The 54,592-nt window shown below is 69.8% G+C and carries 60 protein-coding genes and 1 pseudogene (2 of these 61 running past the window's edge); 27 read left to right on the plus strand and 34 right to left on the minus strand.

Annotated features, from left to right (window positions below):
- From OCS65_RS26215 to OCS65_RS26230, 4 genes are all read left to right on the plus strand, one after another.
- Positions 1-449, plus strand: partial view of an acyl-CoA dehydrogenase family protein gene (locus OCS65_RS26215; protein ID WP_029547195.1) — the end only. 718 nt of this gene lie to the left of the window's left edge; the window shows 449 of its 1,167 coding nt (coding positions 719-1,167); its start codon lies beyond the left edge, outside the window; it ends in the stop codon at positions 447-449.
- A gap of 49 nt (positions 450-498) precedes the next feature.
- Complete coding sequence (locus OCS65_RS26220; RefSeq protein ID WP_006945643.1) at positions 499-2,022, plus strand: acyl-CoA synthetase; 1,524 nt, start codon at positions 499-501, stop codon at positions 2,020-2,022.
- A gap of 25 nt (positions 2,023-2,047) precedes the next feature.
- The gene (locus OCS65_RS26225; RefSeq protein WP_050034503.1) at positions 2,048-3,388 is read left to right on the plus strand and encodes an MFS transporter; all 1,341 of its coding nucleotides are present in this window, start codon (positions 2,048-2,050) and stop codon (positions 3,386-3,388) included.
- Positions 3,389-3,654: 266 nt separating this feature from the next.
- Positions 3,655-4,500: a PhzF family phenazine biosynthesis protein gene (locus OCS65_RS26230; RefSeq protein ID WP_006945646.1), complete on the plus strand. Its 846-nt coding sequence runs from the start codon at positions 3,655-3,657 to the stop codon at positions 4,498-4,500.
- Between the two features lie 48 nt (positions 4,501-4,548).
- Here the strand turns inward: OCS65_RS26230 and OCS65_RS26235 are convergent, their stop codons facing one another.
- Positions 4,549-4,890: a DUF3703 domain-containing protein gene (locus tag OCS65_RS26235; protein ID WP_006945647.1), complete on the minus strand. Its 342-nt coding sequence runs from the start codon at positions 4,888-4,890 to the stop codon at positions 4,549-4,551.
- Between the two features lie 339 nt (positions 4,891-5,229).
- Between OCS65_RS26235 and OCS65_RS26240 the strand changes: the two genes are divergently transcribed.
- Entirely contained in the window at positions 5,230-5,664 is a 435-nt protein-coding gene (locus OCS65_RS26240; protein ID WP_006945649.1) for a hypothetical protein, read from the plus strand.
- Between the two features lie 117 nt (positions 5,665-5,781).
- On the opposite strand, the gene OCS65_RS26245 is transcribed toward OCS65_RS26240, so the two are convergent.
- The gene (locus OCS65_RS26245; RefSeq protein ID WP_006945650.1) at positions 5,782-6,174 is read right to left on the minus strand and encodes a hypothetical protein; all 393 of its coding nucleotides are present in this window, start codon (positions 6,172-6,174) and stop codon (positions 5,782-5,784) included.
- Positions 6,175-6,420: 246 nt separating this feature from the next.
- Here OCS65_RS26245 and OCS65_RS26250 point away from each other — a divergent pair, with 246 nt between their 5' ends.
- The 4 genes from OCS65_RS26250 to OCS65_RS26265 are packed head-to-tail and all read left to right on the plus strand — an operon-like array spanning position 6,421 to position 8,973.
- The gene (locus OCS65_RS26250; RefSeq protein WP_006945652.1) at positions 6,421-7,110 is read left to right on the plus strand and encodes an energy-coupling factor ABC transporter permease; all 690 of its coding nucleotides are present in this window, start codon (positions 6,421-6,423) and stop codon (positions 7,108-7,110) included.
- Complete coding sequence (locus OCS65_RS26255) at positions 7,107-7,469, plus strand: PDGLE domain-containing protein (RefSeq protein WP_006945654.1); 363 nt, start codon at positions 7,107-7,109, stop codon at positions 7,467-7,469. Before OCS65_RS26250 ends, OCS65_RS26255 begins: the two co-directional genes overlap by 4 nt.
- Entirely contained in the window at positions 7,466-8,224 is a 759-nt protein-coding gene (gene cbiQ, locus OCS65_RS26260) for a cobalt ECF transporter T component CbiQ (RefSeq protein WP_050034500.1), read from the plus strand. The genes OCS65_RS26255 and cbiQ overlap by 4 nt, the downstream gene beginning before the upstream one ends.
- Positions 8,221-8,973, plus strand: coding sequence for an energy-coupling factor ABC transporter ATP-binding protein (locus OCS65_RS26265; RefSeq protein ID WP_263508124.1), 753 nt, complete (start codon positions 8,221-8,223; stop codon positions 8,971-8,973). The genes cbiQ and OCS65_RS26265 overlap by 4 nt, the downstream gene beginning before the upstream one ends.
- Before the next feature lie 6 nt (positions 8,974-8,979).
- Here the strand turns inward: OCS65_RS26265 and OCS65_RS26270 are convergent, their stop codons facing one another.
- The 19 genes from OCS65_RS26270 to OCS65_RS26355 form a co-directional block, all read right to left on the minus strand.
- Positions 8,980-9,720 carry a DUF6390 family protein gene (locus OCS65_RS26270; RefSeq protein ID WP_051446126.1) on the minus strand — a complete coding sequence of 247 codons (741 nt, stop codon included), beginning with the start codon at positions 9,718-9,720 and terminating at the stop codon, positions 8,980-8,982.
- Positions 9,721-9,800: 80 nt separating this feature from the next.
- Positions 9,801-10,934: a hydrogenase formation protein HypD gene (gene hypD / locus OCS65_RS26275; protein WP_006941958.1), complete on the minus strand. Its 1,134-nt coding sequence runs from the start codon at positions 10,932-10,934 to the stop codon at positions 9,801-9,803.
- 27 nt (positions 10,935-10,961) lie between these two features.
- Positions 10,962-11,234 (minus strand): HypC/HybG/HupF family hydrogenase formation chaperone, encoded by a 273-nt coding sequence (locus OCS65_RS26280; protein ID WP_006941963.1) that lies wholly within the window; start codon positions 11,232-11,234, stop codon positions 10,962-10,964.
- Positions 11,235-11,250: 16 nt separating this feature from the next.
- A complete protein-coding gene (hypE, locus tag OCS65_RS26285; RefSeq protein WP_006941964.1) occupies positions 11,251-12,336 on the minus strand; it encodes a hydrogenase expression/formation protein HypE in 1,086 nt (361 codons plus the stop codon).
- Positions 12,333-13,013, minus strand: a complete 681-nt coding sequence (locus OCS65_RS26290) for a D-sedoheptulose-7-phosphate isomerase (protein WP_006941965.1) — start codon at positions 13,011-13,013, stop codon at positions 12,333-12,335. Before OCS65_RS26290 ends, hypE begins: the two co-directional genes overlap by 4 nt.
- Positions 13,010-13,765 (minus strand): HypC/HybG/HupF family hydrogenase formation chaperone, encoded by a 756-nt coding sequence (locus OCS65_RS26295; RefSeq protein WP_006941967.1) that lies wholly within the window; start codon positions 13,763-13,765, stop codon positions 13,010-13,012. Before OCS65_RS26295 ends, OCS65_RS26290 begins: the two co-directional genes overlap by 4 nt.
- Positions 13,762-16,104 (minus strand): carbamoyltransferase HypF, encoded by a 2,343-nt coding sequence (hypF, locus tag OCS65_RS26300; RefSeq protein WP_084648674.1) that lies wholly within the window; start codon positions 16,102-16,104, stop codon positions 13,762-13,764. The genes OCS65_RS26295 and hypF overlap by 4 nt, the downstream gene beginning before the upstream one ends.
- Positions 16,101-16,358 carry a HypC/HybG/HupF family hydrogenase formation chaperone gene (locus OCS65_RS26305; protein WP_006941975.1) on the minus strand — a complete coding sequence of 86 codons (258 nt, stop codon included), beginning with the start codon at positions 16,356-16,358 and terminating at the stop codon, positions 16,101-16,103. The genes hypF and OCS65_RS26305 overlap by 4 nt, the downstream gene beginning before the upstream one ends.
- A gap of 3 nt (positions 16,359-16,361) precedes the next feature.
- Positions 16,362-16,859, minus strand: coding sequence for a hydrogenase maturation protease (locus tag OCS65_RS26310; RefSeq protein WP_006941976.1), 498 nt, complete (start codon positions 16,857-16,859; stop codon positions 16,362-16,364).
- A 1-nt stretch (position 16,860) separates the two neighbouring features.
- Positions 16,861-16,980 carry a DUF6893 family small protein gene (locus tag OCS65_RS29970; protein WP_006941977.1) on the minus strand — a complete coding sequence of 40 codons (120 nt, stop codon included), beginning with the start codon at positions 16,978-16,980 and terminating at the stop codon, positions 16,861-16,863.
- On the minus strand, positions 16,977-18,353 hold the full coding sequence (locus OCS65_RS26315; RefSeq protein WP_006941980.1) for a hypothetical protein: 1,377 nt from the start codon (positions 18,351-18,353) through the stop codon (positions 16,977-16,979). Before OCS65_RS26315 ends, OCS65_RS29970 begins: the two co-directional genes overlap by 4 nt.
- The gene (locus tag OCS65_RS26320; protein WP_006941981.1) at positions 18,350-19,021 is read right to left on the minus strand and encodes a DUF6084 family protein; all 672 of its coding nucleotides are present in this window, start codon (positions 19,019-19,021) and stop codon (positions 18,350-18,352) included. The genes OCS65_RS26315 and OCS65_RS26320 overlap by 4 nt, the downstream gene beginning before the upstream one ends.
- Positions 19,018-19,644 (minus strand): DUF5947 family protein, encoded by a 627-nt coding sequence (locus OCS65_RS26325; RefSeq protein WP_006941983.1) that lies wholly within the window; start codon positions 19,642-19,644, stop codon positions 19,018-19,020. Before OCS65_RS26325 ends, OCS65_RS26320 begins: the two co-directional genes overlap by 4 nt.
- Positions 19,644-20,516 carry a NifU family protein gene (locus OCS65_RS26330; RefSeq protein ID WP_006941985.1) on the minus strand — a complete coding sequence of 291 codons (873 nt, stop codon included), beginning with the start codon at positions 20,514-20,516 and terminating at the stop codon, positions 19,644-19,646. Before OCS65_RS26330 ends, OCS65_RS26325 begins: the two co-directional genes overlap by 1 nt.
- A gap of 4 nt (positions 20,517-20,520) precedes the next feature.
- Positions 20,521-22,305: a nickel-dependent hydrogenase large subunit gene (locus tag OCS65_RS26335; RefSeq protein WP_006941992.1), complete on the minus strand. Its 1,785-nt coding sequence runs from the start codon at positions 22,303-22,305 to the stop codon at positions 20,521-20,523.
- 24 nt (positions 22,306-22,329) lie between these two features.
- The gene (locus tag OCS65_RS26340; RefSeq protein ID WP_006941993.1) at positions 22,330-23,385 is read right to left on the minus strand and encodes an NADH-quinone oxidoreductase subunit B family protein; all 1,056 of its coding nucleotides are present in this window, start codon (positions 23,383-23,385) and stop codon (positions 22,330-22,332) included.
- Positions 23,386-23,496: 111 nt separating this feature from the next.
- Entirely contained in the window at positions 23,497-24,354 is an 858-nt protein-coding gene (hypB, locus tag OCS65_RS26345) for a hydrogenase nickel incorporation protein HypB (RefSeq protein ID WP_263508130.1), read from the minus strand.
- A 4-nt stretch (positions 24,355-24,358) separates the two neighbouring features.
- Positions 24,359-24,688, minus strand: a complete 330-nt coding sequence (locus OCS65_RS26350) for a hydrogenase maturation nickel metallochaperone HypA/HybF (RefSeq protein WP_006941999.1) — start codon at positions 24,686-24,688, stop codon at positions 24,359-24,361.
- A 72-nt stretch (positions 24,689-24,760) separates the two neighbouring features.
- A complete protein-coding gene (locus tag OCS65_RS26355; protein WP_006942001.1) occupies positions 24,761-25,138 on the minus strand; it encodes an ArsR/SmtB family transcription factor in 378 nt (125 codons plus the stop codon).
- A gap of 178 nt (positions 25,139-25,316) precedes the next feature.
- Here OCS65_RS26355 and otsB point away from each other — a divergent pair, with 178 nt between their 5' ends.
- Entirely contained in the window at positions 25,317-26,129 is an 813-nt protein-coding gene (otsB, locus tag OCS65_RS26360; RefSeq protein WP_029547177.1) for a trehalose-phosphatase, read from the plus strand.
- A 37-nt stretch (positions 26,130-26,166) separates the two neighbouring features.
- Positions 26,167-28,599 carry a glycoside hydrolase family 65 protein gene (locus OCS65_RS26365; protein ID WP_006942004.1) on the plus strand — a complete coding sequence of 811 codons (2,433 nt, stop codon included), beginning with the start codon at positions 26,167-26,169 and terminating at the stop codon, positions 28,597-28,599.
- An 84-nt stretch (positions 28,600-28,683) separates the two neighbouring features.
- Here the strand turns inward: OCS65_RS26365 and OCS65_RS26370 are convergent, their stop codons facing one another.
- Positions 28,684-29,193 carry an O-acetyl-ADP-ribose deacetylase gene (locus tag OCS65_RS26370; RefSeq protein ID WP_006942006.1) on the minus strand — a complete coding sequence of 170 codons (510 nt, stop codon included), beginning with the start codon at positions 29,191-29,193 and terminating at the stop codon, positions 28,684-28,686.
- Positions 29,190-30,187, minus strand: a pseudogene (locus OCS65_RS26375) (ADP-ribosylglycohydrolase family protein). Before OCS65_RS26375 ends, OCS65_RS26370 begins: the two are co-directional and overlap by 4 nt.
- Before the next feature lie 76 nt (positions 30,188-30,263).
- Between OCS65_RS26375 and OCS65_RS26380 the strand changes: the two are divergent.
- Positions 30,264-30,944, plus strand: a complete 681-nt coding sequence (locus tag OCS65_RS26380; protein WP_263508133.1) for an NUDIX hydrolase — start codon at positions 30,264-30,266, stop codon at positions 30,942-30,944.
- 18 nt (positions 30,945-30,962) lie between these two features.
- Here the strand turns inward: OCS65_RS26380 and OCS65_RS26385 are convergent, their stop codons facing one another.
- The 3 genes from OCS65_RS26385 to OCS65_RS26395 form a co-directional block, all read right to left on the minus strand.
- A complete protein-coding gene (locus tag OCS65_RS26385; protein ID WP_006942012.1) occupies positions 30,963-31,370 on the minus strand; it encodes a hypothetical protein in 408 nt (135 codons plus the stop codon).
- An 80-nt stretch (positions 31,371-31,450) separates the two neighbouring features.
- On the minus strand, positions 31,451-31,999 hold the full coding sequence (locus OCS65_RS26390; RefSeq protein ID WP_263508135.1) for a GNAT family N-acetyltransferase: 549 nt from the start codon (positions 31,997-31,999) through the stop codon (positions 31,451-31,453).
- Between the two features lie 132 nt (positions 32,000-32,131).
- A complete protein-coding gene (locus OCS65_RS26395) occupies positions 32,132-33,373 on the minus strand; it encodes an oxygenase MpaB family protein (protein ID WP_263508137.1) in 1,242 nt (413 codons plus the stop codon).
- Positions 33,374-33,453: 80 nt separating this feature from the next.
- On the opposite strand from OCS65_RS26395, the gene OCS65_RS26400 reads away from it, so the two are divergent.
- The 3 genes from OCS65_RS26400 to OCS65_RS26410 all read left to right on the plus strand — a co-directional run bounded on the left by OCS65_RS26400 (position 33,454) and on the right by OCS65_RS26410 (position 35,980).
- On the plus strand, positions 33,454-34,053 hold the full coding sequence (locus OCS65_RS26400; RefSeq protein ID WP_251550146.1) for a TetR/AcrR family transcriptional regulator: 600 nt from the start codon (positions 33,454-33,456) through the stop codon (positions 34,051-34,053).
- Between the two features lie 602 nt (positions 34,054-34,655).
- The gene (locus OCS65_RS26405) at positions 34,656-34,871 is read left to right on the plus strand and encodes an SRPBCC family protein (protein WP_006942019.1); all 216 of its coding nucleotides are present in this window, start codon (positions 34,656-34,658) and stop codon (positions 34,869-34,871) included.
- Positions 34,865-35,980, plus strand: coding sequence for a nitroreductase/quinone reductase family protein (locus OCS65_RS26410; protein ID WP_152103850.1), 1,116 nt, complete (start codon positions 34,865-34,867; stop codon positions 35,978-35,980). Before OCS65_RS26405 ends, OCS65_RS26410 begins: the two co-directional genes overlap by 7 nt.
- Positions 35,981-36,095: 115 nt before the next feature.
- Here OCS65_RS26410 and OCS65_RS26415 read toward each other — a convergent pair whose 3' ends face one another.
- Together OCS65_RS26415 and OCS65_RS26420 are read right to left on the minus strand one after the other, a co-directional pair.
- Complete coding sequence (locus OCS65_RS26415) at positions 36,096-36,761, minus strand: GAP family protein (protein WP_006942023.1); 666 nt, start codon at positions 36,759-36,761, stop codon at positions 36,096-36,098.
- Between the two features lie 266 nt (positions 36,762-37,027).
- Positions 37,028-38,089 (minus strand): LacI family DNA-binding transcriptional regulator, encoded by a 1,062-nt coding sequence (locus OCS65_RS26420; RefSeq protein WP_050034490.1) that lies wholly within the window; start codon positions 38,087-38,089, stop codon positions 37,028-37,030.
- A gap of 250 nt (positions 38,090-38,339) precedes the next feature.
- Between OCS65_RS26420 and OCS65_RS26425 the strand changes: the two genes are divergently transcribed.
- From OCS65_RS26425 to OCS65_RS26445, 5 genes are all read left to right on the plus strand, one after another.
- Positions 38,340-38,876, plus strand: a complete 537-nt coding sequence (locus OCS65_RS26425) for a 2,4'-dihydroxyacetophenone dioxygenase family protein (RefSeq protein ID WP_006942026.1) — start codon at positions 38,340-38,342, stop codon at positions 38,874-38,876.
- 132 nt (positions 38,877-39,008) lie between these two features.
- Complete coding sequence (locus OCS65_RS26430) at positions 39,009-40,013, plus strand: alcohol dehydrogenase catalytic domain-containing protein (protein ID WP_043802259.1); 1,005 nt, start codon at positions 39,009-39,011, stop codon at positions 40,011-40,013.
- Between the two features lie 38 nt (positions 40,014-40,051).
- The gene (locus tag OCS65_RS26435; protein WP_006942028.1) at positions 40,052-41,413 is read left to right on the plus strand and encodes an MFS transporter; all 1,362 of its coding nucleotides are present in this window, start codon (positions 40,052-40,054) and stop codon (positions 41,411-41,413) included.
- A 90-nt stretch (positions 41,414-41,503) separates the two neighbouring features.
- On the plus strand, positions 41,504-42,292 hold the full coding sequence (locus tag OCS65_RS26440) for an SDR family oxidoreductase (RefSeq protein ID WP_050034489.1): 789 nt from the start codon (positions 41,504-41,506) through the stop codon (positions 42,290-42,292).
- 28 nt (positions 42,293-42,320) lie between these two features.
- Positions 42,321-43,160 (plus strand): HpcH/HpaI aldolase/citrate lyase family protein, encoded by an 840-nt coding sequence (locus OCS65_RS26445; protein WP_263508143.1) that lies wholly within the window; start codon positions 42,321-42,323, stop codon positions 43,158-43,160.
- A 57-nt stretch (positions 43,161-43,217) separates the two neighbouring features.
- On the opposite strand, the gene OCS65_RS26450 is transcribed toward OCS65_RS26445, so the two are convergent.
- Complete coding sequence (locus OCS65_RS26450) at positions 43,218-43,391, minus strand: hypothetical protein (protein WP_006942037.1); 174 nt, start codon at positions 43,389-43,391, stop codon at positions 43,218-43,220.
- A gap of 25 nt (positions 43,392-43,416) precedes the next feature.
- Complete coding sequence (locus OCS65_RS26455; protein WP_263508145.1) at positions 43,417-43,587, minus strand: hypothetical protein; 171 nt, start codon at positions 43,585-43,587, stop codon at positions 43,417-43,419.
- 522 nt (positions 43,588-44,109) lie between these two features.
- Here OCS65_RS26455 and OCS65_RS26460 point away from each other — a divergent pair.
- A complete protein-coding gene (locus OCS65_RS26460; RefSeq protein ID WP_263508147.1) occupies positions 44,110-44,754 on the plus strand; it encodes a dihydrofolate reductase family protein in 645 nt (214 codons plus the stop codon).
- A 126-nt stretch (positions 44,755-44,880) separates the two neighbouring features.
- Positions 44,881-45,210 carry a hypothetical protein gene (locus tag OCS65_RS26465; RefSeq protein WP_037201361.1) on the plus strand — a complete coding sequence of 110 codons (330 nt, stop codon included), beginning with the start codon at positions 44,881-44,883 and terminating at the stop codon, positions 45,208-45,210.
- A gap of 89 nt (positions 45,211-45,299) precedes the next feature.
- Here the strand turns inward: OCS65_RS26465 and OCS65_RS26470 are convergent, their stop codons facing one another.
- Positions 45,300-46,532: an SLC13 family permease gene (locus OCS65_RS26470; RefSeq protein WP_139310938.1), complete on the minus strand. Its 1,233-nt coding sequence runs from the start codon at positions 46,530-46,532 to the stop codon at positions 45,300-45,302.
- Between the two features lie 398 nt (positions 46,533-46,930).
- Positions 46,931-48,367, minus strand: a complete 1,437-nt coding sequence (locus tag OCS65_RS26475) for an amidase (protein WP_029547170.1) — start codon at positions 48,365-48,367, stop codon at positions 46,931-46,933.
- A gap of 136 nt (positions 48,368-48,503) precedes the next feature.
- Between OCS65_RS26475 and OCS65_RS26480 the strand changes: the two genes are divergently transcribed.
- Positions 48,504-49,526 (plus strand): helix-turn-helix transcriptional regulator, encoded by a 1,023-nt coding sequence (locus tag OCS65_RS26480; RefSeq protein ID WP_006932671.1) that lies wholly within the window; start codon positions 48,504-48,506, stop codon positions 49,524-49,526.
- A gap of 193 nt (positions 49,527-49,719) precedes the next feature.
- Here the strand turns inward: OCS65_RS26480 and OCS65_RS26485 are convergent, their stop codons facing one another.
- Positions 49,720-50,772, minus strand: coding sequence for a substrate-binding domain-containing protein (locus OCS65_RS26485; protein WP_006932670.1), 1,053 nt, complete (start codon positions 50,770-50,772; stop codon positions 49,720-49,722).
- Positions 50,773-50,858: 86 nt separating this feature from the next.
- On the opposite strand from OCS65_RS26485, the gene OCS65_RS26490 reads away from it, so the two are divergent.
- The 3 genes from OCS65_RS26490 to OCS65_RS26500 all read left to right on the plus strand — a co-directional run bounded on the left by OCS65_RS26490 (position 50,859) and on the right by OCS65_RS26500 (position 53,394).
- Positions 50,859-51,290: a MarR family winged helix-turn-helix transcriptional regulator gene (locus OCS65_RS26490; protein ID WP_006932669.1), complete on the plus strand. Its 432-nt coding sequence runs from the start codon at positions 50,859-50,861 to the stop codon at positions 51,288-51,290.
- Positions 51,291-51,404: 114 nt separating this feature from the next.
- Positions 51,405-52,706, plus strand: a complete 1,302-nt coding sequence (locus tag OCS65_RS26495) for an acetamidase/formamidase family protein (protein ID WP_230304401.1) — start codon at positions 51,405-51,407, stop codon at positions 52,704-52,706.
- Positions 52,707-52,779: 73 nt separating this feature from the next.
- Entirely contained in the window at positions 52,780-53,394 is a 615-nt protein-coding gene (locus OCS65_RS26500) for an AmiS/UreI family transporter (RefSeq protein WP_420833220.1), read from the plus strand.
- A gap of 39 nt (positions 53,395-53,433) precedes the next feature.
- On the opposite strand, the gene OCS65_RS26505 is transcribed toward OCS65_RS26500, so the two are convergent.
- A complete protein-coding gene (locus tag OCS65_RS26505) occupies positions 53,434-53,883 on the minus strand; it encodes a MarR family winged helix-turn-helix transcriptional regulator (RefSeq protein WP_050034484.1) in 450 nt (149 codons plus the stop codon).
- A gap of 115 nt (positions 53,884-53,998) precedes the next feature.
- On the opposite strand from OCS65_RS26505, the gene couN reads away from it, so the two are divergent.
- Positions 53,999-54,592, plus strand: the 5' portion of a protein-coding gene (gene couN / locus OCS65_RS26510) for a 4-hydroxyphenyl-beta-hydroxyacyl-CoA dehydrogenase (protein ID WP_029547165.1). The gene runs 318 nt beyond the window's last position; only the first 594 of its 912 coding nucleotides appear in the window; its start codon is at positions 53,999-54,001; the stop codon falls past the right edge of the window.

Below are 54,592 nucleotides of genomic sequence, written 5' to 3' on the forward strand. Positions count from 1 at the left end.
TCGGCTATCTGCGGCACAACCTGCCGCAGGAGCGGCTCAGCATCGCGGTGACCTCCATGGCCCTGATGACCCGCACGTTCGAGACGGCGCTGCGCTACGCCACCGACCGCACAGCGTTCGGGCAGCGCATCGCCGACTTCCAGGCCAACCGCTTCTACCTCGCCGAACTGGCCACCGAAATCGAGATCGCGCAGGTGTTCGTGGACCGTTGCATCCTCGACGCCGCCCACGGCCGGCTCGACGAGGTGACGGCGGCGATGGCCAAGTGGTGGGTCACCGAACTGCATCTGAAGGTGGTGCACCGGGCCGTGCAGCTGCACGGCGGCTACGGGTTCATGAAGGAGTACGACGTCGCCCGCGACTATCTGGACTCCCGGGCCGGGACCCTCTACGGCGGCACCACGGAAATCATGAAGGAGATCGTCGGTCGCCGGCTCACCCGGACGTAGTCGCTTCGGCCACAGACCATCCCGCATCCCAAGGCATCGAGGAGATCCCGTGCTCAATCAAGGTACCGGAACCTGGCCGCACCGACGCGCCCGGCAGGCCCCCGACGCGGTCGCGCTCGACTTCCGCGGCACCACCGTCACCTACCGCGAACTCGACGAGCGGGTCACCCGGCTCGCCCACGCCCTGCGCGCCCGGGGTATCGGCCCCGGAGACCGGGTCGCGCTGCTGTCCGCGAACCACCCCGCCTACCTCGAGGTGCTGTTCGCCGCCGGCCTGCTCGGGGCCGTGTTCGTGCCGCTCAACGCCCGGCTGACCACCCCCGAGGTGGAGTACTGCCTGGCCGACTCCGGCAGCGCCGTGCTGATCCATTCCGCCGCCCTCGCGGACGTCGCCGACGCGGCCGCCACCGCGGCCGGCACCGCCCGGCGCGTGGTCCTCGACGGGGCACCCGACGACCGGGCCGTCGGCTACGAGGAGATCATCGCGACCGCCCCCGCCGACCGTCTCGACGTCCCGGTCACGCACGACGACCCGTGCTTCATCATGTACACCTCCGGCACCACCGGCCGGCCCAAGGGCGTCGTCCTCACCCACGGCAACGTGGTGTTCGCGGTGATGAATCCGATCGTCGATCTCGACTTCCTCTCCGACGAGGTGGCCCTGGTCGCCGCACCGCTCTTCCATACCGCCGCCTTGAACTTCGTCGCCCTGCCGACCCTGCTCAAGGGCGGCACCGTGATCGTCGAGGAGGGCTTCGAGCCCGGCCGCATCCTGCACCTGATCGAAACCAAGAGGGTCACGTACTCGTTCGGGGTGCCCACGATGCTCGACGCGATGAGCACCCACCCGAACTGGAACCGCACCGACCTGAGCTCGATCCGTCGCTGGATCGTCGCGGCCGCACCGGTACCGCCACGGACCCTGCAGACCTACACCGCCCGTGGCGTCCGCCTCTGCCAGGGATACGGATTGACCGAGACCGGCCCGGGCGCGCTGATCCTCACGCCCAAGGACGCCGAGCGCAAGCTCGGCACCGCGGGCGCCCCGCACTTCTTCACCGACGTGCGCGTCGTCGACCCGGACGGCACCGAGGTCGCCCCCGGCGACCGCGGCGAGATCCAGATCTCCGGCCCGAACGTGATGCGGCGGTACTGGAATCGCCCCGACGCCACCGCCGAAGCCTTCACCGGCGACGGCTGGTTCCGATCCGGCGACGTGGGGGTTCCCGACGAGGACGGCTTCGTCACGATCGTCGACCGGCTCAAGGACATGATCATCTCGGGTGGCGAGAACATCTACCCCGCCGAGGTGGAGGCCGCCATCCTCGACCTGCCCGGCGTCCTCGGCTGCGCCGTCTTCGGTGTGCCCGACGAGAAGTGGGGTGAGGTGGGCCGGGCCGCCGTCACCCTCGCCGACGGCGCCACCCTCACCGAGGACGAGCTGTTCGCCTTCCTCGGCGAGCGCCTCGCCAGGTACAAGATCCCCAAATCCCTTCTCGTTCTCGACGAGATCCCCCGCAACGCCACCGGAAAGATCCGCAAGGACAAGTTGCGCGAGCAGTACGCCCACTGACCCGACCGCCACGGCAGGAGCTCCCATGACCGTCACCGCATCCGCGGACATCACTGCGGCCCAGAGAAAGAAGGAAGTTCGACGCGTCGTGCTGTCGAGCTATCTGGGCAGCACCATCGAGTTCTACGACTTTCTGCTCTACGCGACCGCGGCAGCGATCGTCTTCGCACCCGTGTTCTTCTCGGACCTGTCCCCGCTCGCCGGGACCATCGCGTCGATGGGCACGTTCGCCGCGGGCTACCTGGCCCGTCCTTTCGGCGGCGTCGTCTTCGGGCACTTCGGCGACAGGTACGGCCGCAAGTCGATGCTGCTGATCTCCATGACGGTCATGGGCGTCGCGTCGTTCCTCATCGGCCTCGTCCCGCCGGCGTCGGCGATCGGATCCTGGGCCGCAATCATTCTCGTGCTGCTGCGCGTGTGCCAGGGTATCGCCGTGGGCGGTGAGTGGGGCGGCGCGGCGCTCATGTCCCTCGAGCACGTCGGCGGGCGGGGGCGCGGCTTCGCCGCCTCGTTCACCAACGCCGGCGCACCCACCGGTTCCCTGCTCGGCACCCTCGCCCTGGCGCTGGTGGCGCTGCTGCCCGAGGACGACTTCCTGTCGTGGGGCTGGCGCATCCCGTTCCTGCTGTCCGCGGTGATGCTGGCCGTCGGCCTGTTCGTCCGGGCCCGGGTGTCCGAGAGCCCGCTGTTCCGGGAGGCGATGGCCAAGCAGGCCGAGGTGGACGCCACCGCGGTCGACAGGCGGACCCCGCCGATCCTGAGCATCCTGCGCCGTCCCCGGAACCTGCTGCTCGTCGCCCTGGGGTGCATGGCCAGCTTCGGCATCCAGACCATGTTCACCACGTTCGCCATCGGGTACGCGTCCCATTCCGGGGTGACCCGATCGCAGGCGCTCCTGGCGTTCGCCGTCTGCCAGTTCGTCGCGATCTTCACCCTGCTCGGATTCGCCCGCCTCTCCGACCGCGTCGGCCGGCGACCGGTGATGCTCTTCGGTCTCGGCGCGTTCGTCGTGCTGATCGTGCCGATCCTGGCGCTGCTGTCGTCCGGCAACGTCGCCCTGGTGACGCTCGGGTTCGTGCTCGGCTTCGGCGTCTGCCAGTCCGCGACCTACGGTCCGATGGCGGCGTACATCGCCGAGCAGTTCGGCACCGCGGCCCGGTACACCGGCGCCTCGCTCGGCTACCAGGGCGCGACACTGCTCGGCGCGGGCTTCACGCCGGTGATCCTCGCGTCGCTGCAGGCGGCCGCCGGCGGCGGCACCGGCCTGGTCGCGGCGTTCATGATCGGGCTGGCAGTCCTGAGCGCGGTGTTCATCCTCCTGGCGAAGGAGAGCAAGGACCGCGACCTGAGCACGTACGAGCACTGAATCCTCGAACCGTGAAGGGCGCGCAGGGACTTCCCTGCGCGCCCTTCGTCGTTCAGCGCCGCAGTCGTTCAGCGCCGCAGTCGTTCAGCGCCGCATCGGCACGTGATCGATCCCGGCCTCGAGGTGGTTCGGACCGATGCGGTCGAGCGTCGCGGAACGGATGGTCCGCACTGAGCCCATCGCAGGGTCGCCGGCATATTCGGATGCGCCCCGCCGGCGCCGCGACCACAATCGTCGGGACGGAACCGACGAAGGAGACACAGCCGATGGTGCAGCCACGTTCCCGGAACTTCGCGCAGGTCGACGTGTTCGCCGCCGAGCCGTACCGGGGAAACCCGGTCGCGGTCGTCCTCGACGGCGACGGCATCCCCGACGAGGCGATGGCGCAGTTCGCGGCGTGGACGAACCTGTCCGAGACCACGTTCGTTCTTCCCCCGACGACCCCCGAGGCCGACTACCGGCTGCGCATCTTCACCCCCGGCGCGGAGATCCCGTTCGCCGGCCATCCCACGCTCGGCTCGGCGCACGCGTGGCTCGAGGCCGGCGGCGTGCCGAAAACCCCGGGCCTTCTCGTCCAGGAATGCGGAGCCGGACTCGTCGAACTGCGCCACACCGACGAGTCGGCAGCGTTCCGCGCCCCCGAGCTGGTCCGTCGCGGCGACCTCGACGAGGACCACCTGGCCCGCATCGCCCGTGGCCTCGGGATCGCGCGCGAGCGGATCGTGGCCCACAACTGGGTCGACAACGGGCCCGGCTGGGCTGCGGTCCTGCTCGAGTCCGCGCAGGACGTGCTCGACCTCGAACCCGACGACCAGCACATGCGCGACCTGATGCTCGGTGTCGTCGGCCCCTACCCGCCGGGATCGCCGCAGCAGTTCGAGGTCCGCGCCTTCGCCGCGCCCGTCGGCGTCAAGGAGGACCCGGTGACGGGAAGCCTCAACGCCGGCCTGGCCCAGTGGCTGATCGGCGCCGGCATCGCGCCGGCCGACTACCGAGCGAGCCAGGGGACGCGCGTCGGCCGCCGCGGCATCGTGACCGTGCACTCGTCGGGCGACGAGGTGTGGATCGGCGGACACAGCACGACGTGCATCCGCGGGACCGTGCACCTGTAGGAGCCGGTCGTGAGCGGGGTCCGCCCCTCCGAATCCGGGGGTGGGCGACTACGCCGACAGCGCCCGGGCCAGATCGGCCGGAACCGGCATCGGGGTCGTCAGGCCGGCGGCGACCCGTCCGGTGTTGCCTTCGGGATACCGGCCGGTCATCGAACCGGGAGCAGCAACGACGATCCGCACGACCTGCCCGAGGGCCTCGCGGCGGTCACGGCAGCGCAGCGCCAGGGCGAGCATCGCGACGTGATTGCAGGTGTGCAACCACGGATCCGGCTGGGACAGGATGTGCGCCCGTTCGAGGTGGCGCCACCGTTGCTGCGGGTCGCCGGCAGTTTTCGACGCGGCCATCTCCCGTCGGTAGAGGTCCCGGGCGACGGTACCGATGCGCGGCATGACCGATCCTTTCGGTGAACGTTGTCGAACGCGAGCTGTCAGCAGCATTCCTCGGTCTCGGCCGCCGAGCAAGAACGGGCCGCCACGGGTCGATCGTTCACACACGTCCGTGGCCGGAATTCCCGCTCCCCCTCTGCGCAACGAGTAATCCGAGGACGGTCAGGACTGTAGTGACCGCAGCGCGGGTGCGGCCCACGTGGTCGTCTTCGTCGCGCTCTCGCAGCGACGGCCCTCGTCCTCACCCTTCTCGCCGTGACGAAGGACGGCCGGCGTCCCCGTCGCCGCAGGCGCCACTAGGATCGGCGATCAGGTGCCGATCACAGCAGTCGAGGACAAGTGATGGAAACTCTCGCACGCTACGTGGAACTGTTCGTGCCGATGCTCTGGCTCGGGATGGTGCTCGCCATCTCCTTCCTCGAAGCACCCCTGAAGTTCCGGGCGCCGGGAATCACCATCCCCCTCGGACTCGGTATCGGTCGCCTGGTGTTCCGGGCACTCAACACGGTGGAGGGGGTCCTCGCCCTCGTGCTGATCACGGCGTGCCTGGTCTCGTCGCCCGGCACGACCGGGTGGATCCTGCTCCTCGTGACGGTGGCCGTGCTGGCGGTCCAGGTGGCGGTGATCCGCCCGCCGCTGACGCGCCGCTCGAACCGCATCCTCGCGGGGGAGGACGCACCCCGCTCGAAGGTGCACTACGCCTATGTGGCGCTCGAGATCGTCAAGGTCGCACTGCTGATCGCGCTGGCGATCGTGCTGGCGCGCACGTTCGTCTGACGCCGCCCCGGCGCACCGGGCTCCCTGGTCCGCCCGAACAGCGCGCGTCCTCGGCGCGGTGCACCCTCGCCCGGTGGGCGGGGCCGGCCCCTCGTCGTCACCTCGGGTCGTGTCGGCTCACCCGGCGGGCCGCTCCTCGGTCGGCGACGTCGTGGCGCCACCCGGGGTCTCGGAGGGCTCCGCCGACTTGCGGGTCTCGTCGGCCACCGGCCGTCCGGCACCCCCGGTGCTCGCCTCTCCCCTGTCGTCCGGCGCGGGACGGACATCCCCGCGCTCCGTCCGCCCCTCGTAGGGCGGGACGGCCGCGTCCGCATCCCCGACCGTCGTGGTGTGCCCGGGTCGGTGCGACCCCGCGTCGCCGGGGTCGACGGAGATCATCTCGTCGTCCTCGAACGCGCCGGCGGGGCGGTCCGCGGGCCCTCCTCCGGGGCCGGTGGAGCCCATGTCGCGCGAGCCGGGGGCACCCCGCTCCGACTGCGGCTCCTCTTGCCTTCCGGTTCCGTCGTTCATCGCTTCTCCTCGGGGATTCGAGCATTCCGACGAATGGACCCCCTCACTCCATCCGAGCACGCGGCGCCGCGTTTGTCGACAGTCGATCTCGCCGGGGAGACGGCAGGACGCCCCACTGCGGACCGCGCCGCACGAAGGTCCCGGCGGAACTGGACGAACCGGCCCGACGGCCGAAAGACTGTTCAGTTGTTCAGGTGGGCAGCTAGAATCGCGTCGACGCATCCTCACGTCTCGGAGGTTCTTCCGATGGACGTCGTAGCCATGCACATGAGCGACGGTCTGCTCGACGCGCGGACCTCGCTGGCGTTCTTCGTCGTCGCCGCGCTCGGCCTCGCGGTGGCGCTCCGCAGGGCCCGGTCCGGGCTCGACGAGCGCATCGCTCCCCTGGCCGGCCTCGTCGCGGCCTTCGTCTTCGCCCTGCAGATGATCAACTTTCCGGTCCTGCCGGGGGTGAGCGGGCACGTACTCGGCGGCGCGCTCGCCGCCGTCCTGGTCGGTCCCGCGACCGCCGCCCTGTGCCTGACGGTCGTGCTGGTCGTGCAGTCACTGCTCTTCGCCGACGGCGGTCTCACCGCCCTCGGCGCCAACGTCACCAACATGGCCCTGCTCGGCGTGCTCGCCGGGTACGGCACGGCCGTGGCGCTGCGTCCGCTGCTGCGCCGGTACCCGTGCGGACCGGCCCTCGGCGTGATCTCTTTTGCCGCAGCGCTGGTCGCGACGGTCGCCGCGGCGACCGGGTTCCTGGTCGAGTACGCGGTCGGCGGCACCGCCGGGTCCGCCGGCACCGTCGCTGCGTTCCTGCTCGGCACCCACGTTCTCATCGGCGCCGGTGAGGGACTCGTCACCGCCGTCACCGTCGTCGCGGTGGCACGGGCGCGGCCCGACATCGTCCATCTGCTCCGCCCGCTGCGGCCGCCGACCCGGGCACCGGCATGACGCGCCGGCGTCTCCTGATCCTGTTCGCGGTGGCGGCGTTCCTGTGCGCGGGGATGCTTTCGTACCTTGCCGATTCGAGCCCCGACGGCCTTGAGGCCGCGACCGCGCGGGGGTGTGCCGTGGTCGAAGTCGACGGTAGCGCCACGGTCACCGGGGAGTGCCTGGCGGGTGAGGCCACCGATCATCCGTGGGACGCGGGTCCGCTGGCCGGTTACACGGTCGGCGGCCACACCGGATCCACCGGCGTGGCCGGGGTTCTCGGCGTCGCCGCGACCTCGGCGGTGGCCGCCGCGCTGTTCCGTCTCCTCGTCCGTCGACGGGGCGCATCCGGGAACAGGACTCCGGGAGCGCGGCCGTGACCACCGCGCTGCGGGGCGGGCCTGCACGCGCGACGACTGCTGTGCACCGCCTGCCCACCGAGGTGAAGATCGTCGCCGCAACGGCATTCGTCTTCGTCGTGGTCGCCACTCCGCGCGAGGCGATGTGGGCCTTCGCCCTCCATTTCGCGGTCGTCGCGGCGATCTGCGCACTCGCCGGGATCCGCTGCGCCTGGCTGGCGCCGCGCATGTCGATCGAGGCTCCGTTCGTCGCGCTCGCCGTCCTGCTCCCGTTCGCCGAGGCCGGCGACCGGGTCGACGTCCTGGGGTTCTCCCTGTCGGTTCCGGGCCTGTACGCGGCGTGGGGCATCCTCGTCAAGGGCACCCTCGGGGTGCTCGTCTCCCTCGTCCTCGCGGCCACCACCCCGGCCCAGGACCTGCCCGCCGGCCTGGCCCGCCTCCGGGTTCCGGCACTGCTCACGACGGTGGCGGTGCTCATGCTGCGCTATCTCGAACTGCTTGCCGCCGAGGCGAACCGAATGCACCGTGCCCGGATCTCCCGCGGCGACGACCCACGCACCCTCCACCGCATCGGAGCGACGGCCCGGGGAATCGGGGGGCTGTTCGTCCGCGCCTACGAGCGCGGTGAGCGGGTGCATCTGGCCATGCTCTCCCGCGGATTCACCGGTGCCGTCCCGGCCTCCGGTCCTCCCGCCACCGCGATGGCCTGGGCTGCGGGCCTGCTGCCGGCCGCCGTCGCCGGTGCCGTCTGCGCCGCCGCCTGGGTGACGGCATGACCGCGGAGCCGGCCGTGCTGCTGACGGGGGTACGGCACGTCCACCCCGACGGGCACTGCGCCCTCGACGGCATCGACCTCGCCGTCACCGCCGGTGAGCGGGTCGCGGTCCTCGGCCCGAACGGCGCCGGCAAGACCACCCTGATGCTGCACCTGAACGGCGTACTGGCGCCGTCGTCCGGGACCGTCCGGATCGGCGGGCTGCCGGTCGCGCGGAACACCCTGCGTGAGATCCGGCGACGGGTCGGACTGGTGTTCCAGGATCCCGACGACCAGTTGTTCATGCCGACCGTCGCACAGGACGTGGCGTTCGGGCCCGCCAACTTCGGCGTTTCCGCAGCCGAACTCGACGCCCGGGTCCGCGAGGCCCTCGAGGCGGTCGGCATGACCGAGCACGCCGGCCGCAAAACCGCGCATCTGTCCGCGGGTCAGCGTCGACGGGTCGCCCTCGCCACCGTGCTGGCGTGCCGGCCCGACGTTCTGGTCCTGGACGAGCCGTCCACCGACCTCGATCCCGTCGCCCGCCGGGAACTGGCCGAGGTCCTCCTCGGCATCGACGCCACCCTGCTGCTGGTCACCCACGACCTGCCGTACGCCGCGCAGGTGTGCAGCCGGGCCGTGATCGTGAGCGACGGACGACTCGTCGCGGACGGTCCGATCACCGCCCTGCTCGCCGACGCCGACCTGCTCGCCGCGAACCGGCTGGAACTGCCGTGGGGATTCACCCTGCCGGAGACCGACCCGCGCTGAGCGCCGTCACCCCGCGGCGAGCCGGCCGTTGGTGCGGTCGAGCTGCCGCACCGTCGCGGCCTCCAGCCGGCCCACCTCCTCCTCCTCGAGCCGGTCGCACAGGAAATCCCAGTGCAGCGCAACATGTTCGCCGAGCCGCAGTCCCGGCACGAACACACCCGCACCGGTGCGGCGCCGTACCGTCTCGGCGCGTTCCGCGCCGAGACGCAGGCGGGCACCGTCGAACTCGAGCCGGCGGCTGCGCACCGTCGCCGTGTCGGGTCCGACGGCGACGACGGTGCCCCAGCGGATCCTGCAGGAATCGAGAACCTGCACCGGCTGGGGCATCCCGGTGGTCAGCAGTCGCGACCACGGGTACACCCCCAGCACGTGGAACGCGTGCGTCGGGGCCGCCTCGGCAAGCAGTTCGGGTGTCAGGTGGGTCCAGTAGTGCCCCGCCTGCGTGCCCAGCCGCTCGAGCAGCCGGGTCCCGAACTCCACCGGATCGATCCGGTCCGTCAGGGCGTTGCCGGTCCAGTAGGCGCGCACCACCTCTGCGTCGAGGGGGTCGGTCCGGCCGGCCAGGGCCGCGATCAGCTCCTGGTAGGGCCATGCTCCGGTGAACCGCCGGGCGGCGGCCACGACCGCCGCGCCGTCGCCGTGCCCGCACGCGGCGGCCTCGAGGGCCGCCGCCCCTGCCGGGCCGCAGTAGCCGAGTGCGTTCGGCGCATGGGCGTAACGGGCGAAGAGCCGCTGCCCCTCCGTCACCACTGCCCCTCCGTCACCACTGCCCCTCCGTCACCACTGCCCCTCCGTCACCACTGCCCCTCAGTCACCACCGCCACGGATCAGGCCGTTCCGCGTTGCCCCACCAGCGCCGCGGTGTCCCGGTGCAGCCGGCCGAAGTTGTAGTAGGCGGCACACGCCCCCTCCGGTGACACCATGCAGGTGCCGATGGGGGTCTCCGGCGTGCACGCCGTGCCGAAGACCTTGCATTCCCACGGCTTGATGACGCCCTTGAGCACCTCGCCGCACTGACATGCCTTCGGGTCGGCGACGCGCAGGCCGGGCATCGAGAACCGCTGCTCGGCGTCGAAATCCGCGTAGTCGGGGTGGATGCCGAGCGCGCTCTGCGAGATGAATCCGAGGCCGCGCCACTCGAAGTGCGGCCGTAGCGCGAACGTCTGCGCCATCAGCCGTAGTGCCTGCACGTTTCCCTCGGGCCGCACCACCCGGCTGTACTGGTTCTCCACCTCGCACCGGCCGTCCCGGATCTGCCGCAGCAGCATGTGCACCGAGGCGAGGATGTCGAGCGGCTCGAATCCGGCCACCACGATCGGTTTTCCGTACACGGCGGGGACGAAGCGGTAGGGACGCAGTCCCACCACGGTCGACACGTGCCCCGGTCCGAGGAATCCCGAGAGCCGCAGATCCGGCGACTCGAGGATCGCCTTGATCGGCGGCACGATCGTCACGTGGTTGCAGAACACCGTGAAGTTGCTCAGGCCGAGCTGTCTCGCCCGCACGAGCGTCACCGCCGTGGACGGGGCGGTGGTCTCGAATCCGACGGCGAAGAACACCACATGCCGGTCCGGGTGGTCCACCGCGATCTTCAGGGCGTCCAGCGGGGAATACACGAATCGGACGTCGGCGCCGCGGGCCTTGGCCTCGAGCAGGTTCCCGCGCGAGCCGGGCACCCGCATCATGTCTCCGAACGTCGTGAACACCACGTTCGGTTGCTCGGCCAGCCACATGGCGTCGTCGATGCGGCCCATGGGGATCACGCACACCGGACAGCCGGGGCCGTGCACCAGCTCGACCGACGCGGGCAGCAGATGTTCGATGCCGTGCCGGTAGATGGTGTGGGTGTGGCCGCCGCACACCTCCATGAACTTGAACTCTTCCCCGGCGGCGAGGTCGGTGATCGAGGCCACCAGGGCGCGCGCCGCGGCGGGGTCGCGGAACTCGTCGACGAATTTCATGATCCTGCTCCGCCTTTCATCCGGTGCTCACGCGATCTCGGACGCGTTGAAGGCTTCGATCTCGTTGACGTAGTCGGCGCCCATCTTCCGCACCTGATCGAGGGTCAGCTTCGCCTCGTCCTCGTCGATCCGGGCCATCGCAAAGCCGACGTGCACCAGCACCCAGTCCCCGACCTGCAGGCCGGTGCCGGCGAGCAGCCGGACGCTGATGGCGCGTTGCACGCCGTTGACGTCCACCTTCGCCAGATGCTGGGCGGGGTCGACCATGTCGACCACCCGGCCGGGAATTCCCAGGCACATTGCGTCTCTCCTCACCTCAGCAGATCCGGGGCAGCGGATCGCCCACGAGCATGTCCACGATCCGGCTGCCCCCGAACGCGGTACGCAACGCGACGATGCCCTCCGGTTCGGCCAGGATCTCCCCGATCTCCGCGGCGTCGCCGCCGCCGGGGCACGCCCGCAGTGCGGCGAGGGCGGCGTCCGCCTCGTCCGGGGCGACGACCGCGACGAACTTGCCCTCGTTGGCGACGTACAGCGGGTCGATGCCGAGCATGTCGCACGCCCCGGTCACCGTCGGCCGGATCGGCAGCGCGGCCTCGTCGAGCACCACCGCCAAGCCGGTGGCCTGCGCCAGCTCGTTGCAGACGGTACCGACGCCACCGCGGGTGGGGTCACGCATCCACCGGGTCGACGGCGCGGCTGCGAGCAGGGCCGCCACCAGCTCGTGCACCGGCGCCGTGTCGGAGGCGATGTCCGCTTCGATCGCCAGGTCGCCGCGGGCCAGCAGCACCGCCATGCCGTGGTCGCCGAGCGTCCCCGAGATCAGCACGCGGTCGCCGGGGCGCACCAGGTCGGCCCCGAGGCGGCGCCCGGCGGGAACCAGGCCGACCCCGGCGGTGCTGATGTAGAGACCGTCGGCGGCGCCCCGGCCCACCACCTTGGTGTCGCCGGTGACGATCTCGACCCCGGACCGGGTGGCGGCCGCAGCCATGTCGGCGACGATCTCGCGCAGCCGCGCGATCTCGAAGCCCTCCTCGATGACGAACGCCGCGGACAGCCACCGCGGCCGCGCGCCCGACACGGCGAGGTCGTTGACCGTGCCGTGCACGGCGAGGTGCCCGATCGAGCCGCCCGGAAACGACAGCGGCTTGACGACGAACGAGTCCGTCGAGAACGACAGTCTCTCCCCGGAGTCGAGGCGCACGGTGGCGGCGTCGCCGAGCTGCTCGAGTTCGGTGTTGCGGAAGGCCTCGACGAACACCGAATCCACCAGTGCCGCGGACGCCTTGCCCCCGGCGCCGTGCGAGAGGGAGATCACGGTGTCGCGCAGGCGCGGCCGGCGCCGCCGGAACGCCTCGATCCGTTCGAGGACCCGGTCCTCGCGTTCGGCCGATGTGCTCACCGTCCGCCTCCCGTCGCCGATTCCGCGCGCGCCAGGTGTTCCTGCGCGGCCGACCACAGCCGGTACCCGATCAGGGCGTGGCTCTCCTGGATCCGGTGGATGCTCTGCGAGCGGATGGTGAAGCAGAAGTCGAGATCGTCGGTGGCGGCCATCCGGCCGCCGTCGTGCCCCGCGAATCCGATGGTGAGCAGTCCCCGCCGCCGCGCCTCCGCCAGCGCCGTCATCAGGTCGTCGGAGTTGCCGGACGTGGACAGGGCGATCGCGACGTCGTCGCCGTGCGCGTGCGCGATGATCTGCCGCGAGAAGATCAGCTCGAATCCGACGTCGTTGCCGAGCGCCGTCACCACCGCCTGGTCCGCGGCGAGCGACCAGGCCGGCACCGGCCGTCCCCGGGCCGGCCGGCTGAACAGCGTCGCCAGGGTCGCCGCGTCGGTGGAGCTGCCGCCGTTGCCGAAGGTGTAGAGCCGGCCGCCGCGAGCGAAACGCTCGGCCATGCGCTGCCCCGCCGCGACGAGGTCCTCGCCCCATTCGTCCAGCGAAGCCCGTTGCAGACGCGCGCTGTCGGCCGCCTTGCCGCGGGCGGATTCCGCAAGGTCGCGCAACAGGGCGGTGGCGTCGTGCTCCTGCGCGTCGATGAACGGGTACAGGAAGTCGGTGCCGTCCGGTTCGGTGCTCACAGCCGTTCCCCCTCATCGAGTGCCCCAGCATCGAGTTCCGGCGCGTCGAGTCTGGTGAGGGCGACGCCGCCGTGCACCAGCACCAGGTCGCCGGGCGTGACGTCGCCGAGGAGGGAGACGTCGACCCGCTCCCGGCCGGCCGCGGTCCGCACCGGCGCGGCGCCGGTGTCGTCGGCCGGCCACATCACCTCGCCGAGCCGGCCCTCGTCGCTGCAGGTCACGCACACCTCGTCGGTGCAGCCCGGGTCGGCGAGCAGGCCTGGATGCTCGAAGCACACGTGCGTCAGTTCCCACAGCAGGTGGTACAGCAGGACGAACCGCCCGGTGGCGGGCACCATCGGATCGTCCGAGTCCACCCACAGCACGTGGGTGGCCGCACCGGGCGCGGGCCGCGGACCGGAGCCGATCCAGATGGTGTCGGTGCCCCACGCGGGTGCGCGCCGGGCGATCTCGCGCACGGCCGGCTGATCGGCGGAGGCGACCGCCAGGATGACGTCGCCGGGGCGGGCGGCGACCCGGCACTGGGCGACCGGGTCCGGCTCCACGAGCGACACCGACGGCAACGCCCGTTTACCCATGATCACGGGGTGCACGAACTCGACCGCCACGTGATGGGCGTGCGGCTCCCACTGCGGGGACACCACCCACAGGGTCGCCCCGGCATGGAACCGGCGGGCCAGGCTCAGCGCCGTCGCGGCGAGGTCGGCGGCGAGTTCCGCGCCGATCGGCTCGGTGTCGTGTGTCGATGTCATCGCGCTCGTCCCGTCCCGGCAGGGTCCACGGCCCGGCCGCGTGCGAACGCGGCACCGAGCGCGGCCTGCCCCAGCGACAGGCCACCGTCGTTCGGCGGCACCCGCCTGTGTGTCAGCACCTCGAACCCTCTGTCCTGCAGCATAGTTCGGACCATGCCCAGCAGGAGCCGATTCTGGAACACGCCGCCCGTCAGGCCGATGGTGCGTACCTCCGCCGCATCGGCGATCCGGGCCGCCAACCGCACTGTTGCCGATGCCAGCGCACGGTGGAAGCCTGCCGCGAGGTCCGCGGCGGGGACCCCGAGCCGGACGCCGGCGACGAGGCAGGCCAGCGTGCCGGCCCAGTCCAGCTCGTCCCCCCGCAGCGACGAATGCACCGGCGCGGCATCCGTGGCGGTGCGCGCCAGCACCTCGAGTTCGATCGCGGCCTGCGCCTCGTAGCTGATCCGGTGCCGCACCCCCAGCACGGAGGCCACCGCGTCGAACAGCCGGCCGGCGCTGGTGGTGCGCACGCAGCCGACGCCCGACGCCAGCTGCGAGTCCACCAGGGCGCGTTCGGCGGCACCGAGCGCGCTCACGCACGGCAGGTCCTCGATCTCCTCGATGCCGGCCTCCCGCAGCACGGCCAGCGCGACCCGGGCCGGGGTGCGCACGGCGACGTCGCCGCCGGGCAGCGGGAACGACCGCAGGTGCCCGGCGCGCCGGGCGTCGCAGGGATCCGTTCCCACCAGCAGCAGCTCCCCGCCCCAGACGGTGCGGTCGCAGCCGTATCCGGTGCCGTCGAACGCGATCCCCAGCACGGGGGTACCGAGCCGGCCATGCTCGGCGAGCAGGGACGCGACGTGCGCGTGGTGGTGTTGCACTGCGCGCAGCTCGACGTCGTGGTCCTCGCAGTAGCGTTCGGCCCACTCCCGGGTCGCGTAGCCGGGATGCGCGTCGGCCACCACCACCTCGGGGGTGACGCGGTGCAGGGCGGTCAGCTGCGCGACCGACGCCTCGAAGGCGCGCCGGCTCTCCACCGTGCCCATGTCCCCGAGATGCGCCGAACAGAAGGCGTAGTCCTGCCGGGTCAGGCAGAAGGTGTTCTTCACCTCGGCGCCGACCGCGAGGACCACCGGCGCCGCGCCGCCGAGCAGCACCGGCATCGGCGCAAATCCCCGTGAGCGCCGCAGCGGCAGTTCCACGCCGTCGGCGACCGCGACCACCGAGTCCTCGCACGGCACCGCGATGTCCCGGTCGTGCATCAGGAACAGATCGGCGATGCCGCCGAGCCGGGCCAGGGCATCGTCGTTGCGGAAGCAGAGAGGCTCACCGGACAGGTTTCCCGACGTCGCCACCAGCAGCCGCGGCACATCGTTCCCGTGCCCGGGCACCGGCGCGAACAACAGGTGGTGCAGCGGCGTGTACGGCAGCATCACCCCGAGCTCGTCGAGTCCGGGTGCGACCGCGTCGGCGACGGCCGCGCCGGGACGGGCCCGCAGCAACACGATCGGCCGGGCCGGCGCGGTGAGCACGGCCTGCCCGGCCGCGGACAGCAGGCACACCGCGGCGACGGCCGCGACGTCCGGCGCCATCACGGCGAACGGCTTGTCCGGCCGGTGTTTCCGCTCCCGCAGCCGGTTCACCGCGGTGGGGTTCGTGGCATCGCACACGAGATGGAAGCCGCCGAGTCCCTTGACCGCCACGATGTCCCCGGCGGCGAGCGCCGCCTGCACCGTGGCCAGCACCTCCGCGTCTCCGTCGATCCGGCGGCCGTCGCGTACGGCGAAGATCCGCGGCCCGCAGTCCGGGCAGCAGATCGGCTGGGCGTGGTAGCGGCGGTCCGTGGGATCGGTGTACTCGCGGGCGCAACTCGGGCACAGGGGGAACCGGGCCATGGTCGTCGCCGGCCGGTCGTACGGCAGGTCCGTGATCACCGTGTAGCGGGGCCCGCAGTGGGTGCAGTTGACGAAGGGATGCCGGTAGCGCCGGTCGGCGGGATCGTTCAGCTCGCGCAGGCAGTCGGCGCACGTCGCCACGTCCGGCGGGACCAGGGTGCGCGCCCCGTCCGCGTGGTGACTCTCGACGATGCGGAAGTCGTCCTCGCCGCGCGGCATTCGCGGGGCGGCGGCCACGTCGACGAGCACGGCCAGCGGCGGTGCGTCGTCGCGCAGGCGGCGGGTGAACTCGTCCAGATCCGCGGCGGCACCCTCGATCTCGAGGAACACCCCGGAGTCGTCGTTGCCGCAGTACCCGCCCAGGCGCAACTCGCGGGCCAGCCCGGCGACGAACGGCCGGAAGCCGACGCCCTGCACCACGCCACGCACCACCAGGCGCCGTCGCTCGGCCACGGGGTTCACGGTGCCGCTCCCGGTTCGTCCCGGGGCCGTCCCATCAGTTCGAGCCCTTCCATCGCGCGCCGCGCGCCGGCCTCGTCGACCCGATCCATCGCGAAGCCCATGTGGATGACGATCCAGTCGCCGGGCGCGAGGTCCGGGTCGTCGAGCATGCCGACGTTCACCTTGCGCTCCTCGCCGGCCACGTCGACGAGGGCGAGCTGCCCGGCGTAGCCGTCGAGCCGCCGGATCACCCGTCCCGGGATGCCGAGGCACACCGCTCAGCCCTCGTCCCCGGCGACCGCGGCTCCCGCCGGCGGCGCCTGCGCACGCAGGCGGCGCACGGTGCGCCGGACGGCATCGACGGCCGGGCCGACGGCCGCGGCGACCGCCGGGGACAGCCCGATGCCCTCCTCGACCGCCGCCACCTGGCAGCCCACCACCACGGTGGGGGGCGCCTGCCCGCCGAGCGCCTCGAGGCTCGCGAACACCGCGGCCGGGTCCATGGCGTGCGCGTCGATTCCCGCCGGCCCCCGCGTGGCGGTGTCGGCTTCGAAGACCCGCACGGCGCCCGGCTCGCCGGCGCCGGGGACGGCGTCGACGAGCACGAGCGCGTCCCACCCGTCGAGCAGGTCGTAGGCCAGGTGCATGCCGCGGATCCCGTAGTCCACCACCCGGGTTCCGGGTGTGTCGGCCGGGATCCGCCGCACCACCTCGGGGCCGAAGCCGTCGTCGCCGAGGAAGATGTTGCCGATGCCCGCCACCAGGATCCGCACCACGTCACATCCTGCGCATCCGCAGGTACCGCTGGATGTCCGGCAGCGACTGCACCGTCACGACCACCCCGCCGATCACCGCGGCGGCCAGTGCCGCGGTGGCCAGCATTCCGATGAATCTCATGGCTCCTCTTTCCTCCCGAGCGGCTCGAGTTCGTCGGGCGCGAAGTACAGGTAGCGCCCGTACCAGTCGTGCAGGTCCGCGGCCGGATCGTCGACGAGGACGACCCCGACGTGGGTCTCGCCGTCGACGTCGGCGTGCACGGTGGCCACGCGCGCCACCCGGTCCCGGAAGAACAGGTCCTGCGCGTCGGCCCGGCGCGACGGGTGCAGCCGCACCAGGCTGCCCTGCGCGACCCGGATCCCGCCGATCAGCACCCCGTCCGTCTCGGGCCGGACGCTGGTGTCCGCCTCGGGGGTCCACCAGTCGACGCCGTCGGGCAGTTCTGGAATCAGCCCGCCCTCGCGGTGCGGGTCCCGCAGGATGCCGTGCAGGGCCTGCATCTCGGCGGGGGTCATCGTCTCGCAGCGTTCGACGATCTGCGCGGCCCGGGGGTCGGTGGCCCGCGCCTCGGCCTTCTCCTCGTCGGTCAGGGTCAGGACCCGCAGGGTGAGGATCTCGTCGATCTCGGTGGCGTCGAACAGGTCCCCGCCGCTCTGCTCGGCGACCTGCGGATGGTCGTACAGGATGATCGGGGACACCAGCAGCGTGGCGGACTCGCCGGGTGTGGCGGGGTCGGCGTCGCCGGCGAGGACCGGGAAACACCGGGTGTGTGCGCACTCGTCCGCGAGGCCGGCGACGTCGGCGGGCGGCTCGAGCAGCGAGACGAACCGCCCGCCGCGGGCGGCGAGGATCAGATGCGCCCCGATCAGCGATCGTCGCAGCGCGTCGGCGGCGTCCACGGGTGCGTCGCCGGTGTTCTCGACGGCGAGATCCAGGCGCATCGCCGCACCGGTTCCGGCGGACGGGCCCCGCTCCACGCGGACGACGGCGTGCACCGGCCACCGCGTGCGTACCACCCGGCCGGTGACGGCACCGTCCGCGGCGGTGAGCAGTTCGATGTCCGCACCGCCGGGAACGGCGACCGGAACCGTACGCGGGACGGCGAGTTCGGTGACCGGCAGCGGCCCGAGGGGAATCTCGCATTCCACGGCCTCGTCCCACCCGATCCACGAGCGGCCCGCGACGGTCAGTTCGGCCACGGTGACGTAGTCGTCGCCGTCGCGGCGCTGCACCGTGCGGGTCTGCAGTTGCAGGAACCGCACGACCACGTCGATCGTGGCGTCGGCGCGCAGTGGGCGCAGCACGCACTGCGTGGCCAGCGCCGGCTCCTCGCCGATCCCCGCGGCGGCGGCGCCGGGCGGGCCGAGCACACCGAACTGCCAGCGGGAGTGGTTCTTACGGGAACTCGCCCGGTACGGGTACAACAGGTACCCCTCGTACAGCACAGCGTCGGCCACCGCTCGCACCCGATCAGCCTGTCCCTGCACGGTCACGACGCCGCCTCCCCCGCGCCGGTCGCCGCGGCCGGCCTCGCCTCGGCCGCGGCGAGCAGTTCGGTGACCGCCGCGTCGAGATCGGTGTGCCCGTGCGCCACCTTGTACCGGGTCAGCGCGGCCAGCGTGTCGTGCCCCATGCGGGCGAACCCGGTGCCGGGGAAGTGGCTGCGGATCATCTCGTGCCACACCGAGACCGGCAGGTCGTAGCGGGCCTCGCGGTCCCACGGCACCGGCTCGACAGCCACCCCGCCGCCGCCGCGGCCGAACACCGTCCCGCTGAACAGCAGCAGCAGCGGCACCGCGCCGTCGTCGAGGGCGTGCAGATACCGGGCGGCCGCGACCTCGAAGTCGTACGTGCACGGCAGCGGCAGTGCCGTCTCGCACTCGCCGGCGAAGCCCGGCACCATCGTGGACGTCTGCAACCACGCGAACGAGGAGAGGGTGCTGCCCCACCGGTCGCGGGTGCCGAACAGGTCTCCCAGGGCGGCCTCGGCGTCCGGACCGTAGCGTCGGCGGGCCGGTTCCAGGCGCACCTGGCAGCGCAGCGCCACGCTGTGCACCGGCGCACCCGTGGTTTCCCGGATCCGGAGGCGCGCCGAGAGGCTCGGGGTGGCGGCATACGGTTCGGGAGCGATGTCGACGACCGTGAAGTCCAGGGCGGTCACGCCTGCCCCCTCGCCGGGACGGGACGGCTCCGCCGGGCGACCTCCGCGAAGAAGGCGTCGAGCTCGGCACGGGCATCGGTGCCGCCGTCGAAACCGCGCCAGACCCGTCGCAGCCGGCCGACCAGCGCGTAGCAGGCGTCGATGGGCACCAGATGACAGTCGGCGGCGCCCCGTCGAGGAACCCGCACGAGCAGCGCCTCGACGTCCGGCAGCGGGGGCAGGAGCGACGGGTTGCCGCCGCACAGCGCCTCCCAGGCGTCGAGCGGCAGCTCCGATTCGGTCGCGCCGGCCGGGCCGGGATAGAACGCGACGGTCCGGCCCAGGGTCGAATTCCGGAAGAAGAACGCCAGGTTCACCGGGATCTCGAGGCTCGCCCAGGCGCCGGGGGTGAGCGCGAACTCCGGGAAGGACAGGTACCGCTCCGGCACCGCCCGGTAGCGCAGTTTTGCCCCGGGATCGGTGAACAGCAGACAGCAGGCCCGGCACACGCACATCAGCTGGCGTGCCTGCACGTCGACGACGTGCCCGTGCCCGTCGCCGATGCCCACGGCGCACATCTCGCAGCGCTCCCCCGCCGGCCGAGGTGCGGCGATGCGCTGCAGGACCTCGAAGGGGGACGGCATCACGCCACCCCGGCGGGCACGGCCAACGACAGCACGCCGTCCCGCACCAGCACCGGCACCGGTTCGAGGTGTTCGTCGCCCGCGTCGAGCCGGACCCCGGCACCGCGCACGTCGAAGTGCGCCGCACAGGTCGGGCACCGCAGCACCGCCGCGTCCGCCCCGGCCCCGGCCCGCCGGTGCAGCGCCGCGCCGGCGAACGCGTGGGTGCAGACCGGGCACCGGTCCCGGTAGGCGAGGAGCTCACCGGCGACGCGGCACACCAGAACCGGCAGTCCGGCGACGACGAAGCCGCCGACCTCACCTTCCGGGATCTCGTCGAGTTCCGGCGCCGCACACCATGTTCCACGAACATCGGAATGCACCCGGGTGAACAGCGCCGCCGCGGGAATGAGTCCTTGCCCCGTGGACCCGGCGGTCTCGACCTCGAGTTCGGTGATCTCCGGCGCCGCCGCCCGCACCGCGTCCTGCACGGCCAGCTCCAGGGTCACCGCCGACGACGGGCATCCGTGGCAGCTGCCGAGCAGACGCAACCGGACCACGTCGTCGCGGATCGCGACCAGCTCGACGTCCCCGCCGTGCGACCCGAGGTACGGGCGCACCCCGTCCAGCGCCGTGCGCACCCGGGTCTCCACGTCGTGCGGGTGCAGCCCGTGGATCAACAGCAGGCTGGCGACCAGGTCGTCGCGCGCCAGGTCGTCCATCGCGCCGGGATACCGGGCCAGCGCGTCGCAGATTCCGGCGAGTCCCGCCCCGTAGAGTCCCATCACCTCCCGGACCAGGTCCTCGGCCCGTTCGCGCGCCGCCGGCCCGGCCGCGGAGCTCGCGTCCAGCAGTGCCTCGATACGTTCACCCGACTCCCGCCATCGCTCCATCCCGTCACTCCCCGGTGACCGACTGGGTCGGGGAGTGCAGTTTCTCGAGGGTCTTCCCGTCTCCGAGGTACATGTGCACTCCGCAGGGCAGGCACGGGTCGAAACTGCGCACGGTGCGCATGATGTCGATGCCCTTGAAGTGCTCGCGGTCGTTCTCCTCGAAGATCGGCTGCCCCTGCACCGCATCCTCGTACGGGCCGGGTGTGCCGTAGCTGTCGCGCGGGCTGGCGTTCCACGGTGTCGGCGGATACGGATGGTAGTTGGCGATCTTCCCGTCGCGGATCACCAGATGATGCGAGAGAACGCCGCGCACCGCCTCGGTGAACCCGCAGCCGATGCCCTCGTCGGGGACCTCGAACGGTTCCCAGGTCTTGGTGCGGCCGGCCCGGATCTCCACCAGCGCCTTCTCGGCGAAGTGCAGGGCGCACGCGGCGGCGTAGGCCTGGAAGTAGGTGCGGGCCCGGTTGCGTTCGAGGGTGTTGCTGCCGTGCTGCGGGATCTTCCACTCCAACGTCACCGGCCCCTTCAGCGCGGTCTTGGGGAGGTTGATCTGCACGCTCGACCCGGTGGACTTGACGTAGCCGATGTCGACAAGCCCGGCCAGCGCCGTCGACCACAGCCGGGCCAGCGGCCCGCCTCCGGTGTCGAGGGCCAGGTAGTCGGTGCCGTCGAACCAGCGGGGCGACATCACCCAGCTGTACTTGTCCTCGAGATCGCGTTTCTGTGGTCTCGGATTGGTGTGCTGGTTCCAGGGATGGCGACGGTCCACCGGATTGCCCAGCGGATCGGTCTTCACGAACATCTCCTGATCCGTCCAGTCCTCGTAGTACGAGGAGCCGAGCAGGATGCGCAGGCCCAGGTTGATGTCCACCAGCGAGGTCGTCACCAGCTTGCCGTCGACGACCACCCCCGGGGTGACGAACATCTTCCGGCCCCAGTCCTCCATGTCCCGGTAGGCGAAGTTGCACGTCTCCGGGTCCTGGAACGAACCCCAGCACCCGAGCAGGGTGCGCCGCAGCCCCACCTTCTCGTACCCCGGCAGCGCCTCGTAGAAGAAGTCGAACAGGTCGTCGTGCATGGGCACGACCTTCTTCATGAACTCGACGTAGCGCATGAGCCGGGTCAGGTAGTCGGTCATCAGCTGGATCGTGGCGACCGTGCCGACACCGCCCGGGTACAGGGTGGACGGGTGCACGTGGCGACCCTCCATGAGACAGAACATCTCCCGGGTCGAGCGGCTCACGTGCAGTGCCTCGCGGTAGAACTCGCCGGTGAACGGGTTGAGCGTGCGCATGATGTCCGCGATCGTGCGGTAGCCGTGCTGGTCCGCCCGGGGGGCGCGGGTGTTCTCGGCCTTCGCCAGCACCCCCGGATTGGTCTCGGAGACCATCTTCTCGCAGTAGTCGACCCCCACCAGGTTCTCCTGGAAGATGTTGTGGTCGAACATGTATTCCGCGGCCTCACCGAGGTTGACGATCCACTCACCGAGGTGCGGCGGCCTGGCGCCGTACGCCATGTTCTGCGCATAACAGGAACAGGTGGCGTGGTTGTCCCCGCAGATACCGCAGATGCGGCTGGTGATGAAATGCGCGTCGCGCGGGTCCTTGCCCTTCATGAACAGCGAGTAGCCACGGAAGATCGACGAGGTGCTGTGACATTCGGCCACTTCGCGGTTCGCGAAGTCGATCTTCGTGTAGATACCCAGACTGCCCACGATTCTGGTGATCGGATCCCACGCCATCTCCACCAGGTTGCTGCCGGCGGCGGGATCGGGGACGGTGGCTGTCATCGGGCTGCCTCTCTCGGGGCGGGACTACCAGGTACGGGTCGCGCCGGTGGTGAGTTCCGTACCGGGCGTACGCCAGGACGGCTCCTTGTCCAATGTGCTCTTCGTCAGGCTCCGCAGCTGCCGCACGGCCGAGCCGTACACGCCGACCGCCCGCGTCGAGAGCTTCCCCCCGGGCGGCTCGTCCATGAACGGCATGAACTTGTCCGGGAAGCCGGGCATCGTGCAGCCGATGCAGATACCCCCCACGTTGGGGCATCCGCCGATTCCGTTCATCCAACCCCGTTTGGGGACATTGCATTTGACAACCGGCCCCCAGCAGCCGATCTTCACGATGCACTTCGGGGAGCCGTACTCGGTGGCGAAGTCGCCCTGCTCGTAGTACCCGGCGCGATCGCAGCCCTCGTGGACGGTGATGCCGAACAGCCACTGCGGCCGCAGTGCCTCGTCCAGCGGGATCATCGGCGCCTGATTCGTCGCCTGGTACAGCAGGTAGGTCAGCGTCTCGGACAGGTTGTCCGGCTGGATGGGGCATCCCGGCACGCACACGATCGGGATACCCGCCTTCGACTTCCATTCCCAGCCCAGGTAGTCGGGCACGCCCATCGCGCCGGTCGGGTTACCGGCCATGGCGTGAATGCCGCCGTACGTGGCGCAGGTGCCCGCCGCGACGATCGCCGTGGCCTTCGGCGCCAGCCGGTCGAGCCACTCGCTGGTGGTGATCGGTTGCCCGGTCTCTTCGTTGTTGCCGAAGCCGGACCAGTACCCCTCGCCGTGCAGCTTCTCGTTGGGGATCGAACCCTCGACCACCAGCACGAACGGCTCGAGCTCGCCGCGGTCCGCCTTGCGGAACCATTCGAGGAAGTCGTCCGCACCACCCTGGGGGCCGCATTCGAAATCGATCAGCGGCCAATGCACCGCGACCTTCGGCAGCCCCGGCAGCGCGCCGAGTGCAATCTCTTCCACACTGGGTTGCGTGGCGGCGGTGAGAGCCACGGAATCGCCGTCGCAACTGAGCCCGGCGTTGATCCACAACACGTGGATCAAGGCCTCTTCGGCCGCCTGGGCCTCGGGTGTGGGCATGCCGACCACCTTCCGGAGCGCCCCACGCTCCTGCGCCGCAGGAGTCGACCCTCGGCCCACTTGCGCGGCGCTTTCTCTATTAACGCCCCGTTCCGGAGGGATGTCAACGAATCATGATCGTCCCGACCGGCGGTCGGCGATCCAGCGGTACCACGCCTCCATGCCCTCCCCCGTGGTGGCCGACACCGCGAGCACCTCCACGCCGGGGTTGACCGATCCGGCGTGGCGGACACAGGTTTCGAGTTCGAAGTCGACATACGGCAGCAGGTCGACCTTGTTGACGACGACGAGATCGGCGACCGCGAAGATGTGCGGGTACTTGAGCGGTTTGTCCGTTCCCTCCGGCGTCGAGATGAGCACCACCTTGGCCTGCTCCCCCAGATCGAAGAGGGCCGGGCACACCAGATTCCCCACGTTCTCCACGAACAACAGCGTTCCCGGAGCCGGATCCAGGGCGGTGAGCGCGTCGTGCATCATCTGCGCGTCGAGATGGCATCCGGCACCGGTATTGACCTGCACCGCGGCGCATCCCGTCGAGCGGATGCGCTCGGCATCGAGCAGGGTCTCCTGGTCGCCCTCGATCACCGCGATCGGCGCGGAGCCGGACAGCTCACGGATCGTTCGTTCGAGCAGGGTGGTCTTGCCGGCCCCCGGCGAACTCATCACGTTGATCGCCGTCACGCCGCGACCCGCGAGCCACCCCCGCGTACGCTCGGCGAGCAGGTCGTTCTTCGCGAGCACCTGCTGTTCGAGAGTGACGGTCTCGGTCTGCACCGGCGCACTGTCGTGCCCGTGTCCGTGTCCGTGCTCGTGGCCGTGCTCGTGGCCGTGGCCGTGGCCGTGCTCGTGGCCGTGGCCGTGCTCGTGGCCGTGCTCGTGGCCGCGCTCGGCGCCGTGGGGAAGGTCGTGCGCGGGCGGCACCGTGATTCGCGGCCCCGCCTCGTCGTCACAGCCACAGGTGGCACACATCGCTTCAGCTCACCTCCATCGACACGATGCGAAGCTCGCGACCCGACCGCACTTCGACATCGGCACTTCCGCAGGAGCACAACAGAATCGGATCGAACAATGCGAATTCGGTCCCGCAGTCCCGACAGTGCCCGACACCGGCGGGCGTCTCGATGTCCAACCGTGCACCTTCCGCGACGGTGCCCACCGTGACCAGCTCGAAGCAGAACAGCATCGAGTCGGGGATCACGGCACACAGCGCTCCCACCGCGACGCGCACACTGTGCACGCGACGGTCGCCGGCGTGCTCGCACACCGCGTCCACGACGCTCTGCGCGATCGACAATTCATGCATCGCGGCCCCACTCCGCCCACCTCACGGGCTCGTCTTCACGATAGGCCGCGGGCCCGCCCCGGGGACGCGGAATCAGATGCTTCCGTTCTCCGGGGCGGCGTGGTCACGGTCCGGGTGCGTGTGCCCGGCGTGCTGGTGGGTCGCGCCGATCGAATGCAGCAACTCGTGGACCGTCTCGTCCACGAGGCGGTACCGCACCATACGACCCTCACGCTCCGCCGCCACCCAGCCCTGGTTGCGCAGCAGGCGCAGCGCGTGGGACACCGCGGTGCCGGTCATCTCCAGGGCTGCGGCAAGGTCCGTGACACAGATGCCCGGTGCGTGGTGCAGGCACAGCAGCAAGCGCAGCCGGTTCACGTCGGACAACAGTTCGAAGCGGTGGGCCCACCGGTCGATGTCCGGCGTGTGCAGTGCCGCAACGGCGCGCTGCACGTCGGCGGGGTCGAACATTGCGCCGGACGTCATGGCTGAAGTCTACGAACCCGCGGGCCGTCGTAGTGCCCACACCCGTACCGCGGGTCCGGACGGGATACCCCCCTCGTCCCACGACACGGTCCTACAGTGGAAGGGTAGACCGTGGCCGTGCCGCACGCGCGGCGTCCGCCGCGCCACAGGGGGTGCCCCGATGATGGAGGAAACTTCGGTCCGCGATCTGCCTCGCGCGCTGGGGAACGAAAGCCTGACCCGTCGGCTGGCGGAGTGCCGGCCGGCGGTGTTCCTGGACTACGACGGAGTACTCACCCCGATCGTGCCGCGACCGGAGGACGCGGTGATCTCGGACGGCATGCGCACCGTGGTCCGGGAACTCGCGTCACGCTGCCCGGTATGCGTCGTCACCGGCCGGGACCGGGCGGTGGTGCAGCAGCTGATGGGTATCGACGACCTGGTGGTGGCCGGCAGCCACGGCTTCGACATCTGGACCCCGCAACGCGGCTCCGTCTCCGACGACCGCGTCGCCCGGTTCGCGGACCTCGTCGCGGCGGTGACCGACCGGCTCCGCACCGAGATCGGGGCGATCCCCGGGGCGCTGGTGGAGCCCAAACGGGCGTCGGTCGCCGTGCACTACCGGCTCGCCGAACCCGCCGACCGGAACCGGATCGCGACGGTCGTGCAGGGGCTGCTCGCCGAGTACCGCGGCGAGCTGAAGGTCACCCCGGGGAAGATGGTGTACGAGCTCGCGCCCGCCGTCGACTGGGACAAGGGCCGAGCCGTGCTGTACCTGATCGAGGTGCTCGACCTCGACTCCGCCGGCACCGTACCGGTGTACCTGGGCGACGACATCACCGACGAGGACGCCTTCCGGGCGCTGCGCGGACGTGGGATCGGCATCCTCGTCGGCCGGGCGGACGATCCGGAGATGGCAGGCCGGACCACGGCCGCCGAGTTCGTGCTCTCCTCCGTCGACGAGGTGGAGCGCTTTCTGACCGCACTGGCGCGGTGATCGCGGACCACGCCACGGGAGTCCGGGAGGGAACGTCGTGCAGGAGCCGAAGTTCGAGCTCGACTACGACCGGTTCGACAGCGCGTCGGAGGGACTGCGGGAGGCGCTGACCTCCACCGGGAACGGCTACTTCTGCACGCGCGGCACCGCCGAGTGGGAGGACATGAGCCCCATCCACTATCCCGGCACCTACGTGCACGGGATCTACAACCGCGAGACCACGATCATGGGCGGACGCCCGGTGCTCAACGAGGACCTGGTCAACGTGTCCAACTGGCTCGTCCTCAAGCTGCGCATCGAGGGCCAGGACGCGGTCCGGCTCGACAACGTCGACGTGCTGTCCTACCGGCACACCTACGACATCCGGCTCGCCACGGTGATGCGCGAGCTGCGGTTCCGGGACCGCTTCGGGCGGGAGACGACCCTGCGGAGCCGCCGCTTCGTGAGCATGGCCCACAGCCACCAGGCCGGGATCGAGTGGACGCTCGTCCCGGAGAACTGGTCGGGACAGATCGAGGTGGTCTCCGCGCTGGACGGTCGCGTCACGAACCAGATCGTCGCCCGCTACCGGCAGCTCGAAGGCCGCCATCTGGATCCGGTGTCCCCGCGCACGTTCGGCACCGAGACGATCGCCCTGCGGGTGCAGACCCGCCAGTCCGACATCTACGTCGCCGAGGCCGCACGCACCCGGGTCTTCCGCGGGGAAGGTTACGACGACGGACCCGTGGAGGTGGACCGCTCGCTGTACCAGATGGAGGACTACATCCAGCAGGTGCTCTGCTTCGATGTCGAGGAGGGCCGGCCGACACGCGTGGAGAAGATGGTCTCGTTGTTCACCTCCCGGGACAATGCGATCACCGAGGCGCTGGCCGCGTCCGGCCGGCACGTGCTGCGGTACCCCGACTTCGCCGCCGCGTACGCCGAGCACGAGGCGGCGTGGGACGAGCTGTGGGACATCTGCGACGTCCGGCTGCCCAGCGAGCCGCGCGCCCACCTGCTGCTGCGGCTCCACGTGGCGCACGTGCTGCAGGTCTGTTCCCGGCACACGGCGCGGCACGACGTCGGGGTGCCGGCGCGGGGCCTCAACGGGGAGGCCTACCGGGGGCACGTGTTCTGGGACGAGATGTACATCTACCCCTTCCTGAACCTGCGGATGCCGGAGGTGACCCGAAGCCTGCTGCTCTACCGGTACCGACGGTTGTCGGAGGCCCAGGCCGCGGCCGAGGAGGCCGGGTACCGCGGTGCGATGTTCCCCTGGCAGAGCGGCAGCGACGGCACCGAGGAGACCCAGGCCGTCCATCTCAATCCCCTTTCCGGACAGTGGGATCCAGACCTCAGCCGCAATCAGCGGCACGTCAACGCGGCGATCTTCTACAACGTGTGGCGCTTCCTGCAGGCGACCGACGACACGGAGTTCCTGGCCGACTACGGCGCCGAGCTCATGCTCGAGATCGCCCGCTTCTGGGCGTCGACCGCCCACTTCAACCCCGAGCGCGAACGCTACGAGATCCACGGCGTGATGGGGCCGGACGAGTTCCACGAGCGCCATCCCGGCGCGTCCGAGGACGGACTGCGCAACAACGCCTACACCAACGTCATGGTGGCCTGGATCATGGCGACGGTGCCGTCGGTGCTCGACTCGCTCTCGGCCAGCCGCCGCAGCGCCCTGCTCGCCCAGCTCGCGGTGACCGACGAGGAGCTGCACACGTGGGACGACATGAGCCGGCGGATGTTCGTGCCCTTCCACGAGGGGGTCATCAGCCAGTTCGAGGGCTACGACGAGCTCGAGGAGCTCGATTGGGAGCACTACCGTGCCGCCTACCCCAACATCCAGCGGCTCGATCGCATCCTCCGGGCGGAGGGCGAGGATCCGAACCGGTTCAAGATGGCCAAGCAGGCCGACACGGTGATGCTGTTCTTCCTGTTCGACGACGACGAGTTGCACGCGACGTTCGAGCGGCTGGGTTATCCGTACGACCAGGAATTGGCCCGGCGCACCATCGAGTACTACGACCAACGGACCTCGCACGGGTCGACGCTCAGCCACGTCACGTTCGCCGGCGTGCTCGCCGACATCCACCCGCCCAGTTCGTGGGAGCGCTTCATGGTGGCTCTCGAGAGCGACGTCAGTGACATCCAGGGCGGAACCACCAAGGAAGGCATCCACATGGGGGTCATGTCCGGCACGCTGGACCTGCTCCAGAGCAGCTTCGTCGGGGCCCGGGTCTACAAGGGCGTGCTGCTGTTCCGGCCCCGGCTGGTGGACCGGCTCGACGGCGTGTCCTTCTCGATCCGGTTCCGGGGCACGCCACTGCGGGTGCGCATCGTCGGCAACGAGTTGACGGTGCTCGCTCAGCCCGAAGGGTTCCACGGCCCCGTCCGGGTGGGTCTCGACGGCCAGGTGTGCGAACTCGGGGCCGGGGAGAGTTGTGTGTTCACCCTGCCGTCGCAGGAACCGTCGATGTCCTGAGCGCCGCAGGATCGCCGCGGCCGAATGTCACACGCATTCGATCCAATTGAACGCGTGTGACATTCGGCCGCCGGCTCCAGCGCCTTACGCCAGGGTGCGGCGCATCAGTTCGGCGACGCTCCGGTCGTACGCGACGAGCGTGACGATCTCGACCGCGGTCCGGGCGGCGGTGAGGGCGGTGACCGCCTGCCGGATCGCGTCTTCCTTCGGCCAGCCGTAGGCACCGGCGGAGATCAACGGGAACGCGACGGTCCGGGCACCGAGGGTGTCGGCGACGGCAAGGCTGCGGGTGTACGCCGACCGCAGCAGGTGCGAGCGGTCCTCGTGAGGCGAGTAGACCGGCCCGACGGTGTGGATCACCCAGCGCGCCGGGAGCTTTCCTGCGGTGGTGGCCACCGCCGCGCCCACGTCCAGACCGTTGGGCAGCGTCGTCGCGCGCAGGGCCTTGCAGGCGGCGAGGATCTCCGGACCGCCGGCGTGATGGATGGCGCCGTCGACGCCGCCGCCGCCGAGGAGGGAGGACTTGGCGGCGTTGACGATCGCGTCGACGCGCTGGGTGGTGATGTCGCCGTGGACGACGTCGATCAGGGTCACGATTGCTCCTGGAGTTCGGTGGGGTGAGCGGAGACGGCGGCGCGGCGGTCGTATCCCTTCCGCGCGGCGTCCGTGGCCAGGTGGTTCAGGTCGTGCGCGGTGTGCCCGGGCCAGCCGTGCAGGATGCGCCGCCACCGATCGGGGACCGCCGAGGCTCCCCAGCGGGCGCCGAGCAGTCCGCCCGCGATGGCGGCGGTGGTGTCGGTGTCACCGCCGGCGCGGACCGCGGCCTCGAGGGCACGCTGCAGGTGCCCGGCGTCGGAATCGTCGGTGGTGCTGATCGCCCACCACGCGGTCTGCAGGGCGTGGACGGTCCATCCGTTGTTCGCGAAGTCGCCGGGCGTGCCGTGCTCGGCCCGGTCGAGCAGCGGAGCCCAGTAACCGGCGACATCGGCGGGGCAGACCTGCAGGTAGCCGCGGACACCGTCGAAGGTGCCGTGCAGGACGGCGTGGCGGATCGCAAACGTCCACAGCCGGCAGGCCTGAACCGCCTGCGGGTCGTCGTGGGTCAGCAGCGCCACCTCCCCGGCGGCGGCGACGGCAGCGTCCGCGTCGCCCGAGCCGAGATAGGACAGGGCGACCGGGGCGGTCCGCATGAGGGCGCCGTTGCCGCCCTTGCGACCGGTCAGCGCGCGGGCGCGGGCCTGCATCGCCGCGGCGCCGGCGGGGCGATGCGAGAGCACGGCGCGGGTCTGGTTGCCGATGTCCTTCGGGCCGGAGTCGAACCACCGCACGAACTGCGCGGCCACCGCGTCGAGACCTGCTGCGCCGCCGAGGTCGGCGCCGGTGGCCGCGACCTCGGCGACGGCGACGGCCATCGCGGTGTCGTCGGTCCACTCCCCCGGTTCCCAGCCGAACACGCCCCGCCGATCATGTCGATCACCGCGTCGGCGGTGGGATGAGTGAACTCGTAGCCGGCACCGAGGGCGTCCCCCGCCCCCGTCGCGAGAAGCACCCCCACCGCCCGGTCACACTGCTGCGCCGTCAACGCCATTTCCCGCTCCCTCCGCCGACCATTTCGATCAAATCTGCGCTATCAATTTAGATCAAGATCACGCTAAAGTGCAACCGTGAGCGACGGGACGGACGGGGCGGGCCGGAAGCTGGCCGAGTACCCGCACCCCTCGACCGCGGTGGACATCGCCGTGCTGACCTACTCCGACGGCGAACTGCGAGTGCTGGTGGTCGAGCACAGTCTCGGAGGCCTGGCCCTGCCCGGCACCTTCCTCCACGAACGCGAACGCGCCGCCGACGCCGCCCGACGTGCACTGCGTGACAAGACGAGCCTCACCGGCATCCGGTTCCATCAGATCGGCGTGTTCGACGCTCCCGACCGGGACCCGCGCGGATGGGTGATCTCGATCGCCCACGCCGCGGCGTTGCCTCGCAAGGACCTTCCGGGCGACGCCCACCTCGTGTGCGTGCGCGACGGAAAAGCCGAGCAGCCGTTGGCCTTCGACCATGCCGAGATGGTGGCGGCGGCCGTCGCGGATCTGCGAACCCGCTACGCGCAGCGCGTGGATCCCGACGGACTGCTCGGCGACGAGTTCACCGTCCTCGAGCTGCGGCGGTTGTACGAGGTGATATTCGGCGTTCCGCTGCAGAAGGATTCGTTCCGCCGCCACGTGGTCGACGCTCTCGTCAGCACCGGGCGCATGTCGAGTCCGGGCGCCGGCCGGCCGGCGGAACTGTTCCGCCGCAAGGACGGCGCGCGGTTGCCGGCTCAGGCAGCGGTGTTGTTCACCGGCTGATATGCCCGCGGTGCGGATTCAGAGGATCGGGTAGACGAAGTGTCCCGGCCCGCCGCCCGGCAGACTCGAACCCGTGACGTTCGGCAGGTTGGCCGGCAGCCGGATCAGCTTGTGCGGCTGCCCGTTCTGATCGGCCTGCCAGCAGTCGGTGGTCACGCCGTGGAATCCGACGCAGACGATCCGGGTGCCGGTGCCGAACGGTGACGTGAGCCGATTCCGGTTCACCAGCGGATTCCAGTAGTCGAGGTCCGCCGGGGTGAGGAAGTCCTTGGTCTCGAACGGCACCATCGGTGTCGGATAGGACGGAATCTCGGGCCACTCGTCCTGGGCCGCTGCCGGACCGGACGCACCGAGGACGGCCGCGGCCGTCAGCAGCAGCGTGGCTCCCGCGCGCCGGGCATGGCGGCCGATACGGTTGCTCGTCATCTCGCCTCCTCGCGGAACTCGTCCGACCATGGAAGCACGTCGCCGCCGCCCGCGCCGGGCGCCACGCGGAGACGGACCGGTCAGCCGAGCCGCTTGTGGTAGACGACGACGTCGCACGGGACCGCGAGCAGCGGGACCAGTTCGGAGTACATGACCTCGGGCCCGTCCGTCCGCACCGGCACGTACCCCATTCGCGGATACCACTGCGACAGGAACACCTTCGACGCGTGCTCGAAGTCTCTCGGCTGGATGACCTCGAGCTGCATGATCTCGCTCCCGAGCCGTGCCGCGTGGGCCTCGGCGAACCGCACGAGGGCACGGCCGATGCCGGCGCCCCGCACCTCCGGATCGGCAGCGAGCATCCCGAACTCGGCGACGCGGGCGTCGAGCTGCACCACCTTCACGCAGCCCACGATCCGGTCGCCGAGCGAGGCGACGAAGAGCCGGCCGGCACCGGCCAATTCGGCGATCTCGCTCGCCGAGGTCCGGGTGGCTCCCTCCGGCCACATGCCTTCCTCGGCGACCGCATAGACGGCATTGACGAGGTCGGCGACCACCTTCGCCGTGTCGTCACTGCCGTCGGACGGGCGCACAAGGGGCCCGATGCTCAGCTCTCCGGAGTCCGTCAACGTCTTTCACCCGCTCCACTCGACGACCGCCGCCCGCAGCTCCTGTAGACCGGCGGTCCGGCTTGCCGGGACAAGCCTAGCGACCGGGACGACGCGACCGATCGGGCTCCCCGGTGGGCGGCCGGGAAAAGCTCAGCCGGGCAGCGCGCCGACGGCGGGCCTCGACGCCCCGAACTTCGAGGCGAGTTCGCGCCGTGCGGCCCGGTCGCCGAGCCGCTCGAGGAACCGCCTCCCGGTGCGCGTGCGCGCGAGCACTGTGGAGATGACGATGTTCTTGACCACCACCGGCGGAACCGCCCATGCCGGGGTGACGGGCAGACCCAGCTCCCGCAGGCTCTGCGTGCCGAGGAAGTACCGGAGCATGCTCAGCAGGCGCTGCCGCTCGTACCGGCCGCGCACGTCGCCGAACCGGCCGTAGTCGAGGGTGCGCTGGCCCTCCACGAGGGCCCCGGACAGCGCGGCCCCCGCGGGCGTGACGTCGTCCTGCACCAACAGCACGTGGTAGTTGAACACGTGCTGCTCGCGTTCGGTGTCGAACAGCCAGTCCTCGTCGATGCCCATGAGCCATCCGACGTATTTCCACAGGTGCATCACCGCCCGGGACTCCTCACGGGTGACGAAGTAGCCGAGCGCCCGCATGCCGAGCAGCAGCGTGCCGTTGAACAGCCCCAGGGTTGCCGCCTGGTCGGTCTGGTTGATCGGCAGCCCCCAGCGTTCGATGTCCCATCGACCGTTGGTCTCGAACTGGTGGTTGATCAGCGCGTGCATGGCGCGCACGTGCACGGTGAGCTTGAATCCCTCACCGTCCCGGCGCATCCCACCGGGCTCGCCGACCGCCGTACCCCACTTCTGGGTTTCGCCGAGGCGTCGCATCGCGGTCGAACCGGTCAGGCCCCCGGTCTCGACCAGCAGATCCGGCGGCCCACCGAACCGGTAACCGCCGATGAGCGACAGCTGGAGCAGCACGTCGATGCGGCTGCGGCCCATCCGGCGGAAGGCCCGGGCACCCTTCTCCACCAGGCCGAAGTCCACCCATTCGGGGACGTGATCGACCACGGCGAAGAACCGTCGCAGTGCGTCCGGCGCGTCCGGCACCGCGTCGATGCCGTGCTCGAGCGCCCGCTGGAACTGCGCCATGGTCACCCGCTCGGCGTCCGTCCGGGGGCGGCGCATCGCGCGCACCAGGTCCGCGCCCACCTCGTCGCGGGCGACCATCCGGCGGCCGATCCGGTCGAGCAGTTCCTCGTCGACGGCACCGATCCGCGCGTAGGCGCGCAGAGGACGCCCGATGCGCTCGTTTCTGGGTCGGATGCCGGCGTATCGGTGCGGGTAACGCACCGCCGGCGAGTCCTGTCGAATCTCCTGTGCCACCATGGGCCGATGCTTACACGAGCAAATACTCGCGTTCAATTCGCATCCGGACGGTGCCGGTGAGGCCGGCGGAGCAGGGCCGAATGCGCCGGGTACCGCAGCAGCGCCGCTCGCAGGAGATGGTCGAACGCATCGTCGCCGCCGGCCGGGAGGTCCTGCTCACCGACGGATACGAGAGCGCCTCCACCAATCGGATCGCCGCCGCGGCGGGCATCAGCCCCGGATCGCTGTACCAGTACTTCCCCGGCAAGGACGCCATCGTGGCCGAAGTCGTCGACCGCTGGACCGAGGAGGTGCAAGCTCGCATTTCGCACGTGTTCACCGGTGCGCTCGACGCCCCCACCTGGACCGAATCGGTGCGAACCAACATGCGGGTGCTGCTCGAGGCTCTCGGCGAGAACCCCCGCCTGCTGCGCGTGCTCATCGAGCAACTCCCCCGCACGCCGGACAGCCGGCTGGTCGCGTTCGAACACCGCATCGACGCGCTGCTGGCCATGTGGCTGCGCTTCAATCCCGGCCGGCGCCCGATCGAGCATCCCGAGGCCATCGCGTGGATGCTCGTCCGGACCGTCGAGAACGTCGCGGTCGGCTACGTGCTCGATCAGCCGCCCATCGAGCCGGACGTCATCGCGGACCAGCTGACGGCCATGATCACCGCCTATCTCAAGGAAATGCTGGACTGACACTCGACACCTCGCCCGCTTGTCGTCGACCGATCAGGCAGCTGAATGAAACCGGACCGAGTTCGATGCGGTTCGATGTCCCTCGGGGTCAACACAGGAATCGTGCCCGGACCGGCGAAGTCGAGGTCGGATACGTGCAGGACACCGGTAGTCCCGTCGCGACGACGCCGGAATGTTCCGATCGGCGCCATGGCCACCAAGCCGAGGAGCTGCACGTGTCGGTGAGCACACTCGAGCGGTGGGTCGCCGGCTATCAGTCGGCAGGTGTTGCCGGCTCGGCCGATAGCCGCATCCACAGTCGGTATGCCGTTAATGTGGATCCACCGCGGGACGCGGCGTGCGTGCGGGTGCTGGACCGACATGTCGCCGCGTCCACGCCGGCGCGCCGGTCACGGCTGCCACCTCGGGGCGTGCGACTCCGATGGTCGAGGACCGCAAGCTGCGCCTCGCCGGCGAACAGTACCGATTCGGAGGATATGAACCCGCGACCACACCGCTGCGCCCCAGTAGTTCGCTGAGTTCTTCTGCGAACTACTGGAGTTGCCGGCCGTATCATTCGAGGTAGTTTCCCAAGCATCCGAGAAGGTCGACAGGAGAGCACCATGGCGACCATCACCGGGGAGATCCTCATCCACCGGCCGGTTGAGGAAGTGTTCGACGTCGTCATAGACAAGCGCAACGAACCTGCCTACACCCCGCGGATGCTACGTGCGAACAAGCTCATCGATGGGCTGATCGGTGTCGGCACCCGCTTCCGCTGCACAGTGACGTCCCCGTCGCAGCCGCCGGTACCCGGGATGCCGAAGGCATCGTGGTGACCGGTGAGCAATCGGCCCCGCGGCCGCACCCCGCGCCCGCCCCGACGACCGCGTCAGCGATGCTGATCGATGAGTTCCTACCGCACTACGACTACTCCATCGCACACGCCGACATCGTCCGCGCCCACCCCCGATCGTGCTACCGCGCCGCGCGTCAGCTCGACCTGTTCCAGGCCCCGCTGATCCGGACGCTCATCGGTCTGCGCGCCCTCCCCCAACGCCTCATCGCGCACCGGACCGGCCCGGGAGTAGCTGCCGCCGCTGCACCGACCTTCCGGCTCACGGACATGACCGACCATGGCTGGGTTCTGCTCGCAGAAGCACCGAATCTCGAGATGGTCCTCGGCCAGATCGGTCGCCCGTGGGCGGCTGCCGACGCCTCGTCCGGTCCGAACGTCAGCCCGGATGGCTTCGCCACCTTCGAAGAGCCGGGCTTTGCCAAGATCGTGCTCAACCTCAGAGTCGCCCCATACGGCGCCGAGTCGTCGATTCTCACAGTAGAAACGCGCGTCGCCGTGACCGATGCGGAGAGCAGACGGCGGTTCGGCCGCTATTGGACCGTCGTCGGTCCCTTCAGCGGCCTGATCCGCCGGAGCGCCTTACGGCTGCTCGCCACCGAGCTGCGCAACTCCGATTCGAACGACCACACGAACAGTGCTGCCCGGCGCGTCGAACGGCTCGAGACACGCATCGAACACGTCGTCGACACCCGTTCGGTCGGGATCGGGGCATGGCTCATCCGACGGACCCGGGGCCGGATCGTGCGTCCGTGGCACCGCCGAGCGCTCATCCTCACCACCCGTGGGCGACGCTCCGGCCTGCCGCGCACGGTACTACTGCAGTACTTCCCGGACGGCCCAGACCTGATAGTCGTCGCAGCGAACAGCGGGCTGCCAACCCATCCGGGCTGGTATTTCAACCTCAAAGCCGACCCCCAGGCCCAGGTCGAGGTCGACGGCGAGACGAAACAGGTTCGCGCCGAAGAGCTGACACCCCAGCAGGCAGCCGCGTTCTGGCCGCGGATACTGCAGACCGCCCCCGACTATGCCAGGTATCTTCGCCGCACCGATCGCGTACTTCCGCTCCTGCGTCTCATCCAAACCGTCTAGCGCAAACCCGTAACTCGCCACCGTGGAGACCACCACCGCAGTGCAGAATTGCCGACGTCGTTGCATCGATCCGGCGGCAACAAGCCTGCCGACGACGGAGCTTCAGGGCAGGCGTCTACAGCCCGGCGATCCCGTTGCCGATCAGAAGCACGCCCAGAATCAGCAGGACCGCCGCCATGATCGCCGCGTGGTGCCGGGTCATCCACTCATCGGCCACGGCGAGCGCGCGATCAGCGCGGTCGGTGAACACGCCCCGAACCACGGCCGGGGCGGCCACGCCCAGGCTCGCCACGACCGTGAAGACAACCAGCGCCACGACCTGCTCGAGTACCCGCGCAGTCGCGTCCGCGATGACCGCTGCGCCCGCCGCGACCAGGGCGAGGTTCTTCGGATTCGCCGCCGCAAACAGAAACCCCAGCCGCAGAGCCCGTCGAGCGGTCATGGTCTGTGCGGCCGCCATCCACCCTGGCACGGTGGACTCCTCTCCGGCCTGCGGCCGCGCCCGCCACTTCCGGACAGCCATCAGGACCAGCACGATCCCGAGCGCGAGTTTCACAGCACCGGCCCACCAGGTGGGCTCGTCGGCCAGCATGATCACATCCGCCACCGCGAGCACCACGGCGCCCACGACGAGCAGGCCCGCAACCCAGCCACCGACGAAGGCGTACGACACGCTCACCGGCCGCTTGGTGACCAGGAGCACCGACAGCATCACCATCGGCATCGCGGCCAGCAGCAGGCCGACCGCAATCGGTAGGGACTGCCCGATCGCGCCTGTCACGAGTCACTCCTCGGAGTACCGATCATCGACGAAGGGTAGTCGCCTCAGCCATCCGGTGGGGACGGCACAGGCACGCGATCTTCTCCGGTCCCTGTGGAAAGGGGGTTGTGCGCAGGTGCAGCCACCATGCCCGTACCGGGACGGATGCCCTTCCAACGACGTATCGAGCACGCCTCGCCCTCGTTCGGCCATGCCTGCGCATCGGTTCGCCCATTCGGCGGTGCGCAGCGCTCAACCGGATCGCTACGACGCTCCGGTTGAGCGAACTATCCGCGGCGGGCGGTCGTTTCCCGTACCTGAATGCTGTAGGGCAGTAGTTCGTTTCGTGGGGGACTCTCGTCGCCGGTGATCCGTTGGATGAGCATGCGGGCGGCTCGTTGCCCCATCAGGTCCCGCGGCACCGTCACGGTGCTCAGCTGCAACGGGCCTGCGCTCGAGAAACTCATGTCGTCGAAACCGGTCAAGGCCACATCCTCGGGTACGCGCTTGCCGATTTCTCGGCAGACGTCGAGAACGCCGAGGGCGATCAGGTCGTTGCCGCAGACGATCGCATCGGTTTCGGGGTGTTCGGCGAACAGCGCCCGTGCGCGCAGCGCCCCGGAGGCGCGGGTGAGTTCGCCCCACAGGTCTGGTTCGTTGATCGCCTGCAGGCCTGCTTTGGTGAGGGCGTCGCGGTATCCCGCCATGCGGTTGACGGACACACTGGACGTGTCGGGACCGCCGAGGATCGCGACTTTGCGTCGGCCGGTGGCGACGGCGTGGGAAGCCATTTCGAACGAGGCGGAATAGTCGTCGATGCCGACCCAGTCGGAGGGCTCGTCCTCGACCTTGCGATAGAGCTGCACCACGGGGATGTTCTCGTGCCGGAGCTTGTCGAGGAGCGGCTTGTCGTCGGCGACGAGCGAGGTGAAGATCAGGCCGCTGCAGTTTCGATCGACCTGGGCCAGTGCGACATCGGCCTGGCGGGAGCCATCCACGCCGACATGGGAGACGAACACCTCGTAGCCTTCTTCGGCGGCGGCAGCGACCACACCGCCGGCGACCTCGGTGTAGAAGGGGTTGGCGATGTCGGCGAGGAGCAGTCCGATGGCTTTCGTGGTACCGGCGCGAAGCTCCCGGGCGATTCTGCTGGGCCGAAATCCCATTTCTTCGGCGATGGCGAGGATCCGTTGACGTCGCTCCTCGCTCACCCCCGGCGCCCCACTGAGCGCGTAGGAGACTGCTGCCGAGGACACCCCTGCCCGACGAGCGACATCGCTCATCGTCACTCGGCGAGGACGCCCTCCGCGGGGACGGTCCCCGCTCTGGGGGTGGGAGACATCAGCCATACCGAAAGCTTAGTCGGTTAAGCACTCGGCACAGGCCGGGACTTCCTGCCACGGCGTGCGCCCAGGTCCGACTGATTCGGTTAATCAGATTGACTTACCGGCATGGCGGACTCGAGTCGCCCCATACGAACGCGACGCCGCCCGCATATGACCAGGTGGACGCGTAATACCTCCCTGACATCTTTGGGGCTTGTGCGCTGGAACACAGGGCTGTACCGTAACTTATGCGATTAAGCGAAAGGAGAGCATCATGAGTTCCACCGTTGAGATGAGGGACGAGGCCGCGGTCGCGTACACGGGGCCCAAGCCGTATGGCATGAGTGACGACCTGATCGTTCCGGGTGCCCTGGACCTCGACTGCGACGAACGGCTGTGGGTCCCCCAGTCCCAGGACGTCGAGTTCCGCCCGCTGGTGCTGTCGGCGAGCCAGGGCTACTTCGTGAACATCCTGCGAGTACGCCGCTCGGGAATCCTGTCCCGCCACCGGCACGCCGGCGCGGTGCACGCGTTCACCCTGCGCGGCCGTTGGCACTACCTCGAATACGACTGGTGGGCCGAAGAGGGCACCTACGCCTTCGAGCCGCCCGGCGACATCCACACCCTCGAGGTCCCCGAAGACGTGACCGAGATGGCCACCCTGTTCCACGTGAGCGGCGCCTACATCTACGTCGACGTCGACGGCAACACCGTCGGCATCGAGGACGTCTTCAGCAAGATCGACAAGGCCCGCGCCCACTACGAGACGGTCGGTCTCGGCGCCGACTACGTCGACCGCTTCATCCGCTGACGCCGCTCCGGCGGACACCGCCCGGCCTGGTGCAACCACACCGAGTGCTCTACGCACGCGGGGGCGGTGTCCGCCGGCATCTCACCCTCTTTCAGCCCTGAGCCCGCCCGCGGGCGAAAGTACAGGTTCCCCATGCGAGCTCTCACCAAGAAAAGTGCCATCCCCTGCGACGTCCGCGTGCAGAATTTACCCAAGCCCGAACCGGGCCCGGGACAGGTGCGGGTTCGCACCGAGGCCTGCGGCCTGTGCGGCAGCGACGTGCACGCCTGGCGTCACGACACCGGCTATGAATGGATCCGCCCCCCGGTAGTGCTCGGACACGAGGCGGTCGGATGCGTCGAAGCTCTCGGTGATGGTGTCGACCCGAACTGGCTCGGCAAGCGAGTGGTGCCCGTGGCGATCGACGGCTGTGGGGTATGCACGCTGTGCGAGCGCGGCTTCCGCCAGATCTGTCCCCAACGCACTGTCCTCGGGCTGTCCTTCGACGGCGCCGCCGCCGAATCGTTCGTCGTCTCCGAGGTCCGCCTGGTCGAGGTGGACCGCGACCTGCCGGCGTCGACACTGGCCCTGACCGAACCACTCTCGGTCGCCTGCCGCGCTGTAGCGCACATCGAGAACGCCGGCGAGGGCCCCACCCAGGTGGTGGTCTCCGGACCCGGACCGATCGGCACGATGGCTGCTCTCGTCCTCGCCCAGCGAGGCCACGATGTCGTACTTTCAGGAGTCGACAACGACGAGAACGGGCGATTGCCGCTCGCCCGTTCCCTCGGTCTGCGCACCGTGATCGCCGGACGGGACGAGCTGCCGTTCACCCCTACCGCCTGGGTCGACGCCTCCGGTTCGACCGCGGCACTCGACGCCGCCATCGCTGCCGTCCTCCCCGGCAGCCCCATCTCCGTCGTCGGCCTGTTCGCCCGCACCGGACCGGTCGACTTCAACGCCGTCACCCGCAAGGAGATTCGCCTGCAAGGCAGCTACGGATCGACCAAGGTCGACTACCGGGCCGCTGCCACCGCCATGGCCGTCGACCCGACACCGTGGCCGCAGCTGGTGACCGAGATTCCCCTCACTGACGCGGCTTCGGCACTCGAACGTGCCGCGGCCGGCCACGACATGAAGGTCGTGCTCGTCCCATGACCACACCGGACCCCACCCCTGTCCCGAAAGGCCACGCCATGTCCAGTTCCGATGTCGCTGTCGAACCAGCTACTCACGCGGCCGGGCGCACGTCGATCGTCAAGGTCGCCTTCGCCAGCATGATCGGCACAGCCGTCGAATGGTACGACTTCTTCCTCTACGGCTCTGCCGCCGCGCTCGTCTTCGGGCCCCTGTTCTTCCCCGACAGCGAACCTGCCACGGCCACCCTGCTCGCGTTCGCGACCTTCGCGGTGGGATTCTTCGCCCGACCGCTCGGCGGCATCGTCTTCGGTCACTACGGCGACAAACTCGGCCGCAAGAAGATGCTGGTCGTCAGCCTGCTCATGATGGGCGCCGCGACCTTCGCCATCGGATTGCTGCCGACCTTCGCGAGCATCGGCATCGCCGCGCCGATGCTGCTCATCGGCTGCCGGCTACTGCAGGGCTTCGCCGTCGGAGGCGAATGGGGCGGAGCAGTGCTCATGGCCGCCGAACACGGCGACAACGATCGTCGCGGATTCTGGACCTCGTGGACCCAGGCCGGCGTTCCTCTCGGAAACCTCCTCTCCGCGGTGGTTCTCTGGGTGCTGGCGTTGGTCCAGAGCGACGAAACCTTCGATTCCTGGGGATGGCGAGTTCCCTTCCTGCTCAGTGCAGTACTGGTCCTGATCGGTCTCTGGATCCGTCTGAGCATCGAGGAATCCCCCGTCTTCGCCGAAAACAAGAGGGCCCTCGAAAACCACAAGAGCGAACACGCCCCCATCATCGAAGTCCTGCGCAAGTACCCGCGCGAGGTGCTCATCGCCATGGGACTGAGACTGGTGGAGAACACCTCGTACTACATCTTCACCGTCGTGGTGATGACCTACATGGTCACCTACCTGGATATGCCCAAGAGTGCCGCGATCGCCGGTGTGCTCATCGCCTCCGTCGCCCAGTTCTTCCTCACGCCGCTCATCGGCGCCCTGTCCGACCGAGTCGGCCGTCGACCCCTCTACTTCACCGGCGCACTCGGCGCCGGCATATGGGGATTCGTGTTCTTCCCCCTCATCGACACCGGCAACCAGACCATCATCGCGGCGGCCATCTTCATCGGCCTGATCTTCACCACACTGATGTACGCGCCACAGGCGGCGATGTTCTCCGAGTTGTTCGGCACCAGCGTCCGATACAGCGGCGCCTCCCTCGGCTACCAACTCGCCTCGGTGTTCGCCGGCGGTCTGGCCCCCGTCATCGCAGTCTCACTGCTGGGAACCGTCGAGGAGAAGAACACGATCGCGGTCAGCATCTACCTCGCCATCCTGGCCGTGATCACCATCATCGCCGTGATCGCCGCGAAGGAAACCGCCCGCACCTCCCTCGTCCACGACCGGGTCCTCGACGAGGCCACCCGGAACTGACAACGCCGCCGGGCCGGTGTGCGGCGCTCACCCGCACACCGGCCCGGCCAAAAGGTCTCGTCTCCCGATCCGAGCAGAAAGAGCTCTCGCATGAACGCACCCGTCCACACCCCGGTCCTGGACCTGTTCCGACTCGACGGCAACGCGGCCATCGTGACCGGGGCATCGCGCGGTTTGGGCCGCGCGCTCGCCATCGCACTCGCGGAGGCCGGAGCCGACATCGTCGCCGTCGACATCGGGGAACTCGATCAGGTCGCCAAGGAAGTGCGCGCCCGGGGAGTCCGCTGCGCGACCCGCACCGCCGACCTCAGCGGCCTGACCCCCGAATCGGCGGCAGAACTCTTCTCCTGGGCCAAGACCGAGTTCCCGCACCCGACGATCCTGGTCAACAACGCCGGCATCATCCGCCGTGGTCCCGCGACCGAAACCACACCCTCGGACTGGTCGGCGGTGCTCGACCTCAACCTCACTACCCCCTTCCTACTCAGCCAGGCCTTCGCGCGGTCCGCCCTCGACGACAACGCCGCCGCCAGCATCATCAACATCGCATCGGTCAACTCGTTCCAGGGCGGGATGGAGGTCCCGTCCTACGCCGCCTCCAAACACGGAATCCTCGGCTTGACGCGCGCTTTGGCAAACGAGTGGGCGGCCCACCACATCCGCGTCAACGCGATCGCCCCGGGCTACATGGAAACCGAATTCACCGCCGCCCACCGCGACGACCCCACCCGGGCCGAGAACATGCTGCGTCGCATCCCCACCGGCACCTGGGGACGGCCGGAAGACCTCGCCGGCGCGGTCGTCTTCCTCGCCTCGGCCGCGTCCGCCTACGTCACCGGCACCGCCCTGTCCGTCGACGGTGGATGGCTGTCCCGATAACAAACAGCGACTACCTGGAGGACCGCCCATGGCACCGATGCCCCCGGACCATCCCGTCGTCCCCGCCACCGATGCCCGATCGTGGTTGCTCGTATCCGCAGCCCACAGCCGGCATCTCGGTGACACGTGCACCGGAGCGGCGGACGCCGTCATCTACGACCTCGAAGACGGTGTCGTCCCCTCCGCGAGACCCGCGGCACGAGAAGCCCTCTACCTGTGGCTCACTCGCGGCGGCACCGGCTGGGTCCGAATCAACCCCGCCGGAAGCGAGGACTGGAACCACGACCTCGACGCACTCGATGGAGCACCCGGACTGCTGGGCGTGATGCTCGCCAAATGCGAATCGGCAGAACAGGTCACCGAGACCTTCATACGATTACCTGCCGGCACCCCCGTCCTGGCACTCGTCGAGTCGGCACTCGGCATCGAACGCGCCTACGACATCGCTTCCGCAGAACCAACTTTCCGGCTCGCCTTCGGTAGCGGCGACTTCCGCCGCGACACCGGGGCAGCCGATCTAGCACCGGCCCTGTCCTACGCGCGGGGACGACTGGTGGTAGCGAGCCGAGCAGCGGGACTGCCCGGCCCCATCGACGGCCCCACACTCACCACCGCCGAGGACGCGCTCACCGACGCGCTCGCCGTGACCCGCACCATGGGTTTGTCGGGCAAGCTGTGCATGCACCCCGAGCAGGCCCCCGTCATCAACCGCGCCCTGAGCCCTACCCCGACCGACATCGACTGGGCCCGCGACGTCATCGACCAACTCGGCGCGGACGGCACCCGCGTCAGAGACGGTAGCGACATCCCCCGGCTGGCCCGAGCCCGAGCGATCCACCGCCTCGCCTCCGTCTTCGCTCGATCGTGAGGATAATGGGACAGGCGTGACGAGAACCCAGTCGGCAGCACTCAGCGGCGGTGGGTGTCATGACAACGGAGACAGCACCCAGTACCGGCGGACGAGTTCGGGATGGCGAGCTCGCAGATGCAGACCGCACCACAGCGCGCAGTCGTCGGCGATCCACGGCCAGGCATTCCGGTCCCACTCGGCCGGTTCGGCGACCGCGTCCGCGACCGTGTTGTCCGCGCGTCGGTCCAAGGATCACGGTGGGATCGTCCCAGCGTCACGTTCGAGGCGCGGAGGAGGATGCGACCAGCACGGCCGGGACCGGCCTCGGTGCACGCTCGGCGGATTCGTCGGTGGCGCCGAGCACCACGGCAACGTCGTCCTCGACGACGGCAATGGGCGCCCCGCCGAGACCGGGGTGGTACCGGCTGTGCTGACCTGTGGACAAGGGCTGGCTGCTGCCCGGCAGCAGCTCATCGAGGAGTGGGCCGGTCGACCGCCGGGCGATCGACCCTCGGTCCCGGCAGGCGATGCCGTCCAAGAGTTGGCCGACGGTGGCGATGGCGTGCTGTCGGCGAGGATCGACGAGTCGGTTCCCATCAGCGCGGCACCGCCACCTCCATCAGTACACCGGTCTCGATCCGTCCCGTGGTGTCGAGGTCGCGGGTGAACCACGTCGGGCTGCGATGAATGCCGCAGGAGGGATGGGGATCGGTTCGGTGAACCTGTGCATCTCATGCCTCGAGCACTCGACGAACCGCGGCACGACGGCCACGGACCCGGGGTCACCTGCGATCACCATGGCCGGGCGGCCGACGCCCCGACAAGGAACTCTGTTCCCCGGTAGTTCCTCCCGTCGTCTCTCGAAGTGATCCGAATTTCGGATGATTGCCACCCCACCGATGAGTTTGTCCACCCCATGGAGTCTCAATCTCCGTATCATCCTCATCGAGAGTGCGGGAGGAACCGAGTGAATCAGCTGCTGAGAATCCAGAACTTCACCGTCTCGTGTGACGGCTTCGGGGCCGGTGTACACCAGAGCCTCGAGAGGCCGTTCGGACACGCCGACCCTGGCGAGATGTTCGCGTGGGCCGGCGCGACGGCGAGCTGGCCCATGCGCACAGACCCTGGCGGCAGCCGTGGCCTCGACGACTACTTCACGCGGGACTACGCCCGCAATATCGGTGCCGAGATCATGGGCCGCAACAAGTTCGGTCCCCAACGCGGGCCTTGGCACGACCACGAGTGGCGCGGATGGTGGGGCGACGAACCCCCGTTCCGCACCCCGGTGTTCGTGCTGACCCACCACCCGCGCCCGTCGTTCACCCTCTCCGACACCACCTTCCACTTCGTCGACGGCGACCCGGCCACGGTCCTCGAGCGGGCGCGAGAGGCGGCGCGGGGCAAGGATGTCCGACTCGGTGGCGGGGCTACCACCATCCGGCAGTTTCTCGAGGCCGACCTCGTCGACACCATGCACGTGGCAGTCTCGCAGGTGCAGCTCGGATCCGGAGTACGACTCTGGGAGTCACCCGATGAGCTACTCGACCGGTTCCATCTCGAGGTCGTGCCCAGCCCGAGCGGCGTGACGCACCACCTGTTCTGGCGAAGGTGACACCCGGGCACGGACTTCTCTCGCATTGAAGTCACCTCAGCCGAGTCCGGTATGCGGCGTTCCATATCCAGGGGTTCCGAAAAAATCTACTATCCGGGGATAGTTCGTCGTTGATACCGTCGGCGGATGGCTGTCCGCTACCACGTCACCTCCGTGCTCAACCGTGCTTCCATCTCGCGATACGGCCTGGACTGGAATCGGATGGATGCCGCGCCCGGTATCGCCGGTAGCCGACGGCCCGAGCAGCAGGGCTGCTTCCTCTGCGCCGGCGAGTGGGAGCGGGACTGGTTCGTGCAGATGAACAACACCGGCGGCGCGGTCGACGTGTGGGAGGTCCACGGTATCGATGCCGAGGATCTGGTCGAGTCTCCGGAGGGCCACTACTACTTTCCCGGGGTCATTCCCGCCGCCCGTCTGCGGCTGGAGCAACGGGACGTGCCGCCGGTTCACCGCTGAGGGCTGGTCGCCGGAGCCGGGACGCTGCACCGTGCAACGAGTTCGACCCGGAGGTTGCGCCGAGGTGGTCGGTCAGGTCCGACGCGGAGTCAGGTGACGATCCACAGCGCCAGAACCGCGACGACCAGGGTGAGCGGCGTCGTGATCACGCCGAGCCGGGTGTAGGTGTAAAGGTCCGGACGGCCGGCGGAGCCTTCGAGCAGACGTCGCCACAGCATCGTGGCGAGGGAACCGACGTAGGTGAGATTCGGACCGAGGTTTACACCGAGCAGCGCAGCAAGGATCAGAGCGGGCGGGGCCCCGGGGCCCAGAGCGGTGAGGAGCATCAACGTCGCGGGAATGTTGTTGACGACGTTGGCGGCCACCGCGGCTGCGGCCGCCACCCCGAGCAGCGCCCCGAGGCTCGGCTCGGTGGGCAGCACGTTCGCCAACGCGTCGCCGACGGGGCCGGACGAGACGCCGGCGACAACGACGGCCAGCGCGAAGACGAACACGCAGAACCACAGATCGGCGGCGGCGAGAACTCGCCGAGGGGTGGTGCGATGCCGCCGCAGGGCCGGGACGGCAAGGGCCGCCGCGCCCATCGCCGCCGCCCACACGGGTTCGATCCCCAGCGGCCCCGTCGCCGCGAATCCGACGAGGGTGGCGGCGACGATCCCGAGCGCGTAACGCGGCGCGTGCACGGGCGGTATCGGGTCGGGTTGCAGCGGTGGCAACGAGGCGAGGTCGCGCGCGAAGAACCACCGGAAGACGAGACCCTCGACGAGCACCACCGCGAGCCACGGCAGCGTCATGAGGACAGTGAAGTGCAGGAATGTGAGTCCGGTAGCGGTGAAGGCCAGCAGGTTCGTCAAGTTGGAGACGGGCATCAGCAGCGACGCCGAGTTCGCCAGGTGCCCGGTGGCGTAGACGTGCGGTCGGGGCGACATCCGCAGCGCCGTCGCGGCCCGCAGGACGATCGGCGTCAGCAGGACCACGGTGGCGTCGAGACTGAGCACGGCGGTCACGACGGCGCTGGTGACGAACACAGCGTTGAGCAGACGTCGCGGGTCGTGATTCGCGCGCCGGACGAGAACCGACGCCACCCACGCGAACACGCCGAGCGCGTCGGCGAGATGCCCGAGCACGAGTATGACGGCGAGGAACGCAACGGTCGGGAACAGCGTGCGCAGCTGCTGCTCTACTTCGTGCGGGGTTACGACGCCGAATGCGACGACTGCGGCCGCGGCCGGCAGTGCCACGAACACCTCCGGCAGTCCCCACGGACGCATCACGGCGAAGACGAGCACCCCGGCGAGCATCGCCACCGCTACAGCAACCACAAGGTCGATAGTGCCAGCGCACGAAATGCTCGGGCACCGAACTCCGAGCACGCGATGAACGTCCAGAATCGGCGCGCCGACAGGAGCAAGCCGGCATGTTCCCTGCCGGAGGTCCTGCTCGCCTCGGCAGCGGCACAAGCGGTCTCGCTACGCCCTGCACCTTCGCCCCGCCCTGCCCATTCCACCAACGAGCCGGGGTCAGCGCTGGTGCGCCGTCAGGGCATGCCCGAACGGCGCACCCACGACTATGGGGGGCTACGGGCGGATCGAGGGCGGTTCACCGAAAGAGACGCGTGGAATCGGCCCGGCACCGTCGCACCCAGGTCTTTCGCCGGCTCGGACTCGCGGCGTGCGAGCGGCGGCCCCGGTTCGCGCCTCGACGCCGGGGCCGCCGCCGGTCAGGCGTGGACGCGAGGACGGCGATGCGCCCACGGCATCGCCCGCTCCATCGTGCCCGCCAGTTGCAGCAGGGTCGCCTCGTCTCCGTAGCGCCCGGCGAACTGCACCCCGACCGGCCAGCCCTCGTCGGACTGCCCGAGCGGCAGCGAGATCGCCGGATGCCCAGTGGTGTTGAACACCGAGGTGAACGCTCCGTAGTCGAAGATGCGGTCGTACCATCCGCGCGCGTCCAGCTCCGGGTTGTCGGCGTCGAGGTGCCCGAGCGGGACGGTCGGTTGCGCGGTCGTCGGTGTGAGGAGCACGTCGTACTCGCCGAGGAAGCGTGCCACCTCGCGGCGCACCGTGTTGAACACCCGGTCGGCGGCGTACAGATCGCGCGCGGTGAGCGTCGCGCCGTACCGGGCGCACTCGAGCGTCGTCGCCTCCAGGTGCTCGCGGCTGGGGGTGACGCCCAGCAATTCTGCGGTTGCGTAGACGCCGTCGGCGAGGAAGCTGCACCAGGCGGTGAAGTTCGCGTCGTCGAAGGTCTGCGCGTCGATACGCGGGGCCGCCTCTTCGACGTGGTGGCCGAGTCGCTCGAGTACTGCCGCCACCTCCTGCACCGTGGCGACGGACTGCGGGTCGACCGCGCGGGACGGGTCATACGGGGTGGTGCACACCGCGATCCGCAACGGCCGCACGTCCTGCCCGACCAGCTCGGCGAACGGGCGCTCGGGCGCCGGGAGCAGATACCGATCGCCCGGCTCACTGCCGTGCACCGCGTCGAGCAGCCCGGCACTGTCGCGGACGGTGCGCGTCACCGCGAATTCGATGCCCAGGCCCATGAGCGGGTCGGCGTATTCGGGTCCGGGGGTGGTGCGGCCCTGGGTCGGCTTCAGGCCTACCAGCCCGCACGCGGCGGCGGGGATCCGGATCGACCCGCCCCCGTCATTGGCGTGTGCCATCGGTAGTGCACCCGCCGCCACCAGCGCCGCCGACCCGCCGCTCGACCCGCCCGGGCTGCGGTCGGTGTCCCACGGGTTGCGAGTGGGGCGCCCGTACGCGGCGGCCGCCTCCGTCGACGCGTTGAACCCCAGCTCCGGCGTGGTGGTCACGGCCATGGTGGCCAGGCCCGCGCGGCGGAAACGCGCCATCAGATAGGTGTCCTCCGCGGGCACGAGACCGTCGCCGAACAGCCGGCTTCCGTTGCGCTGCGGGACGCCGGCCGCGTGCGCGATGAGGTCCTTGATCGCGAACGGTACGCCCGCGAACGGGCCGTCGCTGCTGTGATCGAGCGGGGTGGCGAACCGTTCGCCGGCGACTGCGCCGAGAACCGGATCGACGGCGTCTATCGCCCGCGCCGCGACGTCGTGCACCTCGGCCGGGCTCACCTGCCTGTCAGCAATGAGGCGGGCCAGGCCGGTTGCGTCGTGCGCGGTGTAGTCGTTGATGTCCACGGTGATCTCCATTCGGGGGAACGAACGGCCCGACAGTAGGGTGACGCCCGTAACACAACATCGGCCGAACGACCGATGCGCGAACGCCGAAACGATGCCCCTGGCCAACGCGCGACGCGCCGGGGATGATCACCTCATGTCCCGCGCCGACACGGAACGCCTCGCGGCCGCGCTGGCACTGAGTGCACGCCTCGCCCGCGACGACAACCCGACCGACCCAGCTCGCGTCCTGTTCGAGCTGTCCGCGTGCGTGCCGTTCGCGCATGGCGCCATCTCTCGCTGGGACGCGGCGCGCGGGTGCCACCGCACCGCCTCCAGCCTCGGCTACCCGCGGCCGATCGTCGACGCGATCAATCGCTTTCTGCCCCGCCACCCGCTGTTCGACGACATGCTCGGCCGGCGCCTGCCGCAGCAGCTGTGCACGGTGCCCCCGCGGCTGCGCCACGGTCCCGTCTTCGACGAGGTCATCGTGCCGCAGCAGTACACCGACGGCCTCAGCCAATGCCTGTTTGCCCCCGACGGGCGCTATGTGGGGATGTTGAACCTGAGCGCTGCCGGTGGACGGGTGTTCGATCGGGAAGACCTGGTCATGGTGGCGCTGCTCGCCGCCGACCTCGCCTGCGTCGTCGACCCGGCTGCCGCGCCCGGCCCCGCTGACCGAGATCCGGGGCGCGGGATCGTGCTCGTTGTCGCCGCATCCGGCGCGATCGACCGCCCCCTCGACGCGCCCCCGGAGCCCGCCGCCGCCGCGCTCGTAGCCGCGGGCGACGGGCTGCGTGCGGTCGCGGCCGAGGTGCGTCGCCGCGGGCGCGCCGCCGACTACCTGCTCATCGCCACCGGCATTGTCTACGACGCCCACCTAGCGCCCGCCCGCGGCGGAGGGGTCCTCGTGCGGGCGCGTGTCGTGCCACCGCCCGACGGTCTGACCGTGCGGGAACTGCAGGTGCTCGGCCTGGTGCGTGACGGCGCGTCGAATACCGCTATCGGTCGGGAGCTGGGAATCCGCCCGTCGACGGTGTCCACCCACTTGGAGCACGTGCTGCGCAAGACGGGCGCCGCCAACCGCACGGTTGCAGCCGTGCGTGCTGCCGAGTGGAAGCTGCGGCTCGTCGACCGCGCCGCGCCGCCAGTCCTCGCCGGCAACGCGCCGGCGTCGTGACCACGGCCCATGGCCTCGCTGAGTCCGATCCTCGCCGAGGCGCCGTGGGACCGGCCGGTGTGTTCCTGCTCCGCCCCGGGATCCCCGCGGAAATGCATGTGCTTCCAGTCCTGTTCGAACCGAGGCATGGCATCTGTCCGGCTGGTCTCCTGTGCTGATGACCATCGGGAGTCCTGCGCCCGGAGCAGGAGCGTCAGAGCGTGGCCACGACGTCGAATTCGTACCCGTCGGCCACGGCCATGTGCACGTCCTGGTGCATCAACCCGGCGCTGGCGTGCACCGACCCGCGGGGGCCGTCGTAGCTCAATGTGCCCGAGTGACGGAGGATCTCGTCGATCGTGTTGGATCCGGCCGCGGCGGTGAGCGCGGCGAGAGTGGTCACGCCCTCGTAACACGATTCGGCGGCGTTGTTCAGCGGTGGTGCGCCCGGACCGAACCGACGGACATAGGCGGACATGAAATCCTGCGCACACGCGGTGACGAGTGATGTGAAGTAGCTCGCGGCGACGAACAGGTTTTCGGTAGCGTCCGCCCCGCTTGCCAGTAGCATGTTCTCCTCCATCAGCGGACTGAACCGCAACAGCCGCTGATGCAGACCCCGTCCGCAGAACGCCCGGTTGAACGCGACTGCGTCACGACCCACGAGCAACATGACGGTGCCCTCGGCGCCGCTCTTTTCGATACGCGGCAGCACCCGGGAGAAGTCGGTGGTGCCGTAGTCGACGTAGATCTCCTCGACGACCTGCAGATCGAGCTCGTGACAGTAGGCGCGGATGGCGGGGACGGTCCGTCGCGGCCACACGTAGTTGGCGCCGACGACCGTCCAGCGCCGGATGCCGGCGTGCTCCCGCAGCCATCGCAACGCGGGACCGATTTGCAGGCCCGGGGTTTCACCGGAACAGATGATGCCCGGACGCGACTCGCCGCCCTCGTAGAGGGAGGTGTACACGTACGGGATCCGATGGGCCAGGACCGAGGAGAGCTGCTCGCGTACCGTCGAGATGTGCCAGCCGGTCACCGCGTGGATGCGGTCTGCGGCCAGCAGTCGAGCGATCTCGGCGCGAAGCTCCGGCGCGGGCAGGCTCGCGTCGATCACCTCGATTTCCACCTCGCGGGCGAGGATGCCGCCGTTGTCGTTGAGGGTCGCGGCGGCGAGGTTCGCGACGGCCTCACACGACGGACCGTAGATTCCGCCCGGCCCGCGCAGTGGAATGACCAGTCCGATGCGATAGCTCCTCGACATCATCGAGCCTCCTTGCGGCCGCTGCACGCGCGGTGGAATATTCATCTGGAAGTATTGCGTTCGGAACGATGTCTCAGCAAGGGGTGCCCATGGTGCAGGCTGATCGGGACGACGCGGTCATGGTGGATACGCTGGCGGTCGATCGGGCGGCCGCCCTGGTCCGCGCGGCCGTGCGGGGCGCCCTCACCGGGTCGGATCTCACCCTCGACCAGTGGCGGGTGGTCGACCACCTCGCCTCCGTGGAAGAGGCCACGATGAGTGCGATCTCCGCCGTCACCCTCATCCCGGGGCCGAGCCTGACCCGGACGGTCGATCGGCTCGTCGACGCCGCGCTGGCGTACCGGACCTTGGATTCCTACGATCGGCGACGCATGATGGTCCGCCTCAGTGCCCGCGGCATCGCTCGTCATCGTGCACTCGCCCCGGCGGTGACCGCCGCGCTCGCGGACGCGTTCGCCCCGCTCGCGCCTGCGGAGCTGCGTGAACTGGGAACGCTTCTGGAGAAGCTCACCACTCGCTGACCGTCGCCCCCGTGTGACTCACGGATGCTGCCGCGTGCCGCGCGGCAGCTTTCCTCGCGCGCCACGCACCCCTGCGCACGGAGGTAGCGGCGTCCGCTCCGAGATTATTTCCACTTGACACAGTTCCAAATGGAAGTAAATTGTGAGCCGCACCACGCACATCCCCCATTGGAGGTCGGACAGATGTCAAGCGATGTTGCTCTCCCCCGTTCGCTCGGAGCCGACGTGGACTTCACGCGCTCGGGCGTATCCCGTTTCCCCAACCGCGATCTCGGCGTTCCGAGATTCTGCTGCGAGGTGGGCGTCCCCCTTGCCGAGCAGAAGGAGCTCGGGCACAACCGCTGGCATCCCGACATTCCGCCGCTGCACGAACTGGATCCGGGTGACGAGGTGATCCTCGAAACCCCCGGCTACGACGACTACCAGCTCCAGGATGCCGACGAGGACCAGGACATCCGGGATCTGGACCTGACCCGTACCCATCCGATCGCCGGACCGGTCTACGTCAACGGCGCCGAGCCCGGCGACCTACTGGTGGTCGATGTTCTGGACGTGCAGCCGCTCTCGGGTATCGGATACTCGAACATCCTGCCCGGAATGGGCGGACCACTGGCGAGCTGGTTCCCTCGAGGCTTCAAGACGGTGTGGGACCTGCACGGTCTGTTCGCGACGAGCCGGCAGATCCCGGGCGTGGAGATCCCCGCGATCAGCCACCCCGGTGTGATCGGCGTGGCGCCGTCGCACGAGCTGCTGCAGATCTGGAACGAGCGGGAGGATCCGCTGATCGCCGACGGCCTGGCCGGCCCGCGGGAGGACGCGATCGCGACGTCGGTGCTGCGCACCCTGGAGGGCGACGAATGGGCGCGGGTCGCCGCCACGGCGGCGCGCACGGTGCCGCCCCGAGAGAACGGCGGCAACCTCGACATCAAGAACCTCTCCCGCGGCTCGCGGGTGTACTTCCCGGTTTTCGTCGAGGGGGCGCTCTTCTCGTGCGGCGACCTTCACTTCGCCGAGGGCGATGGTGAAATCACCTGGAACGCCATCGAAATGGATGGGTCCACGTGGCTGCGGTTCAACCTGATCAAGGGTGGCATGGCGAAGTACGGGGTGCGGAACCCGATGCTGCGACCCTCTCCTGTCGACCCGAACTTCGGTACCCGGTACCTGTCGTTCACCGGTTTGTCCGCGCGCGGCCGGGAGCAGAAGTACATCGATACCACCATGGCCGCGGTCGACGCCGTCGAACAGGCGATCGACTACCTCGGTAAGTTCGGTTACGCGCCCGAGCAGGCGTACACGATCATCAGCGTCGCACCGTGCGAGATGCACGTCGGCGGCATCGTCGACATTCCGAACGCGGCTGTCACGCTGAAGATTCCGCTCGACATCTTCGACAAGGACATCCTCCCCCAGTAAGTCGACGGGTCCGCGGTGCCGGGATGCTCGGACACCCCGGCACCGCGGGCGCCTCGGCGGAAAGCGACCGCAGATGACCGATGTCGGATTGTTCTACGTCGGTGCCGTCCTGATCGTGAACGGCATCATGCTTCTCGGGCGGATCTCCGCCCGCGCCGCTGCGCCGCTGAACCTGTGCGTCGGCACCCTCCAGGTGGTGATCCCGACCGCCCTGATCGTCACCACGGACGGTGGCGGCGCCGCAATCGCCGGGGCAGCCGGTCTCTACCTGTTCGGCTTCACGTACCTGTGGGTCGGGATCAACGCTGCGACGGGATGGCCTCCGGAAGGGTTGGGCTGGTTCTCCCTCTTCGTTGCGGTGGCCGCGGTCGGGTTTGCCGCCCGCACCTGGTACGACGGCGGCCGGCTCTTCGTCGTATTCTGGCTGGCCTGGGCCGGGCTTTGGTTGCTCTTCTTTCTGGTCCTGGCTCTCGGCCGCACCGAACTCACCCGCTTCACCGGTGCCGTGGCGATCACGGAGGGGGTGCTGACCGCGGCTGTTCCGGCAGGCCTCGCACTTGCCGGACTGTGGATCGATTCCGCCGCCGCTCTTGCCGCGACCGCACTCGGAGGCACCGTAGTGGCGGCGCTGTGGCTGGTCACCCGTCCGGCATCGATCGATGCGTCGACTCCTGCCCGGCAAGGCTGACATGCACCCAGCGCCGTCGGCGAGGCGGCTTGCGGCCGTTCAGGAGACCGAGTTCACCGACTCGGGAAAAACCATGCGGCCGAGCACATTGCGCATTTCGGTGAGAAGAGCCGGGTTCACGCCGGCGAAGTGCCGGTCCGACACCTCCTCGCTGAGCCGGCGCGCCTCGTCGCACAGCTTTCGCCCCTCGTCGGTGGCGACGATGAGCTTGTTGCGCCGGTCGCCCGGATCCGCGGTGCGCGCGACGAGGCCACGGCTCTCGAGTTCGTCGACGATCGCGACGATCTGACTGGGATCCAGTCCCATGTCCGCGGCGATGCGGCGCTGCGCCACACCGGCGGGTTCGTCGCACGCGAGGGAGAGCACCGTGTACGGGCGCACCCGCAGCCCGAGCGGGGCGAGGGCCTCGTTCACCGATCGCACCACCATCGCGCTGGCACGCGTCAGCAGAAATCCCAGGTCGTCCTCGAGGACGCGTCGACGTTCCATTCCGACAGCCTTTCGTCGTGACCCTCAGGGTAACAGTTCCTCAATCGTTGACTTTTTCAATAATAGATGTTCCTATGTGATTGGGAGTACATCAGCTCGAGCAACGGAGGATCTCGTGGACCTCAGCAACAAAGTCGCCGTCGTCACCGGTAGCGGACAGGGCCTCGGCCTCGCCTACGCCACCGAGCTGGCCCGTCACGGCGCCGCGGTCGTGATCAACGACGTCGACCGGGCCACCGCCGATGCCGCCGTCGCGACGATCACCGCCGCGGGCGGACGCGCCGTCGCCGTGGTCGCCCCCGTCGGCCCCACAGAGACGGCGAGGAAGCTCGTCGCGGCCGCGGTCGAGCACTTCGGCCGCCTCGACGTGATGGTGACCAACGCCGGCATCCTGCGCGACAAGGTGCTGTGGAAGATGACCGACGACGACTTCGACGCCGTGATCGACGTGCACCTGCGCGGCACCTTCACGTGCGTGCGCGAGGCCGTGCTGCGCTTCCGCGAGCAGGGCGAGGGCGGGCGCATCATCGCCATCGGCTCCCCCGCCGGCCAGCGCGGCAACTTCGGCCAGACCAACTACGCCGGCGCCAAGGCCGCCGTCGTCGGCATGGTCCGCACCTGGGCGATGGAACTGCAGCGCGCCGGCATCACCGCCAACGCCGTGTGCCCCGTCGCCGTCACGGCGATGACCGAGACCGTGCCGATCTTC

The organism is Rhodococcus aetherivorans (assembly GCF_025722975.1).
Taxonomy (GTDB): domain Bacteria; phylum Actinomycetota; class Actinomycetes; order Mycobacteriales; family Mycobacteriaceae; genus Rhodococcus; species Rhodococcus aetherivorans.

What these genes read in the sequence shown, in the direction of transcription:
- OCS65_RS26225 (WP_050034503.1), top strand. Translation starts at nt 2,048, where the DNA reads ATGACCGTCACCGCATCCGCGGACATCACTGCGGCCCAGAGAAAGAAG.
- OCS65_RS26230 (WP_006945646.1), top strand. Translation starts at nt 3,655, where the DNA reads ATGGTGCAGCCACGTTCCCGGAACTTCGCGCAGGTCGACGTGTTCGCC.
- OCS65_RS26235 (WP_006945647.1), bottom strand. Translation starts at nt 4,890, where the DNA reads ATGCCGCGCATCGGTACCGTCGCCCGGGACCTCTACCGACGGGAGATG.
- OCS65_RS26240 (WP_006945649.1), top strand. Translation starts at nt 5,230, where the DNA reads ATGGAAACTCTCGCACGCTACGTGGAACTGTTCGTGCCGATGCTCTGG.
- OCS65_RS26245 (WP_006945650.1), bottom strand. Translation starts at nt 6,174, where the DNA reads ATGAACGACGGAACCGGAAGGCAAGAGGAGCCGCAGTCGGAGCGGGGT.
- OCS65_RS26250 (WP_006945652.1), top strand. Translation starts at nt 6,421, where the DNA reads ATGGACGTCGTAGCCATGCACATGAGCGACGGTCTGCTCGACGCGCGG.
- OCS65_RS26255 (WP_006945654.1), top strand. Translation starts at nt 7,107, where the DNA reads ATGACGCGCCGGCGTCTCCTGATCCTGTTCGCGGTGGCGGCGTTCCTG.
- OCS65_RS26265 (WP_263508124.1), top strand. Translation starts at nt 8,221, where the DNA reads ATGACCGCGGAGCCGGCCGTGCTGCTGACGGGGGTACGGCACGTCCAC.
- hypD (WP_006941958.1), bottom strand. Translation starts at nt 10,934, where the DNA reads ATGAAATTCGTCGACGAGTTCCGCGACCCCGCCGCGGCGCGCGCCCTG.
- OCS65_RS26280 (WP_006941963.1), bottom strand. Translation starts at nt 11,234, where the DNA reads ATGTGCCTGGGAATTCCCGGCCGGGTGGTCGACATGGTCGACCCCGCC.
- OCS65_RS26295 (WP_006941967.1), bottom strand. Translation starts at nt 13,765, where the DNA reads ATGACATCGACACACGACACCGAGCCGATCGGCGCGGAACTCGCCGCC.
- OCS65_RS29970 (WP_006941977.1), bottom strand. Translation starts at nt 16,980, where the DNA reads ATGAGATTCATCGGAATGCTGGCCACCGCGGCACTGGCCGCCGCGGTG.
- OCS65_RS26325 (WP_006941983.1), bottom strand. Translation starts at nt 19,644, where the DNA reads ATGCCGTCCCCCTTCGAGGTCCTGCAGCGCATCGCCGCACCTCGGCCG.
- OCS65_RS26330 (WP_006941985.1), bottom strand. Translation starts at nt 20,516, where the DNA reads ATGGAGCGATGGCGGGAGTCGGGTGAACGTATCGAGGCACTGCTGGAC.
- OCS65_RS26335 (WP_006941992.1), bottom strand. Translation starts at nt 22,305, where the DNA reads ATGACAGCCACCGTCCCCGATCCCGCCGCCGGCAGCAACCTGGTGGAG.
- OCS65_RS26340 (WP_006941993.1), bottom strand. Translation starts at nt 23,385, where the DNA reads ATGCCCACACCCGAGGCCCAGGCGGCCGAAGAGGCCTTGATCCACGTG.
- hypB (WP_263508130.1), bottom strand. Translation starts at nt 24,354, where the DNA reads ATGTGTGCCACCTGTGGCTGTGACGACGAGGCGGGGCCGCGAATCACG.
- OCS65_RS26350 (WP_006941999.1), bottom strand. Translation starts at nt 24,688, where the DNA reads ATGCATGAATTGTCGATCGCGCAGAGCGTCGTGGACGCGGTGTGCGAG.
- OCS65_RS26355 (WP_006942001.1), bottom strand. Translation starts at nt 25,138, where the DNA reads ATGTTCGACCCCGCCGACGTGCAGCGCGCCGTTGCGGCACTGCACACG.
- otsB (WP_029547177.1), top strand. Translation starts at nt 25,317, where the DNA reads ATGGAGGAAACTTCGGTCCGCGATCTGCCTCGCGCGCTGGGGAACGAA.
- OCS65_RS26385 (WP_006942012.1), bottom strand. Translation starts at nt 31,370, where the DNA reads ATGACGAGCAACCGTATCGGCCGCCATGCCCGGCGCGCGGGAGCCACG.
- OCS65_RS26395 (WP_263508137.1), bottom strand. Translation starts at nt 33,373, where the DNA reads ATGGTGGCACAGGAGATTCGACAGGACTCGCCGGCGGTGCGTTACCCG.
- OCS65_RS26400 (WP_251550146.1), top strand. Translation starts at nt 33,454, where the DNA reads ATGCGCCGGGTACCGCAGCAGCGCCGCTCGCAGGAGATGGTCGAACGC.
- OCS65_RS26405 (WP_006942019.1), top strand. Translation starts at nt 34,656, where the DNA reads ATGGCGACCATCACCGGGGAGATCCTCATCCACCGGCCGGTTGAGGAA.
- OCS65_RS26420 (WP_050034490.1), bottom strand. Translation starts at nt 38,089, where the DNA reads ATGGCTGATGTCTCCCACCCCCAGAGCGGGGACCGTCCCCGCGGAGGG.
- OCS65_RS26425 (WP_006942026.1), top strand. Translation starts at nt 38,340, where the DNA reads ATGAGTTCCACCGTTGAGATGAGGGACGAGGCCGCGGTCGCGTACACG.
- OCS65_RS26430 (WP_043802259.1), top strand. Translation starts at nt 39,009, where the DNA reads ATGCGAGCTCTCACCAAGAAAAGTGCCATCCCCTGCGACGTCCGCGTG.
- OCS65_RS26435 (WP_006942028.1), top strand. Translation starts at nt 40,052, where the DNA reads ATGTCCAGTTCCGATGTCGCTGTCGAACCAGCTACTCACGCGGCCGGG.
- OCS65_RS26440 (WP_050034489.1), top strand. Translation starts at nt 41,504, where the DNA reads ATGAACGCACCCGTCCACACCCCGGTCCTGGACCTGTTCCGACTCGAC.
- OCS65_RS26445 (WP_263508143.1), top strand. Translation starts at nt 42,321, where the DNA reads ATGGCACCGATGCCCCCGGACCATCCCGTCGTCCCCGCCACCGATGCC.
- OCS65_RS26465 (WP_037201361.1), top strand. Translation starts at nt 44,881, where the DNA reads ATGGCTGTCCGCTACCACGTCACCTCCGTGCTCAACCGTGCTTCCATC.
- OCS65_RS26480 (WP_006932671.1), top strand. Translation starts at nt 48,504, where the DNA reads ATGTCCCGCGCCGACACGGAACGCCTCGCGGCCGCGCTGGCACTGAGT.
- OCS65_RS26485 (WP_006932670.1), bottom strand. Translation starts at nt 50,772, where the DNA reads ATGATGTCGAGGAGCTATCGCATCGGACTGGTCATTCCACTGCGCGGG.
- OCS65_RS26490 (WP_006932669.1), top strand. Translation starts at nt 50,859, where the DNA reads ATGGTGCAGGCTGATCGGGACGACGCGGTCATGGTGGATACGCTGGCG.
- OCS65_RS26500 (WP_420833220.1), top strand. Translation starts at nt 52,780, where the DNA reads ATGACCGATGTCGGATTGTTCTACGTCGGTGCCGTCCTGATCGTGAAC.
- OCS65_RS26505 (WP_050034484.1), bottom strand. Translation starts at nt 53,883, where the DNA reads ATGGAACGTCGACGCGTCCTCGAGGACGACCTGGGATTTCTGCTGACG.